At 42.0% G+C, this 57,322-nt stretch carries 61 protein-coding genes (2 of these 61 cut by a window edge); 22 read left to right on the top strand and 39 right to left on the bottom strand.

Translation table 11 applies throughout. The features are described 5' to 3' along the window. The 6 genes from envZ to IYN84_RS15105 all read right to left on the bottom strand — a co-directional run. On the bottom strand, positions 1–344 hold the 5' portion of the coding sequence (envZ, locus tag IYN84_RS15130; RefSeq protein ID WP_256435623.1) for a two-component system sensor histidine kinase EnvZ. 955 nt of this gene lie to the left of the window's left edge; the window shows 344 of its 1,299 coding nt (coding positions 1–344); it begins with the start codon at positions 342–344; the stop codon falls past the left edge of the window. Between the two features lie 97 nt (positions 345–441). Next, entirely contained in the window at positions 442–1,041 is a 600-nt protein-coding gene (locus IYN84_RS15125) for an SCO family protein (RefSeq protein WP_196140078.1), read from the bottom strand. A gap of 21 nt (positions 1,042–1,062) precedes the next feature. After that, complete coding sequence (gene cyoE / locus IYN84_RS15120) at positions 1,063–1,956, bottom strand: heme o synthase (RefSeq protein ID WP_196140077.1); 894 nt, start codon at positions 1,954–1,956, stop codon at positions 1,063–1,065. Then, on the bottom strand, positions 1,953–2,981 hold the full coding sequence (locus IYN84_RS15115) for a heme A synthase (protein WP_196140076.1): 1,029 nt from the start codon (positions 2,979–2,981) through the stop codon (positions 1,953–1,955). Before IYN84_RS15115 ends, cyoE begins: the two co-directional genes overlap by 4 nt. 33 nt (positions 2,982–3,014) lie before the next feature. After that, positions 3,015–3,659 (bottom strand): hypothetical protein, encoded by a 645-nt coding sequence (locus IYN84_RS15110; protein WP_196140075.1) that lies wholly within the window; start codon positions 3,657–3,659, stop codon positions 3,015–3,017. A 4-nt stretch (positions 3,660–3,663) separates the two neighbouring features. After that, complete coding sequence (locus IYN84_RS15105; RefSeq protein WP_196140074.1) at positions 3,664–4,413, bottom strand: SURF1 family protein; 750 nt, start codon at positions 4,411–4,413, stop codon at positions 3,664–3,666. 98 nt (positions 4,414–4,511) lie between these two features. Here IYN84_RS15105 and IYN84_RS15100 point away from each other — a divergent pair, with 98 nt between their 5' ends. Next, a complete protein-coding gene (locus IYN84_RS15100; protein WP_196140073.1) occupies positions 4,512–4,745 on the top strand; it encodes a twin transmembrane helix small protein in 234 nt (77 codons plus the stop codon). Positions 4,746–4,856: 111 nt separating this feature from the next. On the opposite strand, the gene IYN84_RS15095 is transcribed toward IYN84_RS15100, so the two are convergent. The 6 genes from IYN84_RS15095 to IYN84_RS15070 all read right to left on the bottom strand — a co-directional run bounded on the left by IYN84_RS15095 (position 4,857) and on the right by IYN84_RS15070 (position 10,884). Continuing rightward, positions 4,857–5,756, bottom strand: a complete 900-nt coding sequence (locus IYN84_RS15095; protein ID WP_196140072.1) for a cytochrome c oxidase subunit 3 — start codon at positions 5,754–5,756, stop codon at positions 4,857–4,859. A gap of 36 nt (positions 5,757–5,792) precedes the next feature. Then, entirely contained in the window at positions 5,793–6,353 is a 561-nt protein-coding gene (locus IYN84_RS15090; protein ID WP_196140071.1) for a cytochrome c oxidase assembly protein, read from the bottom strand. Between the two features lie 36 nt (positions 6,354–6,389). Beyond that, positions 6,390–7,943: a cytochrome c oxidase subunit I gene (gene ctaD / locus IYN84_RS15085; RefSeq protein WP_196140070.1), complete on the bottom strand. Its 1,554-nt coding sequence runs from the start codon at positions 7,941–7,943 to the stop codon at positions 6,390–6,392. Positions 7,944–7,958: 15 nt separating this feature from the next. After that, a complete protein-coding gene (gene coxB / locus IYN84_RS15080; protein ID WP_196140069.1) occupies positions 7,959–9,122 on the bottom strand; it encodes a cytochrome c oxidase subunit II in 1,164 nt (387 codons plus the stop codon). A gap of 389 nt (positions 9,123–9,511) precedes the next feature. Further along, on the bottom strand, positions 9,512–10,198 hold the full coding sequence (locus tag IYN84_RS15075) for a hypothetical protein (protein WP_196140068.1): 687 nt from the start codon (positions 10,196–10,198) through the stop codon (positions 9,512–9,514). Beyond that, entirely contained in the window at positions 10,195–10,884 is a 690-nt protein-coding gene (locus IYN84_RS15070; RefSeq protein WP_196140067.1) for a sigma-70 family RNA polymerase sigma factor, read from the bottom strand. Before IYN84_RS15070 ends, IYN84_RS15075 begins: the two co-directional genes overlap by 4 nt. A gap of 1,087 nt (positions 10,885–11,971) precedes the next feature. On the opposite strand from IYN84_RS15070, the gene IYN84_RS15065 reads away from it, so the two are divergent. From IYN84_RS15065 to IYN84_RS15055, 3 genes are all read left to right on the top strand, one after another. Next, a complete protein-coding gene (locus IYN84_RS15065; protein ID WP_196140066.1) occupies positions 11,972–12,415 on the top strand; it encodes a YiiD C-terminal domain-containing protein in 444 nt (147 codons plus the stop codon). A gap of 90 nt (positions 12,416–12,505) precedes the next feature. Continuing rightward, the gene (locus IYN84_RS15060) at positions 12,506–13,462 is read left to right on the top strand and encodes a DUF3530 family protein (RefSeq protein ID WP_196140065.1); all 957 of its coding nucleotides are present in this window, start codon (positions 12,506–12,508) and stop codon (positions 13,460–13,462) included. A gap of 242 nt (positions 13,463–13,704) precedes the next feature. Beyond that, positions 13,705–14,322, top strand: coding sequence for a hypothetical protein (locus tag IYN84_RS15055; RefSeq protein WP_196140064.1), 618 nt, complete (start codon positions 13,705–13,707; stop codon positions 14,320–14,322). 92 nt (positions 14,323–14,414) lie between these two features. Here IYN84_RS15055 and IYN84_RS15050 read toward each other — a convergent pair whose 3' ends face one another. The 9 genes from IYN84_RS15050 to IYN84_RS15010 form a co-directional block, all read right to left on the bottom strand. Continuing rightward, on the bottom strand, positions 14,415–14,969 hold the full coding sequence (locus IYN84_RS15050; RefSeq protein WP_196140063.1) for a ParA family protein: 555 nt from the start codon (positions 14,967–14,969) through the stop codon (positions 14,415–14,417). A 10-nt stretch (positions 14,970–14,979) separates the two neighbouring features. Then, positions 14,980–15,894 carry an adenylate/guanylate cyclase domain-containing protein gene (locus IYN84_RS15045; RefSeq protein WP_196140062.1) on the bottom strand — a complete coding sequence of 305 codons (915 nt, stop codon included), beginning with the start codon at positions 15,892–15,894 and terminating at the stop codon, positions 14,980–14,982. Positions 15,895–16,058: 164 nt separating this feature from the next. After that, positions 16,059–16,931: a methyltransferase domain-containing protein gene (locus IYN84_RS15040; protein WP_196140061.1), complete on the bottom strand. Its 873-nt coding sequence runs from the start codon at positions 16,929–16,931 to the stop codon at positions 16,059–16,061. Then, a complete protein-coding gene (gene trmH, locus IYN84_RS15035) occupies positions 16,898–17,578 on the bottom strand; it encodes a tRNA (guanosine(18)-2'-O)-methyltransferase TrmH (protein ID WP_196140060.1) in 681 nt (226 codons plus the stop codon). The genes IYN84_RS15040 and trmH overlap by 34 nt, the downstream gene beginning before the upstream one ends. A gap of 44 nt (positions 17,579–17,622) precedes the next feature. Next, a complete protein-coding gene (locus IYN84_RS15030) occupies positions 17,623–18,006 on the bottom strand; it encodes a RidA family protein (RefSeq protein ID WP_196140059.1) in 384 nt (127 codons plus the stop codon). A 49-nt stretch (positions 18,007–18,055) separates the two neighbouring features. Then, positions 18,056–20,167 (bottom strand): bifunctional GTP diphosphokinase/guanosine-3',5'-bis pyrophosphate 3'-pyrophosphohydrolase, encoded by a 2,112-nt coding sequence (spoT, locus tag IYN84_RS15025; RefSeq protein ID WP_196140058.1) that lies wholly within the window; start codon positions 20,165–20,167, stop codon positions 18,056–18,058. Positions 20,168–20,193: 26 nt separating this feature from the next. Next, the gene (gene rpoZ, locus IYN84_RS15020; protein ID WP_196140057.1) at positions 20,194–20,439 is read right to left on the bottom strand and encodes a DNA-directed RNA polymerase subunit omega; all 246 of its coding nucleotides are present in this window, start codon (positions 20,437–20,439) and stop codon (positions 20,194–20,196) included. 130 nt (positions 20,440–20,569) lie between these two features. Further along, complete coding sequence (gmk, locus tag IYN84_RS15015) at positions 20,570–21,220, bottom strand: guanylate kinase (RefSeq protein ID WP_196140056.1); 651 nt, start codon at positions 21,218–21,220, stop codon at positions 20,570–20,572. A gap of 146 nt (positions 21,221–21,366) precedes the next feature. Beyond that, positions 21,367–22,233, bottom strand: a complete 867-nt coding sequence (locus IYN84_RS15010) for a YicC/YloC family endoribonuclease (RefSeq protein ID WP_196140055.1) — start codon at positions 22,231–22,233, stop codon at positions 21,367–21,369. Between the two features lie 147 nt (positions 22,234–22,380). On the opposite strand from IYN84_RS15010, the gene rph reads away from it, so the two are divergent. Continuing rightward, on the top strand, positions 22,381–23,094 hold the full coding sequence (rph, locus tag IYN84_RS15005; protein ID WP_196140054.1) for a ribonuclease PH: 714 nt from the start codon (positions 22,381–22,383) through the stop codon (positions 23,092–23,094). 26 nt (positions 23,095–23,120) lie between these two features. Here rph and IYN84_RS15000 read toward each other — a convergent pair whose 3' ends face one another. Together IYN84_RS15000 and IYN84_RS14995 are read right to left on the bottom strand one after the other, a co-directional pair. Beyond that, positions 23,121–25,880 (bottom strand): ATP-binding protein, encoded by a 2,760-nt coding sequence (locus tag IYN84_RS15000; RefSeq protein WP_196140053.1) that lies wholly within the window; start codon positions 25,878–25,880, stop codon positions 23,121–23,123. Positions 25,881–25,891: 11 nt separating this feature from the next. Beyond that, positions 25,892–26,656, bottom strand: a complete 765-nt coding sequence (locus IYN84_RS14995; protein ID WP_196140052.1) for an SDR family oxidoreductase — start codon at positions 26,654–26,656, stop codon at positions 25,892–25,894. 115 nt (positions 26,657–26,771) lie between these two features. Between IYN84_RS14995 and IYN84_RS14990 the strand changes: the two genes are divergently transcribed. Beyond that, positions 26,772–27,581, top strand: a complete 810-nt coding sequence (locus IYN84_RS14990) for a symmetrical bis(5'-nucleosyl)-tetraphosphatase (RefSeq protein ID WP_196140051.1) — start codon at positions 26,772–26,774, stop codon at positions 27,579–27,581. Positions 27,582–27,772: 191 nt separating this feature from the next. Then, the gene (locus tag IYN84_RS14985; RefSeq protein WP_196140050.1) at positions 27,773–28,849 is read left to right on the top strand and encodes a patatin-like phospholipase family protein; all 1,077 of its coding nucleotides are present in this window, start codon (positions 27,773–27,775) and stop codon (positions 28,847–28,849) included. Positions 28,850–29,044: 195 nt separating this feature from the next. Here IYN84_RS14985 and IYN84_RS14980 read toward each other — a convergent pair whose 3' ends face one another. Then, positions 29,045–29,527, bottom strand: a complete 483-nt coding sequence (locus IYN84_RS14980; RefSeq protein ID WP_196140049.1) for a Spy/CpxP family protein refolding chaperone — start codon at positions 29,525–29,527, stop codon at positions 29,045–29,047. 222 nt (positions 29,528–29,749) lie between these two features. On the opposite strand from IYN84_RS14980, the gene IYN84_RS14975 reads away from it, so the two are divergent. Continuing rightward, positions 29,750–30,454: a response regulator gene (locus IYN84_RS14975; protein ID WP_196140048.1), complete on the top strand. Its 705-nt coding sequence runs from the start codon at positions 29,750–29,752 to the stop codon at positions 30,452–30,454. Beyond that, positions 30,455–31,867 (top strand): ATP-binding protein, encoded by a 1,413-nt coding sequence (locus IYN84_RS14970; protein WP_196140047.1) that lies wholly within the window; start codon positions 30,455–30,457, stop codon positions 31,865–31,867. Positions 31,868–31,893: 26 nt separating this feature from the next. On the opposite strand, the gene can is transcribed toward IYN84_RS14970, so the two are convergent. The 6 genes from can to IYN84_RS14940 all read right to left on the bottom strand — a co-directional run bounded on the left by can (position 31,894) and on the right by IYN84_RS14940 (position 36,761). Then, positions 31,894–32,529, bottom strand: a complete 636-nt coding sequence (gene can / locus IYN84_RS14965; RefSeq protein ID WP_196140046.1) for a carbonate dehydratase — start codon at positions 32,527–32,529, stop codon at positions 31,894–31,896. A gap of 557 nt (positions 32,530–33,086) precedes the next feature. After that, positions 33,087–33,275 (bottom strand): hypothetical protein, encoded by a 189-nt coding sequence (locus IYN84_RS14960; RefSeq protein ID WP_196140045.1) that lies wholly within the window; start codon positions 33,273–33,275, stop codon positions 33,087–33,089. Positions 33,276–33,340: 65 nt separating this feature from the next. After that, complete coding sequence (locus IYN84_RS14955; RefSeq protein ID WP_196140044.1) at positions 33,341–33,763, bottom strand: DUF423 domain-containing protein; 423 nt, start codon at positions 33,761–33,763, stop codon at positions 33,341–33,343. Between the two features lie 36 nt (positions 33,764–33,799). Further along, positions 33,800–35,224 (bottom strand): bifunctional D-glycero-beta-D-manno-heptose-7-phosphate kinase/D-glycero-beta-D-manno-heptose 1-phosphate adenylyltransferase HldE, encoded by a 1,425-nt coding sequence (gene hldE, locus IYN84_RS14950; protein WP_196140043.1) that lies wholly within the window; start codon positions 35,222–35,224, stop codon positions 33,800–33,802. Between the two features lie 79 nt (positions 35,225–35,303). Continuing rightward, complete coding sequence (locus tag IYN84_RS14945; RefSeq protein ID WP_196140042.1) at positions 35,304–36,425, bottom strand: PleD family two-component system response regulator; 1,122 nt, start codon at positions 36,423–36,425, stop codon at positions 35,304–35,306. 42 nt (positions 36,426–36,467) lie between these two features. Next, complete coding sequence (locus IYN84_RS14940; RefSeq protein WP_196140041.1) at positions 36,468–36,761, bottom strand: hypothetical protein; 294 nt, start codon at positions 36,759–36,761, stop codon at positions 36,468–36,470. A gap of 513 nt (positions 36,762–37,274) precedes the next feature. Here IYN84_RS14940 and hisG point away from each other — a divergent pair. The 8 genes from hisG to IYN84_RS14900 all read left to right on the top strand — a co-directional run bounded on the left by hisG (position 37,275) and on the right by IYN84_RS14900 (position 45,205). Next, the gene (gene hisG / locus IYN84_RS14935; protein WP_196140040.1) at positions 37,275–38,123 is read left to right on the top strand and encodes an ATP phosphoribosyltransferase; all 849 of its coding nucleotides are present in this window, start codon (positions 37,275–37,277) and stop codon (positions 38,121–38,123) included. Between the two features lie 15 nt (positions 38,124–38,138). Further along, on the top strand, positions 38,139–39,815 hold the full coding sequence (locus IYN84_RS14930) for an aminotransferase class I/II-fold pyridoxal phosphate-dependent enzyme (RefSeq protein ID WP_196140039.1): 1,677 nt from the start codon (positions 38,139–38,141) through the stop codon (positions 39,813–39,815). Between the two features lie 2 nt (positions 39,816–39,817). Continuing rightward, positions 39,818–40,405, top strand: a complete 588-nt coding sequence (gene hisB, locus IYN84_RS14925) for an imidazoleglycerol-phosphate dehydratase HisB (protein ID WP_196140038.1) — start codon at positions 39,818–39,820, stop codon at positions 40,403–40,405. A gap of 30 nt (positions 40,406–40,435) precedes the next feature. Beyond that, the gene (gene hisH / locus IYN84_RS14920; protein ID WP_196140037.1) at positions 40,436–41,041 is read left to right on the top strand and encodes an imidazole glycerol phosphate synthase subunit HisH; all 606 of its coding nucleotides are present in this window, start codon (positions 40,436–40,438) and stop codon (positions 41,039–41,041) included. Next, positions 41,031–41,795, top strand: a complete 765-nt coding sequence (gene hisF / locus IYN84_RS14915) for an imidazole glycerol phosphate synthase subunit HisF (RefSeq protein ID WP_196140036.1) — start codon at positions 41,031–41,033, stop codon at positions 41,793–41,795. The genes hisH and hisF overlap by 11 nt, the downstream gene beginning before the upstream one ends. 77 nt (positions 41,796–41,872) lie before the next feature. After that, a complete protein-coding gene (gene hisE / locus IYN84_RS14910; protein ID WP_196140035.1) occupies positions 41,873–43,138 on the top strand; it encodes a phosphoribosyl-ATP diphosphatase in 1,266 nt (421 codons plus the stop codon). Beyond that, positions 43,128–44,330, top strand: coding sequence for a histidinol dehydrogenase (hisD, locus tag IYN84_RS14905; RefSeq protein ID WP_196140034.1), 1,203 nt, complete (start codon positions 43,128–43,130; stop codon positions 44,328–44,330). The genes hisE and hisD overlap by 11 nt, the downstream gene beginning before the upstream one ends. Positions 44,331–44,530: 200 nt before the next feature. Next, the gene (locus IYN84_RS14900) at positions 44,531–45,205 is read left to right on the top strand and encodes a methyltransferase (protein ID WP_196140033.1); all 675 of its coding nucleotides are present in this window, start codon (positions 44,531–44,533) and stop codon (positions 45,203–45,205) included. 14 nt (positions 45,206–45,219) lie between these two features. Here the strand turns inward: IYN84_RS14900 and IYN84_RS14895 are convergent, their stop codons facing one another. The 9 genes from IYN84_RS14895 to yihA form a co-directional block, all read right to left on the bottom strand. After that, complete coding sequence (locus IYN84_RS14895) at positions 45,220–45,837, bottom strand: DUF998 domain-containing protein (protein ID WP_196140032.1); 618 nt, start codon at positions 45,835–45,837, stop codon at positions 45,220–45,222. Between the two features lie 39 nt (positions 45,838–45,876). After that, positions 45,877–46,278, bottom strand: coding sequence for an SMI1/KNR4 family protein (locus IYN84_RS14890; RefSeq protein WP_196140031.1), 402 nt, complete (start codon positions 46,276–46,278; stop codon positions 45,877–45,879). Between the two features lie 33 nt (positions 46,279–46,311). Continuing rightward, on the bottom strand, positions 46,312–47,502 hold the full coding sequence (arsJ, locus tag IYN84_RS14885; protein ID WP_196140030.1) for an organoarsenical effux MFS transporter ArsJ: 1,191 nt from the start codon (positions 47,500–47,502) through the stop codon (positions 46,312–46,314). 13 nt (positions 47,503–47,515) lie between these two features. After that, positions 47,516–48,523, bottom strand: a complete 1,008-nt coding sequence (locus tag IYN84_RS14880) for an ArsJ-associated glyceraldehyde-3-phosphate dehydrogenase (protein ID WP_196140029.1) — start codon at positions 48,521–48,523, stop codon at positions 47,516–47,518. Further along, positions 48,520–48,882 (bottom strand): metalloregulator ArsR/SmtB family transcription factor, encoded by a 363-nt coding sequence (locus IYN84_RS14875; protein ID WP_196140028.1) that lies wholly within the window; start codon positions 48,880–48,882, stop codon positions 48,520–48,522. Before IYN84_RS14875 ends, IYN84_RS14880 begins: the two co-directional genes overlap by 4 nt. 330 nt (positions 48,883–49,212) lie before the next feature. Beyond that, on the bottom strand, positions 49,213–50,190 hold the full coding sequence (locus tag IYN84_RS14870; RefSeq protein WP_196140027.1) for a hypothetical protein: 978 nt from the start codon (positions 50,188–50,190) through the stop codon (positions 49,213–49,215). 50 nt (positions 50,191–50,240) lie between these two features. Beyond that, positions 50,241–51,758: a transglutaminase family protein gene (locus IYN84_RS14865; protein WP_196140026.1), complete on the bottom strand. Its 1,518-nt coding sequence runs from the start codon at positions 51,756–51,758 to the stop codon at positions 50,241–50,243. 79 nt (positions 51,759–51,837) lie between these two features. Beyond that, positions 51,838–52,212, bottom strand: coding sequence for an energy transducer TonB (locus tag IYN84_RS14860; RefSeq protein WP_196140025.1), 375 nt, complete (start codon positions 52,210–52,212; stop codon positions 51,838–51,840). Positions 52,213–52,248: 36 nt separating this feature from the next. Further along, the gene (gene yihA / locus IYN84_RS14855; RefSeq protein WP_196140024.1) at positions 52,249–52,905 is read right to left on the bottom strand and encodes a ribosome biogenesis GTP-binding protein YihA/YsxC; all 657 of its coding nucleotides are present in this window, start codon (positions 52,903–52,905) and stop codon (positions 52,249–52,251) included. A 380-nt stretch (positions 52,906–53,285) separates the two neighbouring features. On the opposite strand from yihA, the gene IYN84_RS14850 reads away from it, so the two are divergent. From IYN84_RS14850 to IYN84_RS14830, 5 genes are all read left to right on the top strand, one after another. Beyond that, positions 53,286–53,882 (top strand): cytochrome c, encoded by a 597-nt coding sequence (locus tag IYN84_RS14850; RefSeq protein ID WP_196140023.1) that lies wholly within the window; start codon positions 53,286–53,288, stop codon positions 53,880–53,882. Positions 53,883–54,037: 155 nt separating this feature from the next. Further along, positions 54,038–54,697, top strand: coding sequence for a hypothetical protein (locus tag IYN84_RS14845; protein WP_196140022.1), 660 nt, complete (start codon positions 54,038–54,040; stop codon positions 54,695–54,697). A gap of 29 nt (positions 54,698–54,726) precedes the next feature. Further along, on the top strand, positions 54,727–55,539 hold the full coding sequence (locus IYN84_RS14840; protein ID WP_196140021.1) for an endonuclease/exonuclease/phosphatase family protein: 813 nt from the start codon (positions 54,727–54,729) through the stop codon (positions 55,537–55,539). A gap of 127 nt (positions 55,540–55,666) precedes the next feature. Then, a complete protein-coding gene (locus IYN84_RS14835; RefSeq protein ID WP_196140020.1) occupies positions 55,667–57,205 on the top strand; it encodes a GGDEF domain-containing protein in 1,539 nt (512 codons plus the stop codon). Between the two features lie 77 nt (positions 57,206–57,282). Continuing rightward, positions 57,283–57,322, top strand: the start of a protein-coding gene (locus tag IYN84_RS14830) for a hypothetical protein (protein ID WP_196140019.1). Its footprint extends 1,028 nt past the window's final position; the window shows 40 of its 1,068 coding nt (coding positions 1–40); the start codon lies at positions 57,283–57,285; its stop codon lies beyond the right edge, outside the window.

Here is a 57,322-nt window from a genome sequence, read left to right as displayed (position 1 = left end):
ACTCTCACTTCGGTATTCTCCCCCAGATAACGAATCGCTTGTTGACTGAATCCTCGATGGTACTTGGCACGCTCCAAACCATCAGGTAGCTCTCCGCCATTCATGGGGTAAAGCTCTAGTTGTGTCGTTTTGGAAAAGCCGACCGCCAAACTTCGTGGCATGTAGGTTTCTTCACCGATCCTGAGTAACTTGATCTGATTTGAGGCCAGATACATCACAATACGATTATGTCGATCCACAACAAAATGCTGGATAGTAAAATAAGAAATAACATGGCTGATTACAAGCAAGGTACCTATCATCAGCGTGTTTCTTCCGAAAAAGCTTTGTGGTAGTAGTTTCAACGGGATTTACGAGTTAATGGTTCAATACACCTAATAATATAGTTATTTACTGTGATTATTAACCATTTAAACGTAAATATTTCTATATGGAAAGGTGTTAATTAGCCAGTTTAATCAGGTCTTCAATGACAATTGACTTATCTTTGTCATGCATGGCTTCACTGGAAATAATACCAAACCGCTTCGCTTGAGGGCTGATAATGAAAATTCTTCCGCTATGGTCGACGCTGTAATAATCTTCACTTTCGGAATTGATGGCATAGACACCTCCAATTGAAAATACGAGTTTGTCTATTTCTTCTTTTTCTCCTGTTATTGCCACAAAATCTTCTTCAAAATGACTGATATATTGAGCGAGATGTTCAACAGTATCTCTTTTAGGATCAACTGATAGAAAAGTAAATTGAAACTTTTTTTGCAAGCTTTCAGGAATTGCCTGATATATTTTACTCATATCATTGAGGGTCATAGGACAGACATCTGGGCAATGTGTATAGCCGACAAATACCAGATTCCAACGGGACCTAAATGATTCCTGAGTGAAATCATTTCCTGTATGAGCTTTTAGCTTAAACGCCTCTATTGGCTTTTGGTTGGGATATACCAATAGCTGTTTAAAAGTCTCAGGCTGTTCACTACAACCGATAAGTACTGCACCAAAGGCGACAAGGAAAAAACATCTTGCAATAAATTTCATTTTACATCCAAGTTACAGGTTTTAATCTACAATCACCGGAAAATTACGATCGACTATAAAAGCGATGAAAAGAATCATCAGATAATAAATAGAATACTTAAATGTATCCATTGCGACTCTTCGCTCTTCCGTGCGCCATAACTTAATTGCATAGTACATGAATATCGCTCCGAGAATCGTCGAACTCACCAAATAGATTAAGTAAGACATTCCGGTAACATAGGGTAGTGCTGCGGCAAAGAGCAGCAGTAGCGTATAAAGAACAATATTCAGTTTAGTAAACTCGATCCCATGGGTTACTGGCAACATAGGAATATCAGCTTTGGCATATTCGTCTTTTCTAAAGATTGCCAGTGCCCAAAAGTGCGGTGGTGTCCAAACAAATATAATCAACACTAACAGTAACGCGTGAGGATGAATATTCCAACCAGCACCGTCTACAGCAGTCCACCCTAAAAGAGGAGGAATAGCTCCGCTTAAACCGCCAATAACAATATTTTGTGGTGTCGCTCGCTTAAGATACATAGTGTAAACAAAGGCATAACCAACCAGACCAAGAAAAGTTAGTATCGCTGTCAAAGGATTAACAAAGGCAAGCAACAAAACCATTGAAGTGACAGATAGAAAAGTAGCAAAAATAATCGCATTCCGATCACTGACTTTGCCGGTTACTACCGGACGCTTAAAAGTCCGCGCCATAATTGCGTCAATTTTTTGGTCTACCACATGATTGACTACCGCAGCGCCGCCTGAAGCAAATCCAATTCCAATGGTAGCAATAATTAAAATATCTAGTGGCACTGACTCGACAGGAGCCATATACATACCGACAACAGCTGTAAGCAATATCAGCAATACAACTTTGGGCTTGGTTAACTCCAGATAATCTTTCCAGGTTGTGCTTGCTGTATTCATTTTTCTGCCTCACCAAGTTTAGTGTCCGTCTGCGGCATTAATATCAATGTAAGCAAGCTCACCATAGTAACAACCAGAAGCGCACCAACAGCGTTATGCGCCACTGCATTGGCAAGAGGTAAGTGGGAAACAATATTGTTAATCCCTAAAGATATTTGAATCGCCAGTAATGCTGTTAATAACCAGCCACACTGATTTAACAATTTGTTGTTTTTTAGTCGAACTAGCTTAAAAATTAGGGCTGTGAGTACAAGCGTCGTTACAATAGCGCCGATTCGGTGCATTGCATGGATAGCGACACGCGCATTTTGCTCGTGAATACCGTACTCAAAATGCTCTTCATCAAACCCCCACATCTGAAGCGCGTTAATGAACTCTCCGTCACTCAACCAGTTCCCCTGACAGATAGGTAATTCAAGGCAAGACATAGCCGCATAATTTGCCGAAGTCCATCCCCCCAGAGCGACCTGAAGTACCACTACGACCAGAGTAAACCAGATTAACTTTTTAAGGCCGTTGGTCACCCCAGGATTGATAGGAGAAACAAAGCGAAAGTGATAGCGTAAACTTAAAGCAGCCAGTAGAGAGAAAGTTGTGATCCCCCCCATCAGGTGCAACATTACAATTGAAGGATGCAATTTCATGGTAACCGTCCACATGCCAAGGGCGGCCTGAAACGTAATTAGGCAAAGTAAAAAAGTTGAATGCTTAACCGCTTGTTTTGGTTGGCTTCTCCAGGCAAAAACGGCAAGAGCGAGCACCATCAATCCCAGTGTTCCTGCAAAATAACGATGTACCATTTCAGGCCACGCTTTCTCAAACTGATATGGTTGCTCGGGAAAGGCCTGATTGGCTTGCTCAATATGATGATCTTTGGTTGGGATATGCATAAAACCGTAACATCCCGGCCAATCCGGACAACCAAGCCCCGCATCCGATAGTCTGGTAAACGCCCCTAAAATCACTACTATCATTGCGAATCCCGTTGCAAAAATAGCAATATTTCTAATTAACTTCTTACTCATAACTTTCTCAAATATCTAATTTTATTATTCTAACTATCCCAAGCGCGAGTATTTAAACAACCGCTGTATGTCTATTCTCAAATCTTTGCTTCTTGACGGCGCCTCATCTTTGCTTTTAACCAATTCATAGCGCATCATGATATTGCCAAGAGGATCAACCAAATAAATATAATTGGCTTCAAGCTCTTTATTCAATCCGCTGCGTGTTTGCGCCAGAGGTTTTACGCCCTTGTTGGTAAACTCACTATAAGCAACCGGAAACTGCTCTGTTTTAATACCACTGCCTTTCCGTAAGACCAATAGGGGATTTAGACGATCGATCTCTTTACCCAGCCCAAGGTGCGTTTGTTTGATCATGAAAACATTCAGTTCTATACACGCTTGATCACAAGATTGTTCGTCTGCGGGAAAAACCCACCAATAAAGTGTCTCAAACTCTTTACCGGAAATAGTCTTGCCGTCATCTCGAACAAATTCGAAATCTTCGATATCTAAAACGTCTTTTTCAATTAAGAGCTGACCTCGATTTTCTGTTGCTTTATTAAACCAGCCTGTAAAATATGCTGAATAAGCAATAATTACCGGTACAAAGAAAATGGCGAACAATGCGATCAGTGTTGCCCGGTTTTTTCTTACATTTGCTTCATGTGATTCATTTTTTGCTTCTTCAAAGTCCATCGTTTTACCTTTTTTTAATCGCAACAACCAGGCAGATAATTAGTAGTGCTAAGGCTAACCCAAACCATTGCACCGCGTAGGCCAAATGTTTTTCAACCGGCATATTAGTCCACTTCCAGTCGACTTCTAACGCATGGGGTGCATCAGCATCGAGTCGTATAACAAAAGCCTCCAGCCTTGTCCCAAATTGTTTTTCGAGAGAACTCAACATTGCTCGGTCAAGATACGGAATGCGAAAGTTACTATTTATCACTTCCATTTCCCCCAAAGCAGGAGATAGCTCTTCTGTTATGGGGTATAGCCTTCCTGAGAGTAACCAGGTATCACCTGAATCATAGGGCGAAATAAATTTTGGTAGTTCAAGTCGGTCTTTACCACCAAATATCCACCCGTGATTAACTAAAACACTTTTACCAGACTTAACATCTTTTGCCAGAGAAAGAACCTGATATCCCGCAACTTTTTTGTGGGTCTTATTATCGAGAAAGATTGCTTTGCTGGATAAAGGCTGCAGCTCAAGTGAAACTCGATTGAACTGGTTCAGTTCTTTCTCTGAAATGTGAGATAAGTTAGCCAGTTCATTTTCATTTCCTTTGGCCAAAAACTCAAGTCTCTGCTGTTTTTCTTTAGCTCGATTAAGCTGCCAAAATCCTAATTCATTCAGCAGCGTTTGTGTCGCTAGAAATAAAATTAACAACCAGATATTGAGCCTGATCTCATAACGTCCAATATGATAACTGATTGTACTCCTCAAGATCCGGTTACCTGCTAGTGTTATTTTTATCTCGGCCGCGTATTCTAACATTTTTTTGTGGTAAGCTAGGAGTACAATTCACTGGAAATGAATAAAATATGCTCATAAAAATTCTTATTGTTATCGCTATGTTGGCAATATTGTTCAGCCTTTTTAGAAGCCTTTACTTTTTAACGACTTCTACTGAAAAAAACTCGGACAAAACGGTTAAAAATTTAAGTTGGCGCATAGGCTTGTCGATATTGCTTTTTGTGTTGCTGATCATCGGCGTCTACACAGGGATTATCGACCCTCATGGCTTGCCGTTGGTAGAAGAGCCTGCAAAAACTTAGCTTTAAACAGATACTTTGATTGAGCGAATTAGAATTCAGTCCAACAAAAAGCCGAAGTAGAAACTTCGGCTTTTTTATTGATTAATGCTCTGTATTTACCATCTATCTCAACTACAGAATGTAAACAAAGATAAACAGGAATAGCCAAACCACATCAACAAAATGCCAATACCAGGCACCAGCTTCAAATGCAAAGTGGTTTTCAGGCTTAAAGTGTCCGCTGGCACAACGAATGGAAAGTACAATCAGAAAAATAGTACCGATAGTTACATGAAGTCCGTGGAAACCAGTCAACATAAAGAAGGTTGAACCATAAATTCCGCTACCTAACGTTAACCCCATATGGTGATAAGCTTCATAATACTCGTAAGCCTGCAAACAAAGGAAAATAACACCCAACAAAGCGGTAATAACCGTGTAATTGATCAAGGTATTGCGATTTCCTTTGATAAGAGCATGATGAGCTATCGTTAAAGTCCAAGAGCTAGTCAAAAGGATTGCAGTGTTAATCGCGGGAAGACCAAAAGCCCCCATAGCCGTTGTAGTGTCTCCAGCCGGAGTTTCAACCATAGGCCAGGAAGGTATAAACTCAGGCCACAATAAGGCATGAGTCATTGCGTTGTTACCTTCACCACCTAACCACGGCATAACCATTGTTCTTGCATAGAACAAGCCACCGAAAAATGCCGCAAAGAACATTACTTCAGATGTAATAAACCACAACATTCCCTGACGGAAAGAACGATCCATTTGTGAGCTATAGAGTCCACCCATTGACTCTCGAACAGTGTCACGCCACCAGCTCCACATCATATAAAGAATGATCGAAAGTCCGACAAGGAAGATTAACCATCCCCAGCTACCTTCATTGCCATACTTACCGGTAGTTTGCTGAATAAAATTACCGCCTCCAAAAGCCAATAAAAACAAACCAATAGCACCTACGATAGGCCATGGACTTTGTTCTGGCACATAATACTTTTCGTACTTCTCTTTTGTTTCAGTACTCATTTTTTATCTCCATTTCAAAGCAACGTAGTCGTTACTTTATTTGGCTGCTCCCGCTGCAGCTTCAACCGCATCGGTCACATTAAATAATTGATAGGATAAAGTTAAATGATTAATGTTTTCTGGAATTTCGCTATCGATGTAAAACTTCATCGGCATTTCAACCTCCTGTCCAGCGAGCAATGTCTGCTGGTCAAAGCAGAAACACTCTGTTTTATTGAGGTAGAGCGCAGCTTCTCCAGGTGAAACACTAGGCACAGACTGCCCAATAATATCTTTGCGTGAAGGGTTTTTTGCATAGAAGCGAACTTCGTTTAACTCTCCCGGATGAACCTTCATCGTCCGAGTCAGCGGTTTAAATTCCCAAGGCATACCATTACTGATATTTGCAATAAAGGTGATGGAAACTTCGCGCTCGGTATTAACCATGCTTTGTTGATAAATTGCTTTACCACGCGTTTTGCCATTAATACCGGTTACTTCACAAAAGACATCATAAAGTGGAACAAGCGCAAACCCAAACAAGAACATACCGCCGACAACGCCGAGCAGACGCAGCACCAGCTTCTTGTTATTATCGTTTGTCACTTGTTCACTCATTTAACTAACTTTCCTTTAACTTAACCTTTAGCTACCTTAGTCAACTTTAGGTGGTGTATCAAACGTATGATAAGGCGCTGGACATGGGAGTTTATCCCACTCAAGACCAGTCGCACCGTCCCATGGCTTATCTTCTGATTTCTTACCACTGCGAATAGTTTTAATCACAATGAAAAGGAAGAATAGCTGACTTAGACCCAGAGCAAATGCACCGATACTTGCTAACTGGTTAAAGTCGGCAAACATCATATTGTAGTCAGGGATACGTCGAGGCATACCTGCAAGACCACTGAAGTGCATTGGGAAGAAAGTTAAGTTAACAGCAATCATCGACCACCAGAAATGGATCTTACCCATTTTCTCGTTGTACATTTTTCCTGTCCATTTAGGCAACCAGTAATAAACTGCAGCAGTGGTACCAAAAATTGCGCCTGGGAAAAGTACATAGTGGAAATGAGCGACAACAAAATATGTATCGTGGTACTGGAAGTCAACCGGCGCCATTGCCAGCATCACACCGGAGAAGCCACCAATTGTAAAGAGAATCACGAAAGCGATCGCAAATAGCATTGGCGTTTCGAAGGTCATAGAGCCTTTCCACATGGTCGCAACCCAGTTAAAGACTTTAACACCGGTCGGTACCGCAATCAGCATAGTTGCAATCATAAAGAACAACTCACCTGCCAATGGCATACCAACCGTAAACATATGGTGAGCCCAAACAATAAATGACAACAAGGCGATCGACGCAGTTGCATAAACCATCGAAGCATAGCCGAACAACTTCTTGCGTGCGAATGCTGGAATAATTTCAGATGCTACACCGAAAGCGGGCAGAATCATGATGTAAACTTCAGGGTGTCCGAAGAACCAGAAAATATGCTGGAACATTACCGGATCACCACCACCGGCAGCATCAAAGAATGAAGTACCGAAATGACGATCAGTTAACATCATAGTTACCGCACCAGCAAGAACAGGCATAACCATAATCAACAAGAATGCAGTGATAACCCAGGTCCAGACGAACAAAGGCATCTTCATTAATGTCATGCCAGGAGCACGCATGTTGAAAACAGTAACGATAACGTTAATAGCTCCCATAATGGAAGAAATCCCCATCATATGAACGCCCAGAATGAAAAAGTCAGTACTTGGAGGTCCATAAGTTGTTGATAAAGGTGCGTAGAAAGTCCAACCAAAGTTAGGTGCCCCACCTTCCATGAATAATGAACTCAACAACAGAGTAAAAGCAAAAGGAAGGATCCAGAAGCTCCAGTTGTTCATTCGTGGTAACGCCATATCAGGCGCACCAATTTGCATCGGGATGAGCCAGTTTGCTAGCCCAACCATGCTCGGCATAACTGCACCGAAGACCATGATTAAACCATGCATTGTCGTCATCTGATTGAAGAAGTTCGGCTCAACAAACTGTAATCCAGGCTGGTAGAGTTCGGCACGGATAACCATCGCCATCGCCCCACCAATGAAGAACATAATAAAAGAGAACCAAAGGTACATCGAACCGATGTCCTTGTGGTTGGTTGTAAATAACCAGCGTTTAATGCCGGTTGGATGATGATCTGCCATCTTGATCGTCTCCTCTTAGTTACCGGCTTTAAAAGCCTGAATGTCTGCAGGTTGTACCTTATCGCCAGTCTCATTACCCCAAGCATTACGCTCATAAGTAATAATTGCCGCGATTTCGGCGTCGCTTAATTGTGCTCCATAGGCTGCCATGGCAGTTCCGGCTTTACCGTTAACTACAATGTCAATGTGTCCTTCAACAGGACCTGTCGCCACTTTGCTTCCTTTTAGAGCAGGGAACGTTGGAGGCATACCCTCACCATTAACCATGTGACACGCGGCACACTTGGCTTCATAGGTTTCTTTACCCAAAGTCATCAATTGTTCCATATCCCACGAACGCGCAGCAGCTTCAGCAGCGGCTTTTTCAGCAGCAACTTTTTCAGCTTTCTTTTTCTCAATATAGGCCGCGAACTCTGACTCACTAACAACCTTAACTACTACCGGCATAAAGCCGTGGTCTTTACCACAGAGCTCGGTACATTGACCGCGGTAGGTTCCTTCTTTAGGTACATTAGTCCAGGTAGAATTGATGAATCCTGGAATTGCATCTTTTTTAACGGCAATCTCTGGCACCCACCAGGAGTGAATAACATCTTTAGAGGTTAAATGGAAAATGACGTTTTTGTTTGCAGGAAGAACTAGTTCGTTATCAACTTCTAGCAGATAATTTTCACCTTTAGTTTCGCCAACTTTTCCTTCAAGATTATCTATTTGCTCTCTCGGCGTCTTCAAATTGCTAAAGAACGAAATATCATGATCGAGGTATTTGTATTCCCATTTCCATTGATGACCTGTAACTTGGATTTCCAAATCAGGCTCAACCTTATCCCAGCTTTCCATTTTAACCAGCAGTTTTACCGCAGGAATAGAAAGTCCAATCAGGATAATAATAGGAATAGCAGTCCAGATAATTTCAACTGTTGTACTATGTGAGAAAGTCGCGGGGGTTGGATTTTTCGATTTTCTATGTGCGAAAATCGAGTAAAACATAAGTCCGAATACGACAACAGCGATAATCGTCATTACCCAGATGACTGCCATGTGCAAGTCATAGGCTTCAACACTTGTCTCTGTTACCCCCGGACGCATGTTCAAATCAGCAGAGGCTTGAACAGCAAAACTAAGCATGCCGCTTAGAACTACTGCCAATCCCGCAAACAATTTGCGTCGAATGGCCATTTAGTTTCTCCGTTTTATTCTAGGACGACGTTTGCGTCTATTTTTTGGATAAAGTTATATTTATTGGAATAAGGATTCAAGCGAGCAACAAATGCAAATAATTACTATTCACACCCCTAGTTTTAAGGCTCTCCCCTCCTTATTGGTCACTGATTATAAGGAACACAAGAATAGAAGCAAGCAAAAATCGGATCCTCTGTAAAGAGTCAAATTGTCGCGTGTTTGATCTGAGGCAATTAATTAGAGGCTTTATTGGTTAAATAGGAACCTTTTTTAATTTTTGACAGAAGCTCGAGGAGGAATAGATTTATTCCTCCGACCAGTTGATGTGATGAATTCCAACGGCCTCGCTGCTTAAGAATTGCTCAAAAAAGCCTCTACCATCTACTCTACATAGACCGTAAAGCTTCTAACTGCTCATCAATTGGATATCCAGGATATTTCTTTTTAAAGCGGGTCAACTCTTTGCGAGCAGCTTCTTGTCTGCCCTCTTTGTACAGCTCAATAATTTTTTTAGCCCACTCTTCCTTAGTCTGATACTCCAACTTTGCCACTTGCTCTACTTTAAGTTTCCCACCCTGTCCCCGGGGTGACGCCAACGACTCTTGTTCAGGCAATTGAGTTACTGTATTTCCATTATCAGGTACTTTCAACCCTGAACCAGTTACTCTGGTCGTCTGACTTTCAGGCAAAAACTCAGGAGCTTGATATTCTGGTGCTTTTTTCGGCTCTCGAGGCTTATAGTCAGTCATATCATTTGTATTGGTATCAGTTACTACTTCTATCTCGACGGGACCTGGAGAGGTGCCCGGCGGCATTCGAACCGGCTCATTCCATAACCATTTAGTCGCCAATGCGGTAAACGCTAATGTTCCTAAGGCATATACAGGCAGAGAAAGTCTTCTCCACCAACTATTAGACGGCAATCGTCTAGAGTTTGGTTTATCCAGCTCTCTATAAGCAGCAGCAATAATCTGTTTATCGACATCACTATGCGGAAGCTCATTAGAAGCTTCCTTATAGGCTTTTTCAAACGCGTCCAAGTGATTAATTTCTTCTTCTGGTCGCAAATTCATGATAACTCTCCAAGCAAACTTTTTAGCTTGTTTGTCGCATAACGTAATCTACTTTTTACAGTTTCTCGACCGCAGTCCAGTACGTTTGCTATTTCTTCAAGAGATAAGCCTCCATCCAGTTTCAAAATCAGCGCGGTTTTTTGCTCAAGCGGTAAAGACTCTATTTTTCTTCTAAGGTTTTCCTGAGTATGTTCACTTATCAGGCTGGCACTTAAATCTTGCTGACTTTCACTGCCAGATAAAGAATGAAACTCCTCTTCCAATTCAACATCGTTCTGCAATTTTTTGTCTTTTCTAACAAGGTCAATCACATGATTTTGTGCGATGCGATAAAGGTAGGTCGTAAAAAGTGCTTTCGGTTGGTAATTGACCCGGCTATTGATTAATTTCATCCATACTTCCTGAAAACATTCTTCAGCTCTCGACTCATTCTTCAATTGTCTTAGACAAAAGCGATATAAGCCACCTTTATGTCGCGCGTACAGTTCTTCAAAGGCTTTACCATCGCCTTTGGCGTACTTCAACATCAATTGTTCATTGGTCAACTCTTCTTTCATTGCGCTAGTGAACTGCAATTCGCTCTCTTTTGCAATAGAAGAGTTCATCTGCCAACTATCTGACGCAACTCCTACCTGATTAATTGCTATCTCTCCCCATTCCGAACAATTCAACTTGCATTCAAACAATGTTTAACACCCAGAATTCTATATACTTTATATATAGTTTCTACTTTTACAGAACTCTCAACGGTAAATTTCTCACATTCAAATAGATACCAGAGCAGCCATTGAAGATTGATTCTAATGATATAAACGGCAAATCGTCCACATGGGGGTCAAAATATGAATATTTTTCTCATGAAGTTAAGCTTGTTAATATTCAAGCGACATTCAAGTCAACGTTGATACTTGCTGTCTCTATGCAAGAGGGATATGTCAAAAAAAATCCAGCTCTATTTGTTAGAAACGCTTTTCAATAATATTGGGTCATAGGTGAACTCTCTGGACTTTAATCGTTGATTCGAACAAGTCACTGTCAATGTTTACCAGTTTGCTTCCGTGATTGCCCCCTCTAAGCTACTCGTGCTCTACATCATGCAAATACTAATGAACTGGAACATTCTCAACAGCATGAAAAACCAGGTAAAAAGAAGCATTTGAACCCCACTGAATTATGAGTCGTATTCATTGCTCATTTTGATGGAGGGGATTGGGAGTCCAGAATCAATCTATGATATTTAAACTTCACTAGAATTAATGATGAACAATCCAAACACCAGGAGTCCAGTTACTCTTCAAGTGCCCCTATATTAAGTACTTCGGTAAAGTTGAACGTTTTATTTCCTGATTAGAAAAACTCTCGATATCGCATTCTATACCAAGACTTCATATTGCTAATCAAGATTTAAAATCAGCTTACCGCCACAACCCAAACAGACAGTTTTTCTAAAAAATATATAGTAAATTTGGCTTGCTTTTCGTAGCAATCGCACTCTCTGTTCCTATTTCCTCTTTGCTCAAACACAGTAAAAAGGGGAGCTGTCTTCAACTGAACTAGACCATTCGATCTGAAGTTCTATTATTCCAAGCTTTCAATTGGCTCTTCAGGTTTGCGTTTAATAAAGGACAAAGGAAGTATTCGCAAAAGCTATCAATTTAAGTATCCTACAGCCAATACCATTAGTTGATAGCAGAAAAGAGTTGTTATCAGGCTAAGGCTTGCGTCAAAATTCCATTTAATTTGTCGTAGATAAATGTATAAAGAGGTACTCCTTTGTTACAAAAATATCAGTCATTAGTCCATAGCACGATTCCTCTCACTCAATATATGAAGTGGTCGATACTGACACTATCAGAATTTGAAATAACGACTTCAACTCAGTTAGCACCCAATATTAATGTACATGGCACGGGCTTCGCTGGAAGCATTTATGCGGCAGCAATGGCTACAGGTTGGACCCTATTGAAGTGTTGGTATGATCAACACCATTACAATACTGAACTTGTCGCAGCCGAAGCAAATATCAAATATTTCAAGCCGGTCAATGAAAACTTTACCTGTCAGGCAAGTCTTTCTAGCGACTCAGAACAGTACCAGAAACTAGTGAAACGTCTGGACAATAATAAAAGCTGTGGTTTCAAACAGAAAGTTGAGTTGTTATGTAACGGGGAGGTCTGTGCAAAACTTACAGTTAGCTTCGTATTTAAATGCTCTTAAGTAGATAAATACTACTGTAAAATTTGCGTATTTGGTGTGTTGTATCTAGATTTATAGGAACAAGTCCTTTTGATGCCTCTTTACTGACAAATGCAGCACCCAAAATACTCTTACCTGATTAGGTTTACGATCATCCTAAGTATTCTTCTTTCCAAAAATGCTTTGTCACAGGAGCAGGAAGCCAATAGCGCGAGCGGCCAGGAAAGTGAATTGCCTCCCGCAGTCTCTTTTTCATTTTCAACAGACCTTCAATACTTGAGTAAAAATAATAAGGCGGATGAAGCAGAGTGGATTGATATAGCAGAGGGCAAAATTTTACTTTTAAAATACCTCTCTAAAGGAAGAAAAGATCGGGGAAACGCAATCATCCTTCATGCACAGGGAGAAAATCCAGCACACCAGCGTCTCACTTTTCCTTTATCTACTCAGCTAAGCTCTTTAGGCTGGCAAGTATGGGTGCCTGCAATTCCTGAACCTGATTATCCAGATATTTCGCAAACCCTACCCTTGGAAACGAATAAAGTTAGCGAAGATTCAGACAACTCCCCCTCCACGGAAAACATCAGTGACGATTCTGGTCAATCAAATGGCATTGGTAGAGCGACTGGACTAACTAAAGTTTATTTTGCAAATAGTCAGTCCTATCAGAAGTTTTTTAATGAGCTAATGAGCAAAGTCTCTGCCAAAATACCAGGAAGTAAACGCCCTGTGCTATTAATCGGAAACCAAAAAAATGCTTTCTGGATGCTTAATAACGAAAACAGTAATTTTTTTACACATTTGGTCCTAATAGCACCCGAGGTTCCTAACAAAGGAGAAGAGCAGCTTAAATCAAAGTTTGAAAGTCAAAGTGCACCGGTCTATATCTTTCTACAGGAAGGAATCAATTCAGCCCCCTTCACAAAGGCAATTGCAAATGGCTTTTGGAAAAGTAAGTTTCAACGACTCAATCGGAGTATTTTAAGTCCGTATAATCAACAGGAAGAAAGTGTCATGATCGGCAAAACGATCACAGGTTGGATAACGGCGCAAAACAAACAAAAGTAGAAGAAAATGTTTCGATTTTTTTGCTAATAGCGATTAAAAAACTCCCGCGCTAAAAACTGCTTTATGATCCAATTTTAGAAAAATTCTGGTCAATTACTTTAATTCGCTACTGGATTGACAAAAAAATGCAATTTTTTTCGTCTTTTTTTAGTTTTTTTGCCATTTTTTTTTGAATTTATCGAGACTTAAATATAAACTTCGGATTGGAGATTCTTACATTCAAAAACAAGTGGAGAACAAAAATGGCCAAAGGTGCTGTGAAAAAGAAAGGTGTTGCGAAAAAAGCAACTAAGAAAGTAGCTGCTAAAAAGGTAGCTAAGAAGCCAGCAAAGAAAGCAACCAAGAAAGCTGCTGCTCCAAAAGCAACTGCTGGTCTTTCTAAAGCATTAGTTGCTGCAACTAAAGCTTCTGAAAAAGCTGCTGCTAGCGTCAAGAAAGAAGAAGGCAAGTTAAAAGCTCTTACTGCTAAAGTTGCCGCTGCTACTAAAGCTGTTACAGCTAAGAAAGATGCAGTTAAGAAAAAGAAGAATGCTGCTGCTAAAAAGGCTGCTCGCGCTGCAGTTCAAAAAGCGACTGCTGCTAAAGTTAAAGCTGCTGCTGCTGCTAAAGCTCACAAAGACGTGATCAAAGCTGCTAAAGCTGAAGCTAAAGCTGCTGCTGCAATGGCTAAGCAAATCAAAGCTGTTGAAGGTAAGCTTGCAGCTCAAGCAAAGAAAGACGCAGCTGCTGTTGCACGTCTTCAAGACAAGCAAGCTAAAGCGATGGCTCGTTTAGAAGCCAAGCTTGTTAAAGCTGCTCAAAAGCCTAAGAAAGCTGTTAAGAAAAAGAAGAAAAAGCCTGCTGCTAAAAAAGAAGGTTAATTCTTTCTGGAAATACAAAAAAGGGAGCTTCAAGCTCCCTTTTTTATTGTTTGATACCTTAAATATTTAAACATCACTGTATTTTTGAGTGCCTAAGGATTAATAATACGCTCCAACAATCGATTTAACTCATTTTGCGCATCGCGACTGCCATATACATCTTGCTGGAAAACAGTCTTACCTTGCGCCAAACTTCTCACATAGATCGATCGATCTTTAATTAAATGAGCACCCTCAGAGTAAAGCTTCATAGCTAACACTCTTTCTTCCTGGCGCCGAGTATCAACTGCATTGATACATTTGATCACTCTTTTATCTCTGATAAGGCGGAAACTTCGATTAACGGCCTTTAAATCTAGAATACTGGCTCGCATAGGCAAAACAATGGTTTCGACCGCCGGAATTTTTTCAATATTTGGAGCATGGTCATATATGACAAAATCAACATTAGGTATGACTTGTGGAATTCCAGGCACAACCGAAAATGGCAGTTGTTTTTCCTGGAATACATCAATTGCTGATTGCTGAGGATCCATATCGCAAACAAGAACTTTATTTCCAGCAAAATACGCTGCGGCAGCAAAATTTAGCGCTAGCGTAGTTTTACCCACTCCTCCTTTAGGAGACCAGAAGGCCACTCTTCTCATTACAGCTTCCTTAACGCTTCGGGTATGAAACGCTCAATATTATTATGTTTTCTCTATTCTCTTCCAACTTTCTACCTAAAGAGAGCTTAGTCTGACTCAGGATTGGAAATGACTCTCGTCTGATATACACATCTGGTTGTTCCCCATTAGCCAGATAACAACCGTTAGTAGAATGATCCACTAAGGTAAACTTACCACGACTCATCTCAATATGGCAGTGATTACGAGATATCGCACTGTCTTCGAGTAAGAAATCACAATTTTCGGAATCCCGCCCAAAATAAAAAGGGGTTTTATCTTTACTTAGCTCATATACTTGATCACAACAGGTAACCGTTAGATGAGCCGATTCTAACAACTCATCAATGTGAACACTGGTTAGCAATGTTTCCTGATTTCTACTTTGCTCATCTTGCCAATAGATGCGAAAGACCTCACTTACCGAAAGGCTCCCTTTGTAACAAATGGAATCATAGGGCTGGGCATAAATAGATGCATTTGCATTTAATGCTAAATAGCAAGGCTTCGAGATCAGTATTTTGCCACCTGCAGCAACCTGAGTTAGCAATGCAGCCTGATTCACTGCTTCCCCAAAAACGTCGGAACTATGAGAAACTACTTCCCCAAAACCGACACCAATATTGAGCTTTAAACGACTTCTTAGTAAATGAGAGGAAAACTGCTTTTGAATTTTGATTGCAGCTAGCACTGCAGAAGAGGCATCAGGAAAAACACACATTATTTCATCGCCAATGTTTTTAATAACTTTACCGCAATACTGACAAATGAAGCGTCGACAAGCTTCCAACAACTCACTAATAATGTTGTTGGCCTCTCGATTGCCTAATGATTGATATAAAGCTGAACTCCCTTCAATATCTGCGAAAAGAATTGCTTTTTCGATAGTATCCGTATGCTTTCCCATCCACTGACGCACCACAATATGTATTTGGATCAATACCAAATTGATTACTTAACTTCTTTCTGTAAAAGGTATAAAAGAGCACCGCAGACCAATTGCAACCAGTAGTATTGTATTATTCCGGCAATCTCTGATTCAAGTAGTTAAATACCCAATTCGACAAATGCTTAACTGGCAGCTTTTTGCGCGATAAATACTTTGGTAGGACGACCGTCTTCAAGATACTCGGTTTTATCAAGTAGTATTTTAAACTCGCAAAATACCTTCGCTAATTCGTCACTTTTCAGAATAAATTTAGGATTTTTAGGTTTACCAAATTTTTCGCAGCCCTGCATAAATGTCTGGTAAACAATATAGCCTCCGGGCGCAATCGCTTGTTTAATTTGCTGAAGTATTGGTCTATGCAAATATCGAATTACACAAATCAAGTTATATTGTGCTGAGAAAAATGGTGCAGGCGAAATATCTTTTTCAAGATCATATCGAAAAGTATTGATCGAAACCCTATTTCTCTTAGCCATTAAACGCAACTTTTCCAAAGCACCAGGCAAATAATCAACACCTGTTACTTGCCATCCATTTAGTGCAAGATAGGTGGCATCCCGTCCCGCCCCACATCCCAGATCCAGTGCATGGCCGGGCTGTTCACAATTTAAAGGAAACTTTTCACAAAAATACTGGATGACGGCCGCAGGCTGCCAAAGCCTTTTTGATAGAGCACCTTGTTCAACAAGCCCCTTCCGGTCAGCTAAATCGGCAACATCAGATCTCCAGGGCAATTCGGCGACTACTTGATAGCCAGCCTTATTAAGCACAGTTCGAGCCTCTTCAATATGCTCGAACTCCTCACACAGTCGAATCGTTACCGAGCGCTTGGGGAGCTCATGCATACGAACAAGCAACTCATTTAAAGGTATGTTACAGCTATCTTTTAGATGACCCTGAGTGAACGCTCCTTCACTGCGAGTATCAACAATCGGACAGTCAATATGATGGAGAAAACTTTCTAGGATTGAACTTGCTGGCGAATTTGATGCCATTCTTCGTCCTCAATATCTCCGTCGTCATTAATGACAGGATAACGGATATGATGCTTTTGGCAAAAACTTGTCACTTGAGGATGTAACCATTCAAACCTCAGTCGCTCGAAGGTTTCCTGATCAATTTGTTGAGAATCATAAAGGCCGGCAGCTTCTCTCTGTCTTTGGGCTTCGTACAATATAATTGCTGTGGCAACAGAAACGTTAAGCGATTGTACCATCCCCAGCATCGGAACCAGTACATGCTCATCTGCCAGTTCGGCCGCCTCGTTGCTAACACCAAACTTTTCAGAACCTACAAGTAAAGCAACCGGTTGAGTATAGTCTATACTCCGAAAATCTACGGCTCGCTCAGAAAAATGCGCAGCTAACACTTTCATTCCGCGCGACTTGAGCTCGCCGATTCCCGACTCAAGATTTTCATAAGTATGAGTTTCAACCCAACGATTGCTTCCCATGGCAGTGCCGTGGCAGGACTTCATCATTCCCTTTGGATAAACGGCGTGCACCTCGCCAATACCAACAGCATCACACGTCCGAACTATAGCGGCAAGGTTATGCGGCTTATGAACTTCGTCCATAAAAACGGTGATACCCTTTTGTCTTTTAGACAATAATTCGATGATTTTGTCGTTTCTTGATGCCATAGTAATCACAAAGATATTAGTCGTGTATTATTGTGTGCTTCAACTTATGAAAGCTCCATGATGGCATCCATTTCGACTTGCGCACCCTTAGGTAGCTCTTTCACACCTATCGCCGCACGCGCAGGATATGGTTGCTCAAAATATTCAGCCATTATTTCATTGACTGTTGGAAAACAGCTTAGATCTGTTAAGAATATGTTTAACTTGACCACATCATTAAGACTACCACCAGCAGCATCTGCTACCGCAGAAAGATTTTTAAAAACCTGGTGAATCTGCTCATCAACCTGCTCGCTGACAAATTCCATTGTCTTTGGGTCAAGCGGGATTTGTCCAGACAGATAGACTGTTTTACCGGCTTTTACTGCTTGAGAGTATGTACCGATTGCCGCTGGTGCATTTTCAGTATTAATAATTTGTTTACCCATGTTTTTTCCTTAATCTCATAATTTGAAAGGCGCCTAGAATAATAGACAATTAACGGTGGCGCGAGACTTTAATGACAAAATCGTATAAGCGAATCTTGCGTATCAGATTAGCAAGGTGTAGTCGGTTTTTAACATCAATCAGGAAGCAAAGTAGATTTGTTGTACCATCTTTAGGATCGATTTCAATATTAACGATATTGACCCCCTCGTCGGCAATTAGACTAGTAACTTTAGCCAATACTCCGTGTTGGTTAACGACGTCAACGCGTAACTCAACTCTAAACTCTCCTTCAACATCCTTCTCCCATTGTACCGGAACATACTTGTCGAGTTGATCTTCATGATTTGCTACATTATGGCAATCCTGACGGTGTAAAATAAATCCGCCACTATTGCTAATCGTTCCTACAATTGGATCTCCAGGAATCGGATGGCAGCACTTGGCGTACTCAATCATCATTCCTTCTGTTCCTTTAATCGCTAGCGGACGATTGTAATCTTCATGTTTTTTCAGTGCTGTTTCGACTTCAGGATCGAGACGATGTGCAATAATAACACTGGCGGTTTGACCCAAGCCTATTTCAGCCAATATATCGTCGAATTTGTGTCGAGTCTCTTTTTCTACGCGCTTGATCGCATCTTGATCCACGTCATTGAGACTAATACCGCCCAACGCTTTTTCCAGTAATCGTCGCCCAAGTTTGATCGCGTCATCACGACGAAGGTTTTTGATAAAATGGCGGATATTCGAGCGAGCCTTACTAGTAGTCGCATAACTCAACCATCCGGGGTTAGGTTTGGCTCCCGGCGCAGTAATAATTTCAACGGTTTGCCCATTACTCAACTGACTACTCAGAGCCGAAATCTTACCGTCAACTTTACAGGCAATACAGGTGTTGCCAACATCAGTGTGAATGGCATAGGCAAAGTCCACCGGCGTAGCGCCTTTGGGTAATTCGATTATATTTCCATTAGGAGTAAAGATATAAACTTCCCCTGGAAATAAGTCTACTTTGACACTTTCAATAAACTCTAATGAGTCCCCGGTATTCTTTTGCAGCTCCATCAGGTTTCGCATCCACTCTCGAGCCCTGACTTCGGCACGATTTATATTGCTTCCACTTTTATATAACCAATGAGCCGCAACTCCATTTTCTGCCATTTGATCCATGGTTGTAGTTCTAACCTGAACTTCAATGTGTAAACCATGGGGTCCCTTAAGCGTCGTGTGTAATGATTGGTAGCCGTTAGCTTTTGGAATTGCAATATAATCTTTAAAACGTCCCGGAACAGGCCGATATAGATTATGAAGTTGTCCGAGAATTCTGTAGCAGTTGTCTTCAGAGTCAGTAATAACCCGAAAGCCATAAACGTCCATAACGTCATTAAAGACTCGTACTTTTTCGCCGACTTTCTCCTGCATTTTCAAATAAATGCTAAAAGGAGATTTTTCGCGCCCACTAACTTCAGCATCAATATCTTCAGCATCGAGACGACTTTGAATATTGTTACTGATGCTGCTAATGATTTCTTTACGATTTCCGCGTGCTTTTTTGACCGACTCTCGAATCACTCGCCAGCGCATTGGATGCTTGGCTGCAAATCCAAGCTCTTCGAGCTCCATACGCATCGCATACATTCCAAGTCGATTCGCTATGGGAGCATAAATTTCAATTGTTTCTTGCGCAATCCGTCTTTGCTTGTCAGGCCTCAAAGAACCAAGAGTGCGCATATTATGGAGTCGATCAGCTAATTTTATAAGAACAACACGCAAATCCTCGACCATCGCCATCATCATTTTACGGAAGTTTTCCGCTTGTGCTTCTTCGCGAGATCGGAATTTGATTTGTGTAAGCTTGCTCACCCCTTCGACAAGATCAGCAACTCTCTCACCAAATTTTTCAGCAAGTTCCTCTCTGGTAACATCACAATCTTCGATAACATCATGCAACAAAGCAGCCATTAAAGTTTGTTTGTCAAGATGTAAACCAGCAAGAATTTTGGTCACTGCGACCGGATGGGTAATATAAGGATCGCCACTTGAGCGAAGCTGCCCGTCATGAGCATCACGGGCAAAAACGTAAGCGTCCTGAACTTCTTGAACTTGGGAGGGCTCGAGATAGGTTAGAAGTTGTTCTTTAAGCCCACTAAACAGATACACCCAAGCCTCCAGAAATCGAGTAAAACTTATTCTTCAATAAGCTCGCTGGTTTCTTCAGTGTGACTAGCACCCAGACGATCAACATTGTCTGTTGTAACCAGATTTTCTTCTATTTCACGCAAAGCAACGACAGTAGGCTTATCATTATCCCAATCTACCATGGGATCTTTTCCACCTGTCGCAATCTGTCTTGCTCGCTTGGAAGCAACCATAATTAAATCAAAACGATTTCCAATTTTATCTACGGCATCTTCGACGGTAACTCGCGCCATCAGTGACTCCAAATAATCAATAGTTGATAAAAAACCGATAGTTATTAACTTTTCCGAATAAAAACTTAATAATCACGGAAAATAACGGCTCCCTCAAAAAAGGGCCGCATAGTTTACCCTAAATTATGCGCTAGTCCAAAAGATTGCTCAACAATTGAGCGTGTTTTTGCTGCTGGCGCGATAATTCTTGTCTTTCTGCGACCAAAATCGCCTTTAATTCGTTAACCGCCTGTGCAAAATCATCGTTAATCACCAGATAATCATACTCATCATAGTGTGACATTTCGCTTTGAGCAGCCATCATTCGACGTTGAATCACACTCTCATCATCTTGACCACGCCCCTCGAGTCGCTCTTTTAACGCTTCTTTCGAAGGTGGTAGTATAAATATTGATATGCTTTCCGGTAGCTGCTCCCGGATCTGACGGGCTCCTTGCCAGTCAATCTCAAGAATCACATCAATCCCACTTTCAAGCTGTTGACGGATTGAAGCCTTGCTAGTGCCGTAGTAGTTACCAAAAACTTCTGCATGCTCAAAAAATGCCTCTTCCTCAATCAATCGCTGAAAGGTCTCTTTGCAAACAAAGTGATAATCAACGCCATCGACTTCTCCACTTCGCTTTTCCCGAGTCGTGTGTGAAATGGAGGTTTCAACTCCCTGTATCTCAGTCATCAACTGTTTGAGTAAGCTGGTTTTACCTGCACCTGAGGGCGCAGAAACAACATAAAGAGTTCCTATAGAGAGACTACCTGACTCTGACTCAATTTCTTTTGATCGCATAAACTCTTGTAATCGATTGGTTTAATTCACTTTGCTGCATTACTACCTGACTCAAAATCGCCTGACTCGAATAATGCAAATATTGGCTGGTCTAATAGACCGGTTTTAAGCTTAAACCGCCAGCCATTTTTATTCAATATATACGCTTATTCGATGTTCTGGATCTGTTCACGCATCTGCTCGATAAGGACTTTCAGCTCAACTGAAGCCTTGGTAGTTTTAGCATTGATAGACTTTGAGCCGAGAGTGTTTGCTTCTCGATTAAGTTCCTGCATAAGAAAATCCAACCTGCGGCCAATAGTCCCACCTTTGTTCAACAGACGACCAACTTCTTTGATATGTGTATCTAGACGATCGAGTTCCTCATCCACATCAATCTTCTGTGCAACCATGACCATTTCCTGCTCAATTCTCTGCTCTTCAAACTCCAACTTTACTTCTTCAAAACGAGCGAGAATCTTTTCTCGTTGCCACTTTATGATTTCAGGCATCTCTTTGCGGACTTCTGCGACCTGAGTTGACATTGATTGCAAGCGTTGAAGGATAATCTCACTTAAACTTTGTCCTTCTCTTTCTCGCATTGAAATAAGCTGGGCAATCGATTCATCCAGACCAGCCAGCAGGTCTTTTTCCATCTGCTCAGCATCGATTTCCGAGGTCTTTGTCACTCCCGGCCAACTTAGCAACCGAGTTAAATCTAGCGGCTGTTCACTTTTTGCAAGTCTTTGCAAAGTTTGATGTGATTGAATTAATGCTTCTGCGAGCTCAGTATTTACCGCAAGTTCACCGACTTCTGCACTGGAAAAATCAACCTTAAGCGTACAATCAACCTTACCTCTCTGCAGTTTACTGCGAAGCTTCTCTCTTAATCTGAACTCAAGATAGCGAAAACTTTCAGGTAAACGAAAGTTGGTTTCCAGATAGCGACTGTTGACCGAGCGAATTTCCCAGGTTGCATTTCCCCATTGATGTTCAATGGTATGTCGAGAAAATGCAGTCATACTTCTGATCATAAAATTTACCTAATTACACTGATAGCCGGAGCGTTGGAAGACCGATTGTAACCAAAGGGAGGGTTAATTTCGATAAGACATATTAAATCTTAGCAAATTTGGTTAAAATTCGCAGCCTGTTCAACCAAATATTAAGAGCCATACCCTATGCGACCCAGCGGCCGAACCAGTAATCAATTGCGTCCTATCCAAATTACCCGGAATTTTACCAACCATGCAGAGGGTTCTGTATTAATAGAAATCGGTGAAACGCGAGTTCTATGTAATGCATCAGTAGAAACCGGCGTTCCACGTTTTCTCAAAGGGAAAGGTCAAGGCTGGTTAACTGCTGAATATGGTATGTTGCCCAGAGCGACACATAGCCGCAACATAAGAGAGGCTGCCAAAGGTAAGCAAAGTGGCCGAACCCAGGAAATCCAGAGACTGATTGGTCGTTCTTTACGCGCAGCTGTTGATCTCGAAATGCTTGGAGACCACACTATTACAATCGACTGTGATGTTCTCCAGGCTGATGGCGGTACACGAACAGCTTCAATAACTGGTGCCTGTGTAGCTCTGGTAGATGCACTCAATCATATGTTGAGAAACAAGATGGTTAAAACAAATCCATTAAAGCATATGATCGCAGCCATCTCTGTTGGTGTCTATCAGGGAACTCCGGTACTCGATCTTGACTATGCAGAAGACTCTACTGCAGAAACAGATATGAACATTATTATGGATGAGAACAAAGGAATCATCGAGCTACAGGGAACCGCAGAGGGAGCAACTTTCACACAAGCAGAATTACAGGAAATGATGAGCCTGGCCCAGCAAGGCATCACCGAACTGATTCATATACAAAAATCAGCGTTAGGGTAAGCTTTAAACTAGAACTTAGTTGTAATTTACGCCAGCCTTCCGTGCTGGCGTTTTTCAATGCTACGAAAAAGTATATCAAATCGAACAGGTTTGGTTATGTATTCATCAAACCCGGCCTCCATTCCTTTTTTAATATCTTCAGCCAGAGCGTTCGCACTTACGGCAAAAACATGGCTATAAGCATTCGGGTACTCCTGCTGCATTTTCTTTAAAATATCAAAACCGCTTATATCAGGTAAACTAATATCCAGAAGAACAAAATCAAAAGTTTCCTGAGATAATCGTTCAAGACCTTTCTTTCCGTCAGGTTCTCGAACAAAGTATATTTCGGGATAACGACTCATTGCTTTAGCCATAACTATCGCGTTGACTTCATTATCTTCAACATATAAAACCCTGCAAGGCGAGATTTCAAAAGACTGGCTGGAAGATTTGTCTTTAGCTCTCATTCGGAGAGTGTCGACCTTTTGTAACGAAACTTCAAAGCATGAACCAACCCCGAGCTCACTTTGAGCATGAATTTGTCCATTCATGGCCTCTGTCAATTTCTTGCTGACGGCCAAACCGATCCCATAGCCATCGATATCCTGGTTTTCCTGTCCTAGTCTTTCGAACAACTGAAACAAGTGTTCCAGTTTTTCTTCAGATATACCTACACCATTATCAGTGATTCGGATTACCGCCCTTCCATTATTTTCTTTTGTTCGAACCGCTACAGTCACTTTTCCATTGGGACGGTTGTACTTAATCGCATTACTTAATAGATTTAGAACGATCTGCTTTAACTTCAAACGATCGGCTTTGACAAATACAGCGCTCTCAGGCAATTCAGTTTCCAGTAATATACTACTTATTTTTGCCTGCTCGCTCATCATTTTGATGCAGTCTTCCACAATGCTAACAAGATCAATGTCCTCAATTTTTAGCTCAAGTTTTCCAGATTCGATTTTGGATAAATCAAGAATATCGGTCAGAAGTAGCATCAAGTGCTGTGATGCAAGATAGATTTCGTTACTTAGCTCATCAACATCAGGACTTAAGTCGGGTTCCTGCCTGAGTAACTGACAAAAACCCAAAATGGCGTTCAGTGGAGTGCGCAATTCATGACTCATAGACGAGACAAAAAGACTTTTTTCCTGGCTAGCTCGCTCTGCAGAAATCGCTTTTTGCTGTTGTAGTTTTTCTGCTTCAAAAGCAATTCTTAAACGCCGCTCGGCGGACTCATAAGCTCTCACCAGTTCACTCATTTCAGATGGAATATAAGGTGAGAGGTATCTTTGTTTTTCCAGAGGCTCTTTTGAAATATCGAGTTCTACCGTTCTTTTCAAAAGCCAACTGATTGGTCCATTTAACTGTGCGGAAATAAAGGCTGCCAATATTCCAACGACTATTATCACAATTAAGATCAATGCGCTGAGTCGATGATAGCGAGTTCTTGCCATCAGATTAAATTTCTTTGCGGTAAATATTCCTCGAATGACCCATCCAGAATCGGTGGTAGCACGAAACTCTACAACTTCGTCTTCGATATAATCAACAGAGAAAAAGCCTGGCGCATCTCTAGAAGCAATAGGGTTACTATGTAGCCTATCCAGCATTTTTATTTTTAACGGAGTTGTGGAAAAAATAAGTTTATCAGTTTGATCAGTGATGATAATTTCGGGTTCAAGCTTCTTAAAAACGGGAGTCAGTACGACCGCGCTTTTAATCAACTCTCCAATCGCACTAAGGTCCAGAGAACCCGCCATAACATCCTCAACGCGTTGCTTTTCACTATCCCATATAGGTGCACTAATGGTTACAATTGGAGGAAAACCATAGGCACGTCCTCTGAGAGCTTGTGACATATATAAGTTTCCGTTAATAGCCTGTCGAAAATACTCTCGATCACTGATGTCAGGACGACCGGCGGGTAGCTGCTCTATCGGTGTATAACTCTCAACCTCCCCATGGTCATTGACAATAAACATTGAAATAAACTCTGGGTTTTGCTTTTGATACTCCCTTAATTGCAAGTTTGAATAACGGTCTTCCTTATCTTTTAAACTTAATAGTTCCGCATGTTTTCGAACCACAAAAGTACTGTTTTCCAGATAAATGTCGAGTACCTGCCTTGCTTGCTCGGTATAACTCTGTAGCGTTTTTTCTGAGCGCTCTTTAAAGCTCGCTAATGCACTTTTACTCAATTGGAGCATCGCAGCCACAATAGGCAGAGTCATTGAGACCATTAAGATAGTGAACACCTGTGTACGCAAATTAAATTGCCTGCCTGGCTTTAATTTTAATCGTTTAGGAATAGAAAAAAACCAGAGAATAGCGGAAGCAATCAATGTATAGAGGAAAGCATTCAGTAAATATTTTCCAGCAACATCAAATCCCAAACCACCCAGCTCTTTTACCACCACCATATAAACCACAAATGGCACTGCAAGAATTAACCAATAAAAAGTGACAGCCAGAAGTTCGTTCCAGCCTTTACGAAAAAGCCAACCAACAACAAATGCCTCGGGAACAAACAGCAGGAAGCCAAAAATGTGGTGCCAACTAACGATCAATGCACTGGAAACAACAACGGAAACCAACGCGCCAGCCAAGGGACTGATGGATAGCGCCACTAAAATACTCAAAGCAGGTCCGGCTATAAGGGTGAGTTCACTGAATAGCTCGATTGGGTATAAATTAAGAAGAAATCCTATAGCGGCAGAAAGCAGACAAAAAACCAGTACGCTTAGCAGCTGTCTCTGATCCACCTTATCTTGATTGCTTATCCCTGCCAGCCAATCCATCTAGAACCACGCTATTTAGTAATAGCCAAAGGAGAAAATGACTGACAAGTCGGCATTAGTTCTATCCTGTTTATATTCACATGAGCAGGTTGACTCGCAGCCCAAACGATTGACTCAGCAATATCTTCAGCTGTTAGGGGCTCTAGTCCTTGATAGACATTATCAGCCTTTTCTTTATCTCCATGAAACCTGACCACTGAAAACTCCGTCTCTGCTAAACCAGGTTCAATATTCGTTACCCGAATACCGGTACCTGCCAAGTCTGCTCGTAAGTTCATACTAAACTGAGCGACGAATGCTTTGCTCGCACCGTAAGTATTTCCCCCGGGGTATGCATAGGTACCAGCGATAGAACCCAGATTAATAATATGACCGGATTTTGCTTCAACCATAGCCGGTAGCAATGCGCGAGTCATTTTTATCAATCCTTTGATATTGGTTTCAATCATAACTTCCCAGTCATCAAGGGAAGCTTTATGAGCAGGCTCAAGACCTAACGCAAGCCCTGCATTGTTGACTAATAGATGCACATTAATCTGATTCATTAGCAGATAGTTTTCAAAGGTTTCGACCTGCTTTCCATCAGTAACATCCAGCTGATGAATTTCGCAATTACTTTCACCTAATAATGTTTTCAGCTCTTCTAGCCTGTTAAGCCGTCTTGCCAGGGCGATAACGTACCACCCCTGCTCAACTAGTTTAACTGCAGTGGCATACCCGAATCCAGAGCTGGCGCCAGTGATAACTGCAACTCTATTTGTATTACTTTTTGTCATCAAATATCCTAAAAAACAAACCAGTATAATGTGCCAATTTACCAAGTTTACTATTCTTGTCGAATATCGGTTAAACTCGCACTTTAAATTTGCTAGCGAGAGAATACAGACAATAATGGCTACTTATGCAATAGGTGATATCCAGGGATGTTATCAAACTTTGCTCGAGCTACTCAATAAGATTCACTTTGATCCCAAAGAGGACAATCTGTGGATCGCCGGAGATCTAATAAACCGAGGACCACAGTCACTTCAAACCCTGAAATTCCTGTATCAACATAAAGAGTCGGTTCGTTGTGTTCTGGGTAATCATGACCTTCACTTTCTTGCGGTCGAATCAGGGGAGCACTTACCTCGACCTAAAGACACTTTCGAAAGCATACTAAATTCACCCGATAGAAAGTGCCTGACCCATTGGCTAAGGCAGCAACCACTTATTTACCATGATTATAGATTAGGATTCACAATGGTTCATGCCGGAATTCCATTTTATTGGAACCTGGATCTTGCATTGGCACTTGCCAAAGAAGTTAGCGACTGCCTTTTATCTCCTAATGCGAATATTTTTTTTAAAGCAATGTATGGCAACGAGCCTGTCTATTGGTCTCCAAAACTAAATGGAATGGATCGTTTACGGTTTATTACCAATGCGCTAACACGAATGCGGTTTTGCGATAAAAAAGGAGGACTGGATCTGGAGAATAAGTTATCCCCAGGTACACAACCGAAGCATTTGCTCCCCTGGTTCGACTTAGGTATCCCTTCTGATACACAATTATTATTCGGCCACTGGGCATCGCTACAAGGAAAAGTATCAAAACCAGGGTTATTTGCTCTTGATACTGGCTGCGTATGGAGAGGTCAACTTTCGGCACTTCGACTGGAAGATAAACAATGGTTTCGAGTAGACTCAAAGGAAGATTAGTCTGAATCTATCAGCAACTTTTAAGTGCGATGCCATACAATTTGGAAAGATTCTCCATTGATTTTGCGACGCCCTACCCGCGGCTTTTCCCGAGTATATTTGCTGAGTATATTTTTGAAATCTAATGAATTTTTTTACACTATACCGTATGCTTTACCACCAATAGACTCAAGATTATAGCTTTCCGCAGAATGACTTCATCGATAAGCCTGTATGCAGGTAATAAAGCGTTAAAACAAATACAGCAAAATGGTATCCATCAATCTATGTTTGATGTCATGGCTGGAGCATCTGGCGGCCCGAAATGGTTTACACTTTATGGATTGGATTGTTACCTTTTCGGTGAATTCTTTGCAAATAGGGAGAATCCAATTCATACCATTGGCTCATCCGCGGGAGCATGGCGAATGGCATGCTTTGCACAGGAAGATCCTGTCGGCGCAATCAAGCGTCTTGCACACCATTACTCTCACGAAACCTATTCAAGCAAGCCTGATGTGCACGAAATCAGTGACAAAGCCATTCAAATGCTGGATAAGGTTCTTGGGACAACCGGCGAAGAGGAAATTGCAAACAGTACACTCGTCCAAAGCCATTTCATTGTCGCCCGTGCCAAAGGGATGTCACAATCAGAAAACCGTTTGCTCCAGTTAACAGGTCTTCTAAAAGCCGCAACTGCGAACGCTCTTTCTCGCCAAAGAATCGGCAAGCATTTTGAACGATTCATTTTTTATACAAAAAACGCAAGCTTTGCCAGACCATTTTTTAGTTTTGAAGATATGCCAACGGAATTTATTCCCCTATCCAGCCACAATATTCATCAAACGCTTATGGCTTCAGGCGCAATCCCCATGGTGTTGCGAGGAATTACCAAAATACCAGGAGCTCCTTCAGGGGTTTACCGCGATGGAGGAATTGTCGATTATCACCTGGATATCAATTTCAATAGTGAAAAGCTCGTGCTTTATCCGCATTTTTTTCCGATCGTAAAACCGGGATGGTTCGATAAAAAACTGAAAAATCGTCGAGCCAACCCAGAAAATTTCGATAATGTAATATTAATTACACCTTCAGAAGAACATGTAAATTCCTTGCCTTATCGAAAGATATCAGACCGCAAAGATTTTGAAAGCTTCGATGAAAGAACCAGAATCAAATATTGGCAAACGGTTTTAGATAAAAGTCACCTAATGGCAGAAGACTTTCAGGCAGCAGTCGATACAGGGAAAGGTTTGGAAAATATCATTCCCATAGAAAGTATTCTTTAAATTTCTGTTTAAGGATATGACCTTGTAAGAAGTCTCTTTTGTTCGGGAAATTTTCTAATATTTGCGGCACATAAAATCACGATCCAAAAACCTGTCCATAATAAAAATAGAGAGCTCCCAGTTAGACAGGTATTAATCTGATCTTGATTCGACACTAGCCGAACACAAGATCAGGTGGCAAGGAAGGGAATAAAACTAAATATCCATATGAGCCTTCATTCGCTCGATACGCTTCTTTTTCATTTCTTCCATTTTCGACTTTTGCTCGTCTGTCAACATTGCCAGTACTTGCTTTTTCAACCCAGCGTGCATGATGGCTTGCTCAACTTTCAGATCTGCAACTTGATAGCTTAAGTTTTTAACAGCCTGTCTGTCGATTTCGTCTCCTTTAAGCAACTGATGAATTTGCATTTTTAATTCGTGGATCTTCTCATGGCGAGCTTCAACTGCTTCTTTGTTGCTCTCTTTCAATTGATGAATCTGAGACTTCTGTTCATCAGTTAATCCTACATGGGCAAGCATGCGTTTAAAGCCATGATGTCTCCCTTCCATTCTGTGCATCTTACCGGGAAATTCTCTTACATTTTCTCCGTCATCATCTGCCTTTGCGTAAACCGTGGGCAACGACATGATTGCAGTACTTAATAGTGTCGCAATAGCCAAATTCTTTATCTTCATTGTTCGCTCCTAATAGAATAATCAACTAACCTTAAGAAAATCAGGGTGTAAACTGTTGTAACCCTCACAGCATCTAGTTTAGCGCCTGGTTTGCAAACATGAGTCAAGCGAATGTAAAGGTTATGTAAAGACATTTAACCCAATCTTTCCATGCGATATCTTTGTGATAAACTCAACAGTGAGTAAAAATAATCCAACTCAATGAATGAAAACTTGATATTTATGAGTAAATTGCTAATTGCCGACGATGATCTGGATTTAGGTCGTCTGCTTAAAGACTATCTTCAACAGGAAGGTTTTGAAATAGACCTGGTAGAAAATGGCGATCAAGCCATTAATAAAATTTTGGAAAATAAATATGATCTGTTAATTCTTGATGTCATGATGCCGGGTAAAAATGGTTTTGAGACTCTGGCAGAAATTCGTCGAAATAGCCAGTTACCTGTAATAATGCTCACAGCTCGTGGCGAGAAGGTTGACCGAATTGTAGGACTGGAAATGGGTGCGGACGATTACGTCGGTAAACCTGCTGATCCCAGAGAGTTAGTGGCTAGAATTAGGGCAATAATCAGACGTAGTCATACCAAAAGTGATGAACCAGAATCTTCTGAAACCGTTAAACTCAGCATTAACGGAGTTGAAATTGATCCACTCAATCGTCAGGTGTATTGTCAGGGAGATGAGGTAGAGCTTACATCCACAGAATTTGAACTATTAAAACTCCTGATGGAAAACGCCGGCCAACTGGTAAAGCGAGAGACTATCAGCGAACAATGTTTGGGGAAAAAGTTGCAACCCTTTGATAGAAGTATCGATATGCATTTAAGCAATGTGCGAAAAAAGCTAGGCGACTTCGCTCAAGATAAACCAAGAGTTAAGACGGTCCGAGGAAGCGGCTATCAATATCTGATTTGGGATGCTAACTAGATGTCAGGTAGTAGTAAAGCGACGCTTAATAACTCGAAAATCGATAATCCAAGAATTCGGATTAAACTCTTCTGGAAGATTTTGGTCTGGTTTTGGGTTAGTCTGGTAATCATTATTACCCTCAGTCTTTTTTTTGGTTTCTTCAAAAGCAATCAAATACGATTTGACTATATCCCACCACATATGGAGCATGAATTAAGTCAAACTGCAAGAAAACTCAAACGACAGATATCTCGCACAAACGTTGAACATCAAACCGCTAGAAGAAGGCAGCAGTTTTTCCTTTTGACTCTGGAAGGCTCGAGTTATTCAAAACAACCCATTCCACAAATACTCAGCGATTTACACAGCAGAGTTATTCGAGCCGGACGTCCGATGACGGCAATACAAAAAGGCGATGCCTTTCTCGGTGGGCTAGAGATAGAAATTAATGGAGAAAGCTACTGGCTTTATACTCAGCATTCTCCTCCAAGATTTAGCAGAAGTCTGGTTACCCGCTTTTTTCATGAATTTGCTATTTCGCTACTCATTATTGTATTTCTGATCAGCTTTCCCCTTAGCTTCCTGTTGTCGTGGATTTTTACCAGACCGATCAAAGCGCTCAAGCACGCAACCGTTTCTTTAAGAAAGAACCTGGAGGCAAGTGAAGAAATTTCACATCTAAAAATGCGCAGAGATGAATTTGGTGAGCTGGCCGTGGAGTTTGATACCATGGCACAACACGTTGCATCACTGGTTAATTCTCAAAGACAACTGCTCAGTGACGTTTCCCATGAACTGCGTTCTCCACTAAGTCGAATAAAAATAGCGTTAGCTGTTTTAGAAAAGCAAACAGATCCCAGATTCGATAACTATCTTCAACAACTCAAGAATGATAGTGACAAAATGAATGAAATGCTGGATAACCTGCTCGCACTATCACGTCTGGAAATGATGGAAGCTCACAGTGAACGTCATTCTTTCGATCTGGCCCTATTATTCAGAGCTGTAATAGAAGATGGTCGCTTTGAAGCACAGGCAAAGAATCTTGTGATCACTGAAGAGATAATTGAAAACTGTACTCTAATAGGCGATAAAGAAGCTATTCTTAGTGGTATGGAGAATATTTTACGAAATGCAATCAAGTATACTCCACTAAAAGGGAAAATAATTTGTCGATTAAACAAAACAGAAAGCGGCTATCAACTATTAGTGGAAGATAACGGACCAGGAGTTTCTTCTGAAAAAATCGACAGAATATTCGATCCTTATTATCGACCCGATAGCGACCGTTCGAATCAGCATGGCGGAGTTGGTTTAGGTCTTGCAATAGCCAAGCGAGCATTCGAGCTAAACGGAGGCAAAGTGAGCGCTGAAAATGTAAGACCTCACGGCTTGAGAATCCTGGTCAATTTTCAGCAACTACACTCTTGATAATAAAGCTTCTCTTTGCTGCAGAGCTAGTCGTGAAGCTGATAGATTGGTTCAAGTTGAGAAATGGAGTTCGTAGTGACTTTCAAATCCTTTAAAATTCCATCGTTGATACCGTAAATGACCCCATGCACAGAAAGCTTCTGGCCGGATTTCCATGCATTTTGTACTATCGTTGTGTGACAAATATTCTGCACTTGTTTGATAACATTCAGCTCACAAAGATAATTAACTCTTTCCTCTTCAATGCTAATGGCTTCGAACTCCTCGCGGTGGCTTTGATAAGTATCTTTAATACCTCGCAACCAGTTATCAACAATGCCATGCTCGCAACTTTCCAAAGCAGCCTTAACACCACCGCAGCCATAATGGCCACATAAAATAATATCACTTACTTTAAGCACGCTGACAGCATATTCAAGCACTGAAAGCACACTCAAATCAGAGTGATTCACAATATTTGCAACGTTTCGGTGTACGAAAACTTCACCCGGATCCAGACCAATAATGGTATTAGCGGGAACACGACTATCTGAGCAACCAATCCACAAATAGTCCGGGTTTTGTTGTTTACCAAGTTTATCGAAGATGCCTGGATTTGATTTTTCAAAACGACTCGCCCACTCGCGATTATTTTTTATTAGCTGCTCAATTCTCTGACTCATCAAACTTTCCTACAATTCAATCAGGCTCTATTCTAACGGAATAGTTAACGAATCAGAACCAGGAATAGTTTGATGCAGGACAAACCAGTGAGCGAAAAAGAGTGAAAGCGAATGCTTTTAGAGAAATTCGCCCCATAAAAAAGGGCGACCTAAGTCGCCCTCGCATGCTTTTCTCTCATCCATTGAAAGAGTCGCTCCCTGCACCTTCCTTGAACTTCTTTTCCTTGAATTGGGATTCCTGTCCCATGTTTCCCTTGATTCCGGCGTCATCCGTAACGCTTAATTACAGGATATATTCAGCAGCAAAAATCACAACCTGCCTTTTCAAACTCCGCCAACGCTATCCTAGTCGCTCAATTATTCCCAAAATATAAACTTATTAATTATCAATAAGATAGATTTTGAAGAGGTCAATGAAAGGTAAAAGTCGGGAATAACAAAGTGATGATCACTTCACATCCAAACAGACATGGCTTACAACAAACGTAGGAAATATCTCACATCTAGAAACCGGAAAAAATCAGAAATAATGAAAATATCGGCTGCCAGCAATAATTTCAATGGCGATTAATCTGATCTTTACGCAACTTCAATAAAGTAATACCTATAAAAATAAGCGCAAATGCTAGAAGACCTGAATAAAAACCAATTTGCTCATAAAATAGCGGAACTATGTAAAGAACAAGACCGATCAACAAAATCAACCAGCCAAGCCTGGCTATCCAGGGTTGATTCTTTCTATTCATTCCAGCGCTCCTCAATAGTTAGTCAAATAAGATGGTTATGTTAGAGTCAGCTCATTAGGGAGGCCTCAACACAACTCCTTCTCATCAGGTATTTTGGCAATGGAGTAAATAAATAAAGTCCAGCCAGCAATAAACAGGATGCCACCTACTGGCGTAATCGCGCCTAACAATTTATAGGAAGTTAAGGCGAGAATATAGAGAGAACCCGAAAATAACAGGACTCCGGCACCAAGCAAAATACCAGCCCATTCAAGCTGTTTCCTTGCTATTGGTTGGAGCCAGGAGCATACCCCGATAAGAATCATACCCAGCGCATGATACATCTGATAGCGAGCACCTGTTTCAACCCATTTCAACGCATTGTCAGGTAGCTGAGCCTTCAATCCGTGCGCGGCGAAAGCCCCTATCAACACTGAAAGAAGTGCCAGCAGGCCCCCGACTACGATAATACTTTTATCTAGTTGGCGTATTGGCGCATGTCCGCTCATTATTTTTGCTCATGTATGTGGATGCTAGTCGATACCTTACTTTCCATTAAGAGACTCAATGATCTTGGTAGTCGAAACTCCATCAATAAAAGGGAGGACTCGGACATCACCACCATTGGCTCTCACATGCTCAGCACCTGCAATCTGCTCTGGCGTATAGTCTCCACCTTTTACCAGTACATCAGGAGAAATATACTCAATCAGTCTCTGCGGAGTTGACTCTGAGAATGATACTACCCAGTCAACCGAACCAAGCGCAGCCAATACCGACATACGTCGATTAAGCGGGTTGACTGGACGACCAGGCCCTTTCAGCTCGGTCACAGAATGATCGTCATTAACTGCAACAATAAGTCGGGCACCAAGTTGCTTGGCCGCCTGCAGGTAGGAAACGTGTCCGGCATGTAAAATATCAAAGCAGCCGTTTGTCATTACAACTTTCTCGCCGTGAGCCTTCGCCTCATCAACAGCAATTTTAAGCTGCTCCTCACTCATCACTCCGGACCCCAACTCACCACGAGTTCGCATGCTTCGACGGATTTCATGTCGACTGACAGTCGCAGTTCCTAGTTTAAGTACAACAATTCCGGCTGCAATATTGGCCAATGCTACCGCATCTTCAATCTCACTCCCTGCCGCTAGGGCGCAGGCTAAAGTCGCAATAACAGTGTCGCCGGCACCGGTCACATCAAACACTTCTCGTGCCATAGCTGGTAAATGCAGCTCGGGCTTGCCCTCACGCAGAAGAGTCATACCTTTTTCTCCACGAGTGATGAGTAACGCCTCCCAATAGTGCTGCTTTAATAAAGCCTGTCCCTTTTCGACCAAAGATTTCTCGTCCCGACAGTGACCCACCACCGCTTCAAATTCACTTAAATTGGGCGAAACAATAGTAGCCCCCTTATAGCGAGAAAAATCACTCCCTTTAGGGTCAACCAATATAGGAATATTTTGTGCTTTACCTATTTCAATCAGTCTCTGAACATCCTCAAGCGTCCCTTTGGCATAATCAGACAAAACCAGAGCACCTGCCTGCTTAATATGTCGTTTGGTTTTTTCTGCAATTCCAAATACGCCGCGGCCATTAAATTTTTCCTCAAAATCCATCCTGATCAGCTGCTGCTGCCGACTAATAACGCGTAGCTTGGTAATGGTTGGTAAATCGGCAATAGATTCAAAGTCACAGCTTACATTCGCTCCCGTCAACCCTGTTTTTAACTGCTCAGCGGCTTCATCTTTTCCTGTTATACCAACTAAAGACACTTTCCCGCCCAAACTGGCAATATTGAGCGCCACATTGCCTGCTCCACCGGGTCTTTCTTCAACATTACCCACATTGACAACCTGAACAGGAGCCTCTGGAGAAAGACGAGTACTGCCGCCATACCAGTAGCGATCAAGCATCAAATCACCGACGACTAAAACGTGAGATTTCTCAAAAGAAGGAAGGGATGTTTTCATCAAACTCTATTAGCTATTCTTTAGTTGGGCCGATCATAACATAGATTGAACCAATAACTTCAACCAGCAACTGGTTAGGTTAAATGAGCGAATTCAGGTGTCCTTTTATCTCTTCAAACTGTTCCTGAAGCTGGTTATTCTTAAAGAAAACAGCTTCTGTTTTTCTTTCAGCTTCAAGAATTAAAGAAAGCAGCGCTTGCTCCTGAGTCTCGTCCAAGCCTAGACGAAGAAATAATTCTTCCATATCTTCTACCACGTCAGAAAGAATTTTGGCTGTTGCAACCCGCTGCTGGTAATGACCTTCCTTTAAATCTTCAAGACAGCCATGAGTCAGCTCTACTGATTGCTCCAATAACTGTTTATCAACGTCCGTGTGGTGTTTTATTTCCAGCCCCTTAAGTCGAGCTTCCACACCTTCAACCAAAATAGCCAGATGCTCAAGCAGTCGACTAACCTTGGCAGAGTTACTCGGCATTTGCCTGATAAGCAAAGAAACTTTAGGTGTGCTAAATATTGCGATATCCTGATACTGGAAGATTCGACCGGCGTCATGAGCCTTGATTAAGGCGGATTTTTCTTTTTCAGAAAGGGGCCTGTTTTTTGGATAAAACAGATCTTTTCCATTAAATCGAAGAAGCAAGCTTCCGTCCAGAGCATAACAAGTCAAGGTGTTGAACACTTTTTCGCCAAGCTCATCAATCCCTTCACAGGCAAAGCTTTCGCGTAGCAGGGTTACAATAAACCCCAGTTCTGCTGCTCTGGTTACGGCAGCAATTGCTGCCTGACTGGCCTTTTGGGAAACTTCCTTGAGCCGCTGTTTTTCTTGTTTGGCCTTAATTAAGAGTGTTACCTTACTAACCAGCTCTTTTTCATCAAATGGCTTACCCAGGTATTCATCTCCCCCGGCACGATAGCCAGCCAACCGGTCTTCTGCCGAAGACATTCCGGAAATAAACACAATGGGTAAGTCCTCGGTTTCAGGTAACTCCCGAATGTGACGACAAACTTCCAATCCATTGATATCCGGCATATTGACATCAAGTAACACCAAATCGGGATTAAAACCGGAAACTCTGGCGATTCCTTCATCCCCGCTTGCCGCAAATGCAAGTTCGTAATCGCGGCCTAAGTGCTTTCGAATAAAGTTTTGATCGGCCTTAGCATCTTCAATGCATAATATTTTCGCCAATGAATGAGACATTCAAATCCCCTCTGAATGGACTCTAAAAGATAGATTGCTAATTTAACCTGATAGCAATGCCTTAAGTTCCTCCAAGGCGGTCTTGACCTCTTGCCCAACCAATTGCATTTGCATTGCTTGCTCTGCATCAGCATCGAAATTTTTCAAAATGTGCAGACATTGGCTGTCGGTAATCGGTAACCGCTTCAGGTACTTTTCCAGTCGTAATCGGCGCTCCTGGCGCTCACTAACACTATTTAGCAAGCGGCTGGTCAATTGGGTCTCAAGCTGTTCTAGCTTCTCTTTCAGGTTGCTTACTTCGTTGGAAGCCACAGAGCTGGTAGTAACATTTTCCATGTTTTTCCCTATTTCTATTTGGTTTCCATTTAGTCATTAGTTAGAGTCAGACCGAATTATCAAAATAGCAAACAGTCACTCGAGCCCTTTATAACTACCGAGTTTTGACATTCTCTAACTTTAGGCAATGGCTTGTAAAAATTCAAAATTCTGACTGAATATTCCCTAATGAGTGGGCCTACCAAGCCAATATCCTGCAATCAAAATAAATTTTAGTCTTGTAGATAGGACCAGTTTAACCTATTTTTTTGCTCTTAATAACCAAATCCTATTTGAAATTAGACACGGTATTTCACATAATCGGCCATATGAACAGATTAATATCGATTACAGCAGTCCATCATCATCACCATCATCATACCGATGACGGTGGTTTTGCGCGTACCTGATATTTAATCAGACAAAGAATACCAAAGCCCCGTTTACAACAGTAACCGGGGCTTTTTTTATGCTTTGGTGAAAGAAAGTAAACGAGGTTTTAACATCACTTTCAAATTAACTGAGGCAATGAAAATGACATTAAAACTAGTATTACCAAAGGGACGAATTAATACCAAAGTTAATCAACTCCTTTCCGACTGTGGTATTGAACTTATCGGTGACGAACGTAATTATCGCCCTCAGGCGTTTGGCTTTGATCTCGAAGTCAAATTATTAAAAAGCCAAAATATTCCTTCATTAGTTGAAATGGGACAGCACGACATAGGATTTGCCGGCTATGACTGGATCCAGGAAAGACGAAGTGAAGTTGTTGTTCTAAAAGACCTTGGATTCAACCCGGTCAAGATTGTCACCTGTATTCCTGAAGACTGGGACTGGGAAGAAATGAAGTCGCGTAAACTAATTGTCGCTTCTGAATATAAGAATGTTGCAACTGACTACTTAAACAAACTAGGTTTAAATTATCAGTTGTTACGTTCTTATGGTGCGACCGAAGTTTTTCCTCCTGAAGATGCCGATATGATCATCGATAACACCTCTACCGGTACCACAATTCGCGCCAATCGACTAAAGATCGTCGATACAGTAATGGAGAGCTCAACGCAGTTTATTGCCAATGCCAAAGCACTGGAAGATCCTAACAAGCGCCGACAAATAGATGATCTGTTGACTTTGATGCAGGCAGTTCTCAACGGCAGAGAAAGAGTGCTTTTAGAAATGAACTGTGCCACTGAACAAATTAATGCAATTGTCGATTTATTACCCGCAATGCGTTATCCGACCGTCTCTCCACTTTATCAGGACAAAGGCTTTGCGGTAAAAGCAGCGATTCCGAAAAAAGAAATAAAAAATCTGATCCCGAAACTCATTGCTGCGGGCGCAACCGACATTCTAGAAACACCGATCCGTAAAGCACTATAGCAGGAAGGACATCCGATGAACCCCGAATCTCTAGATAGCAAAACTTTAAAACTGGATTTTAATGAAAGATCTGATCAAGTCAGTGTAATAGCACAGGAAAGTGAATACTCTGATTTATGGCGTTATCCACAAAGGGAGCAACTGGAACAACAAATAGCTGACATTTACTCGTTAAAACCAGAACAGGTCTTTTGCAGTAATGGAGGCGACGAAGCGATTATGCTTTTGATGCGGCTCATTAAAGAAACAACGAAAGTAATACTGCCATTACCAGCGTTTTCCCAATATACATGGGGCGTCGATAGTTGGCAGCTAGACGCAATTTTAGTATCGGCCAATTCGGATCTCACAATTAATACCTCAAATACCATACAGGCCATCAAACAAAATCCAGGCGCAATAACTATCATTACTCGTCCTAATAATCCGACGGGAGAGAGTATCGCTTTAGAAACTTTGCTCGATATTATTGAGAATGCCAGTGTCAATCAAGGCATCGTGTTTCTGGATGAAGCCTACATCGAATTCTCAGATGAGGAGGCAGTGACAATTAAACTCTTATCCCAGTTCGATAACCTGGTGATCTTGAGAACCCTGTCAAAAGCGTATGGACTGGCGGGTATTCGCCTCGGATACATTTTGGGATCAGAAATACTAATTGAGCAATTTAAAACTCGCTCCATACCTTTCAACATCCCTGCACCCAGTATCGAAATCGCGAAAACGGCCCTAAGCCAGGATAATCGACAGGAAGTCGAAAATTACAGTGAAGTCATCCGCAAAAATAGAAAAAAACTTCTGTGCTGGTTAAATGACAAGAAAATTCCAGTGGTAGAAAGCCAGGCTAATTTTGTTTTACTGAAGTTGAACAACTTGCAAGCAAGTGCCGTTAAATCTTTTCTTGCTAAAAATAATTTGCTTATTAAAACTTTTCCCGAAGGAAATTCTAGTATAAAACAACTTGGCAAATGCATTCGCATTACAATTCCTTATACACTGGACAGATTACTGTCGCTTTTAGAACAGGCGCTAACGCCTAAACTCATCTGCCTCGATATGGACGGTGTACTAATCGATACCAGTGAAAGCTATGACCAAGCAGTCAAAGCGACAGTTGAAGAGCTTTCGGGACAAAAGATTTCGATGGAACAGATCTTTTCGCTACGCGATCAAGGAGGCTTTAATAACGATTGGGTATTGTCCAGAGCATTATTGGAAACCTTAAATATCAATGTCTCTTTGGAAAAGGTCACTGAAGTTTTTCAGCAATTTTATCTGGGAGACAACAATAATGGATTGGTCGCTAATGAAAAGCCTCTTATCCAGAAAGAGCTTATTCAGACGATCAATAAAAGCCAAAAAACACAATTTGCTGTAGTGACGGGTCGTCCGCGAATAGAAGCACAAGCGGGACTTTCGCTGATCGGCTTGCAAACCGAGGCTCTGATAAGTCTGGACGATGTAACCTTGCCCAAACCCTCGCCGGAAGGAATAAAAAAACTGCAATGTCAATTCTCAAACGCAAGCTGGATGTGCGGCGACAATCCGGACGATATGCAAGCCGCCGTCGCCTCGAATTCTCTCGCTGTTGGTATTGGCAAAAGAAACGTCGAAGCACTTTATCAAGCGGGGGCGGATATTGTGCTCGAGAGTATCAATCAACTGGAGGACTGGCTAAAGCCGGTTAAATAACAATGAATAATAGTCAATTTCCAATTAGCGTTGAAAGAAAAACCAAAGAAACCCAAATTACTTTGTCGCTCAATATTTTCGGAAGCCAGAAAATAACTATTAATAGCGGGATTCCTTTTCTCGATCACATGCTGGAGCAACTGGCCTCTCACGCACGATGGGATCTTTCGCTTGCCGTGGATGGAGATCTGGAAGTGGATGACCATCATACGGTTGAAGATATTGCCATCTGTCTGGGCGAGGCGTTACAACAAAGCTGGCGTTCACTCGATACCATGCAGCGTTACGGTCAACGCTTGTTGCCGATGGATGAAGCCTTGATCCTTTGTGCGCTCGATCTGTCCGGTCGAGGAATCTATGTCGGCGAGCTGAAATTTACTCGCGAAAATCTCGGTGGAGTGAGTACCGAAATGTTCGAACACTTCTTCAATACTCTGGCGATGAGCGCTGCGATGACCTTACACATCAAGCCGATGACGTTTCGTAACAATCATCACCTGGCTGAAGGCTGTTTCAAAGCTTTGGCTTATGCGCTTAAAGAGGCTTTATTACCGGCGAGTGGAGAAAATACCACCAAGGGTATTTTGTAATTGCTGTTTTAGATTTTGTGAGATCAAACCATGAAAAAAGTACTCATCGTTGATACCAAAGCAGGCAACCTGTTTAGCTTGCGAGCTGCGATTGAAAAACTAAATTTCGAGGTGACGATTGCGACATCGCCGCCTGAACAATTATTTGACGCCATAGTGCTCCCCGGTCAGGGACGCTTTGGAACCGTTATTGAAAATATCAGTCAAGCTGGTTGGCCTGCCTACTTGTTAAATGCCAGAGAAAGCAACATTCCCATGCTCGGAATCTGCGTGGGCATGCAGATATTTTTTGAAGCAAGCGAAGAAGATAAAAATATTGCAGGGCTTGGCTGGTTTAAAGGCGAAGCCAGAGCGCTGGATTTTCCCAAAAAACCAATGGTTGGCTGGGCCAATATTGAGTCAGAAATCTGGCCGGAAGCCTGTGTTTATTTTGTAAATAGCTACGCCATTAAAGGTGCATCCGAATCAATAGCAACCACCTGCTATGGTGAAACTTTTTGTGCTGCAGTCAGGCAGGGTACTTTCACCGGCGTGCAGTTTCATCCGGAAAAATCCAGTGATGCGGGGCTACAAATAATACGGGAATCCTTGTCCAGAAATATCGATTTAGTCGGGGAGACGATCAATGCCAAATAGTCAACTGCTACCAAGAATCATAGTATGCCTTGATGTCGATAAAGGACGCGTGGTTAAAGGAACCAACTTCAAACAATTAAGAGATATGGGCGATCCGATTGAGCTTGCACAGGCTTATGAAGAGCAAGGCGCCGATGAACTGGTATTTCTCGATATATCAGCGAGTAACGAAAATCGGCCAACCGCGCTCAAACTGGTAACGGATATCGCCTGTAACCTTTCGATCCCTTTTACCGTTGGTGGTGGCTTGAAAAAACTCGATGACGTTAAAGCCTTTCTGGATGCAGGCGCCGATAAAGTAGCGCTCAATACTACGGCGGTATTGGCCCCTGACATTATCGACGCAACGGCTAAAGCCTACGGCAGCCAGTGTGTAGTAGTGGCTGTTGATGTAAATAGAGAAGCCGATTCTTCTCTCGGCGTTTACATTAACGGCGGAAGAAAGCTCACCGATAAAAACTTTTTTGACTGGACCAAAGAAGTCGCCAGGCGGGGCGCCGGAGAAATTTTATTAACTGCGATGCATAAAGACGGCACCGGCTCAGGGTTTGATACTGAGCTGACAGCACAGGTTAGCCGGGAATTGCCTATTCAGGTGATCGCCTCCGGCGGCGCCAAAAGCGAAGAACATTTTTATCAGGCATTTAGTCAGGGGGCGGATGCCTGCCTGGCTGCCGGCATGTTTCATTCGGGCGACTATCGAGTGGGCGATGTTAAACGCTACCTAACTGATAAAGGGTTAAGCGTTAGATAGTGAAAAGACAATAGAAATACTTGGCTGCTATTTTGTCAAGCAGATAAACATACATATTACAAGATCAGGTAACAATCATGTTAATACCATCAATTGATTTAATGAACGGAAAAGCCGTTCAACTCAAGCAGGGAAAAGAAAAAGTTCTGGAACGAGAAGATGTTTTTCAGCTACTGGAAGATTTTTCGGTTTACGGCGAAGTAGCCATTATCGATTTGGACGCGGCGCTAGGAAAAGGCGACAACAAGGATTTAATCAAAGCATTGCTTAAAGTCAGACCCTGCCGCGTTGGCGGCGGTATTCGCGATCTTGAAACCGCGAAAGAATATATTAAAGCAGGAGCGAGTAAAATTATTATCGGCACTAACTGTCGCCAGCAGTGGGTAAAAAAACTCGATAAAAATTCGCTTATTTTCGCAATCGATGCCAAGGGAGATTATTGGTCGACTCAGGGCTGGAAAAATACTGAAGGGGAAAAAGTTCTCGACTTAATTCCGGAGCTGGCAAAAAATTGTAGCGAGTTTTTATATACCCAGGTCGAAAAAGAAGGATTGCTTGAAGGACTGGATCGTGAACGAATTTTTGATGTGGTCAAAAATTCAAGTGTCCCAGTCACTATCGCGGGAGGCATTACCAGCCTGGATGATATTCAGTGGTTTACCAGATTAGGCTGTAATGGACAAATCGGTATGTCCATTTATACAGGTAAGCTCAATCTGATCGACTGCTTTTTAACTCAGCTCGATTTTGAGAAAGCGCCGCTTATACCGACCATTGTACAGGATGTGGACACCAATAAAATACTGATGCAGGCTTATTCTAGCCAAGCTTCATTACGTTTAGCGTTAGAAAAGAGAGCGGGGATCTACTGGAGTCGAAGTCGGAATGAGATCTGGGAAAAAGGACTCACCAGCGGCGATCGACAATCTCTTGTTCAGGCTGATTTTGATTGTGACGGTGATAGTCTAATATTCAGGGTAAGGCTGGCGGATAAGAATGAGGCGGATCAACAAGTACAGACAAATGCCTGTCACTTAGATCGCTATAGTTGTTTCGCCAGTCAAAAACGTGAATTCAGTTTTTCGAAGCTCAATCAGCTTCTGGAGAGACGAAAAAAAGAACTGCCGAAAAATTCATTTACCAGTAAGCTTTTTCAATCTGCGGAGTTTCGTGCAGAAAAAATATTAGAAGAAGCGCAAGAATTGATCGAAGCTCGATCGTTCGAAGAGGTTCGCTGGGAAGCCGCTGATTTAATTTTCTTTGCTTTGGTCGATGCCATCGCCAAAGGTGTTTCCGTCGATGATATTCTGTGTGAACTTAGGAGCCGTTTCAATGATAATTAAGGCAGAAAAGTGGCAGCGACAAGCGTTAACCGAGGTCATGGATATTTCCGAAAAAGTTAGCGAAATATTGTCGGATATTGCAAAAAATAATGATGAGGCAGTTGATCGCTATGCACAGTTATTTGATAAAAATGCTGTCCGTTTTATCAAGTTAAGACCCTTTGACGATTACCCATTATCAGAAGCACTGAAAAACTCGATTAAACTGGCCGCAAGTCGAATAGAAAGCTTTGCCAGGTTTCAAAAATCAGGCGTCGAATCAAAAATCTTTGAGGATGAATTTGGTCGCTTTGGCCAGGTTGTTCTGCCCATTGAACGGGTGGGCGCTTATATTCCCGGTGGTCGCTTTCCGCTGATTTCAACCGCGCTTATGACCTTGATACCGGCCAAAGTTGCAGGCAGTCCAGTCAGGATCGCTTGCTCACCGTCAGATGATCCGGCAATTTTGGCAGCGGCATCGTTAGCCGGTGCAACCTGTTTTATTAAAATGGGTGGCGTACAGGCCATCGGGGCATTAACCTATGGCTATCAATCCGTTGAGCCCGTCAATTTAATAGTCGGCCCCGGTAACGCCTGGGTTAATGAAGCAAAAAAGCAGGTTCAGTCTAAAGTAAAAATTGATGGATTAGCCGGCCCCAGCGAACTCCTCGCCCTTTGTGATGAAACTCAACCCATCGATTGGCTGGCACTGGATGCCCTGGCGCAGGCCGAACACGATCCCATGGCAGTTTCCATAATCGCCAGTGACAATGCTGACTGGCTGGTCGAAGTACTGGCTTACCTCGAAAAAAGTGAGGAGACTCACAAGCTACTGAAAGACAAACAGATTGAGCTCGTTTTTGCCGATTCAGTTGAAAAACTCATTCAGTTTAGTGAAGACTTTGCGCCAGAACATTTGATGCTTTGTCACCGTTCAATAAACGAAGCGCAACTGACCAATTTTGGCTCCCTTTTTATCGGAGCCAATAGTGCGGTTGCCTTGGGAGACTATATATCCGGACCCAACCATACATTGCCGACTCTAGGTTATGCCAAACAATCGGGCGGATTAAGCGTCAACACCTATTTAAAAGTTCTGACCGTTCAGGAAGTGAATGCACGAGGAAGAAAAGTGCTTTCAGAAAATGCCGTCTTGATTGCCGAGGCCGAAGGATTGATTTATCACAGGGATAGTTTACAAATTAGAAAGTAGTCTCTTTTCGTTATTAAGGCCTGCCTTCTTATAATAAGGAGTACAGGCTTTACTCAAGCGAGCCATTAATGCGCCTCTTTTTATTTCTCTTTTGGGAAATTAACTTGCGCTTTGTTCAATAAGCTTTACTCTAGAGAGAAACCTTCGTTTTGTCATTTATCCTCGATAGTTGGCCAGGCGCAACGCTTAGCAGGCCACTAATGACAGATCTCAGATTAAAGTATCAAACCATTGAATTTTTGAATACCGACATTCACCTATGTACGCTTCGCGATAATCAGCAATATTATGACCCCGACGGCAAAGCAGAAGGTCTCGGGATCTGCTCGGCGTCCTGGCCTATATTCGGCGTAATCTGGCCCTCCAGTATGGCTCTTGCCCATTTTATGGATAGTTACAATATTAAAGCAAAACGAATATTGGAAGTCGGCTGCGGGATAGCCTTGCCGAGCCTTTTACTGAATAGTAAGAACGCCGATATTACCGCCACCGATTATCACCCGGAAGTCGAATCTTTTTTGAAAAGAAATGTAAAAATTAACGAAGATCAAAAGATCTTTTTCGAGCGAACCAGCTGGGCTGACAAAGATGATTCTTTGGGACTATTTGATCTGATTATCGGTAGCGATCTTTTATACGAAGATGAACATATTACACTGCTTGCCAACTTTATCGATGCCCATGCTTCAGCAACTTGTGAAGTTATCATCGTTGATCCCGGTCGGGGAAGAAAGACGAAACTCGATAAAGCAATGGTAAAACTAGGCTATATTTGTCACTATCAGGATATTCCTGCGGACATAAAAGCGTTGGCCAATTTTAGCGGTTATATTCTAAAATTTGTAAAAACCAAATTAAGAACTAGTTTCGGTTAATGATGGTGTGTACATTATTTTATCGACCGAGTTCGATAAATGTAGCTCGCGTAGAGAATAAACCAGCTATAGATTAGCGTTTCACATATTCGCTGCATAAGGCCGGAATATTCCACCTCAAGATCAATAGTGCCAAGCATGCTTAAAACAACTACTGAAATGCAACCTCCCGAAACAAGTGGAACGCGACTCTGACACCAGTGGCGCGATTCAAAAGCCAAAACGAGAATTACAACAACTCCCAACAAATAAGCCAGGCCACCAAACAAAAAATGAAGCTCATTGGACATGCTGGGGTTTGTCGGCCTACATCCAAAATCACAAGGATAGACCGCGGCGAGCATATAGCTGAGAGCATAGGCGTTCAAAACAACAATACCGACCCACTTAAGCTTTGACCTGGGCAAAATAAAATACAGATTTATCGAGAATAGAATGATCAATATTTCAGTCGGAAAGAAGCCCCAATAATTAACTTCAAAACTCAAAGGCGCTCCGCTTGCACCAAGTTCGCTGATAAATTGATGGGCATGGTTATAGTCAGAAAAATTTTCGCCAGCGATAATTACAGTTACCGCAAGCCAAATAAAACTGAGAAGGGGAAATACGACCACCCATTTTTTGTTTTTCATAGCACTTCCTTGTTCGTGTTTTCCTCAAATGATTTGTTTTTAACTCTCCAACCAGACCCGCTCGACCCAATTCCAAACACTTTCCCAATATTCATCGGTCATTTCACCGTTTTGCCAAAGCAAAACTTCACCTTCCTGATTGACACAATAATACCCCATACCTACTGCACATAAAGGAATTAGATCTCTTTCCAGTCCTTCCGCCCAAGCTTGCGCAGTGACTTCAGGCAGGTGAGTGTGAAGGTGAGAATCATGCGCCGTCACCGGCTCCAATGAGCCATAGACAATATGACTGGCGTGGATCAGGAAATCTTTAAAATCCGCAGGAATAGGCAGCAAGATCTCTTCTTCGATTTCGACCAAATCATCGTCTTCTGCAGGCTCAGCTTCCACGCTTTGCGCTAGAGCGCCTTCCAACAATTGTTCTACGAGTTCATTCATTTTTTTACCTGTATGCAATTCGATTAAATAACTTTATTTTACTTTTTCCAGCCGGGTAGAAATCAGGCTGCAGACAGCGATCATGATCGCCGAGCCAATAATACACGCCATGAAACCATGCCACTGGTAAATTAGTCCCGATAACAAGGTTCCCAACAATCGTCCGGCAGCGTTGGACATATAGTAGAATCCGACATCGAGCGCCACATCATCTTTGTTCGAAAATGCCAGAATCAGATAAGAATGAATGGCGGAGTTCATAGCAAAGACTACCGCAAAAGCAATCAGGCCTCCGATAATAATCCAGTTCATTCCCACTGAAAAGGAATCACCAACAATCATAGCCAAAGGAGCGAGCAACAGAACAAACGCCGCTTTTGTTGCCGTATTACCGTTGGGCGCGTGCTCTGGCTGTTTAAATCCCAACATTTTGGGCGTCGATGTTTGTATTAATCCGTAAACAATCACCCACACAGCCATCAAGGTACCCACCTGTGTATGACTCCAGCTTAAACTCGCTTGCAAAAACACCGGTAGAGCAACGACAAACCAGATATCCCTGGCACCAAAGAGGAATAGTCTCGCCGCGGATAATCGATTAATCGCCTTACTCTTGGAAAACAGGTGTTTAAATTTAACCTTGTATTTTTTCTGCTGCAAATCACCCGGTAAAAGAATAAAGCAGGCAATACCAATAATTGCCAGGCCGACAGCCATAACTATCAATGACTGTTTATAACCAAACACCGACAGCAACAAGCCTCCCAGAAAAAAACCAAAACCCTTCAAGGTGTTTTTTGAACCGGTGAGGATAGCCACCCATTTAAATAGCTGCCCCTGCGCACCATCACTAACCAGTAATTTTAAGCTGCTTTTTGCGCTCATTTTATTAAGATCTTTCGCTATCCCTGAAAGCGCCTGAATTGCCATCACATAAGGAACCGAAAGCAACTGTTCAAGACTCAACAAATAAAGCGCTACAACCTGTAAAGCCAGTCCGGAAAACAAAGTTTTATTTAGGCCGAATCTGGCCGCCAGCCAACCGCCAACCAGATTGGTCACCACCCCAAAAAACTCGTAAAACAGAAACAGAAAGGCAATATCAATCGCGCTGTAGCCAAGCTGGTGAAAATACAAAACCACCAGCATTCGCAAAGCACCATCGGTCAGAGTAAATCCCCAATAGGCCGCGGTAACAGTAGCGTAGTTTCTAACTGAATTCATAATTGATAAACAATTAGCTTGCCAGACCGCTCTTAACCATCAGAAGAATATCTTTCATTCTTTCTACATAGTTGATTTCATTATCGTACCAGGCAATAACTTTGACCATATTGTCATTAGTAACCTGAGTAGAAAGCGCATCGATAATTCCCGAGCGTTTGTCATCTTTATAGTCCACAGAAACAAGCGGCCTGGTTTCATAACCCAAAATATCTTTTAGCTCGCCTTCGGCTGCCGCTTTAAAGGCGGAATTCACTTCCTCAACCGAGGTGTTTTTATTAGTGGTCACAACCAGATCGACAATAGAGGCATTGACTGTTGGCACGCGAACAGCCAAACCGTTGAGCTTGCCTTCCAACTGCGGAAAAATTTTCATGATGGCAGTGGTCGAACCCGAAGTGGTCGGAATCAGAGATTCCGCGCACGAACGAGCTCGACGTAAATCTTTATGCGCGCTATCAATAATAGTTTGCGTGTTGGTGATATCGTGAATGGTGGTCATCGCGCCCTGTTCGATACCAAAGTTATCCAGCAACACTTTAATTACCGGCGCCAGACAGTTGGTAGTACAGGATGCCGCAGTAATTAAATGATTGTTAGCAGGGTCATACAGGTGGTGATTAACACCGTAGGCAATATTGAGCGTGTCGGCATCTTTGACCGGGCAGGAAACCAGCACTTTTTTAACGCCTTGAGCAAAAACCGGCGCGAAAAGTTCGGTCTGTCGATACTTGCCACTGCAGTCTACCAGTAGATCAACACTCCCCCAGTCGGTTGTCGTCATATCAGACTCCCGAGTGTGCTTGATGGTGCATCCTTCGAGCAGAATATTTTCCCCTTCAGTCGTAATTTCATCCTGCATAAATTTGCCATGCACTGAATCAAACGCCAGTAAATGAGCACTACAGACAGCATCGCCCGCCGGTTCGTTGATATGTACTATTTCAACGCCCTGAGTTCCCCAAAGTGTACGAAAAAATAGTCGGCCCATGCGGCCAAAGCCATTAATGGCAACTTTCATGAATAACTCTCCTTATAACAACAGGCACCGACTCTTTCCGGCCTGCTACCCATTCGATTTAATTTAAATAGTTTGTCTTTTATAAATTCCGGATTTTGCTGACCAGTTTCGATAAGAACTAATTTTGCCCAGTGTGGTAAATCTTTGCTGATAGAATAAAAAATCCACTTACCCTGACGCCTGTCATCCAACAAGCCGCTTTTTTTAAGCTGAGCCAAATGGCGGGAAACCTTTGGCTGGCTCAGATCGAGCGCCTCGGTTAGTTCGCACACGCAAAGCTCCTGTTCGGCCAGGATCAACAGGAGACAGCTCAGGCGAGTATCGTCGGCAAGCTGTTTATAAAAGGCGACAGGCTCCATATCAGAACTTTTTCTTTTCTTCAGAAACGACAGAGTTTATATATACGTTATTTCATATATGTTACATGATAAGGTGATTTTGGGAAAGACGTTATTAAGGCAAGAGAGCTTGTATATTGATTCATACTTAACAGCACAGTAGATAATGTTAGCGTCGCGTCGCGTAACCCAACAAATGTGCTTTTAAAAGTAGTAAGCATACCAACTTTGAAATTGTCAGGTTTCGTTCCTCAATTCAACCTACAGAGCTTCTATCTTAACATTAGATAGTCAATATACGGCGAGACAATTAATTTAAGTTTTTTAAGAGCCTTCTTTTATGAATTTCCTTCATGCCAAAGGAAGATCCTGCGTTGATTGACAAAAATGGTCATGCAACTCTTTAATTCCCAGAGCTTTCGACTCAACATTATCTGAACCAAATTTTCCAATAAAACGACATGAAGAAAATTCTTTGTTCTTTTTTTCATATGATTTTATCCAGGCACTTCTTGCCGGAAGATGGCTTGCTTTAATTGGCCAGACGCCTGGTCTGGGCCCTAGTCTTTTGATTCCAATTCGCCAAGGCTTCGGAGATATTCGGGCACGAAAGCACTTCTGATTTTTACACATTCGAATGTACAAAGGATCAGAATACAGCGCATTCAATAGTTCTGTCGCGTCTTCCTCTCCCGGGGAAAACAATTGATGCATAGCTAAAATTCGATAACCGTTGGGCGTTTTATATAAATGTAAATTTGCTCGCGGGTGTTTGGAAATATAATCTGCAATTGCTTTTTCTATAATCGCCCTTTCACCTCCGAAAACTCTGATTTTTAGATTCATAAAAAGATTGACCAACAATGGAACAAGAAAAAAATGGGCCACTAGTAGAATTGGAATTGCTAACGACAACTTATTGAAATATAAATATGCCGTCGACAAAGATATTACACTTAAAAGCACAAAAAGCTTCCAACCCGGCTCATACTCCTTTATTAGAGAGTCAATATCGGCAAAAAGCACGTCTGGAGAATTCAAACACAAAGCGCCGTAAACATTTCGTGTAATAACTACATCTCCATGTCTGGAAATAATTTCCTCTCTAATAGGGAGTCCCTCAGCACCATTGTAGGAAACTTTATGATCTATCTTTCTAACTTTTTCGCCGTTTCTGGCTCTGGTCATTGCTTCTTGAGCACGCTCATGCGCATTACTGTTAGCTTCTGCTTGACTAACATCTGACCAACCAAATCGCTGAATTGTAAGTTGTGAGCCGTCTATGATATCTCGACATTTTGCTTCTGCCCAATACTCCGGAACTATCAAACACTCTCTCCCTGATTTTTTATAAGACTAGAACCAATTTATTACTACAACTATTGATTTAATAATTGCTCCACTTTATTCAGGTTCCCTCTACAAAGCTCGTCATCGGGAACAGCATCCAGACAAAGATTAAGAATTCGTTTCATTTCTTTCCAGTCAGAAGCTTCGGCGAACCGATTGGCCCAATTTGAATAAGCGGCGGTCATATTTTGTTTAAATACAAAAGAAGACTGGCTGTCAGGATCAAGCTTCAAGTACTTGTCGGCCGTTTCGATAACTTTACGCCACTGCTTTGCATCCCAATAACTGGAAATCCATTCACCATAGACGCGAGCAATTCCGCCGCGACAATCATCATCTTGTAAACAATCCTGAGTCATTTCACCAAAAACTCGCGCCGCCTTTTCATAATTAATTTGTTCAAGATAATGAGTCACTACTTTGTGTAATATGACTATGGTGTTGATTCTTATCCCTTCTCTATCGTCGATCTTCAACGGTAATCGAAAATAATTTGCGATGGCCGCATCTCTGGCTTCATCAAATCTCTCAGCCATGAGAAGTGAATAGGCATATTGCGATCGAACCCAGCCTAAAAGATTTTCCAGCTCCAGGTCATTAAAAGAATTGTTTTCCAGCGAATCAAGATAAGGTTTGATTTTTGAGAACATTTCAATTAACAGTTGATGACCCAATCCATCGTTCATTTTTTTGAATTCTTGATTATAAAAACTCAATCGATATTTGTGGAAATCAGCGCCGCCATCCAGCAAAGTCGCGACTTCGGCTATTCGAAAACGACTCTCATAACGCATATTCTCTTCAAAAGTATGTTGGTTTCGCATGTTGCGAACTCCAACTTTAAACGGACTCACAACTTCTCTGTTCTTATAGTCCAGATAAGTCGATGGTGTTAAACCTCGCTGCTCAAACCAACTCTTATCATCGTCGTCTTCCTCATAGAAGGCTTCATCATGTTCCCATCCAAAGCCGTTAATAGAAGTCGTCTCAACATCCACATAACTGCCATCTTCTAAATTGAGTTGTACAAAAGCGTGTGAAGGCAATAACACCCCCTGCACATCAAGATTCAGCTTTCTAGCAAGAACAATATAGAGAAGAGAGGAACTAATGCAATTAAATCGCTTGGTATAAAAGATGTCGCTCAGCTTACTTTGATCAAAATAATAGCCTTTCCCCATATCATCCCCTTTATTTCCACCAAGGAAAAAAGTTTCGTGCATGGCTTCGTGAAGCTTCATGCCGATCACTTCATTAGAGGTCTCTCCTTTTATTTCTAACTGAAATTGTTTGATAAAATGATTGACGGAAGAGAGAATTCTTTCATAGTCTTCGAAATAGCGAATATCGCCGGAAGCTAGCAGATAAAGCCCCAACAAGGCATCAGCATCTCCCTGTTGGGCTAGTCTCTCTTTGGATAAGACGTTTTTTTCGAAATCTGTCAGCTCGCTCCAGATGGCGTTGATAGATGAAGAGTTAGCCGCATAAGATATCTTGCAACTAAACAATGCAAACAGAGAAATTAATGAGAGGAATAAAAGTCTCAACGGCCTCACGTACTCCCTAAAAATAACGGTTACAAACCCGTAAACTAAAGTGACAGGCTTTCAAGTAGAATCACTCCATCTAGTCCAGGCTTAATTGAAACTCCATAACAAACTCCATCCTGTCATCAGGATTCTTTAAGTTTGCAGTTGAAAACGTCCACTGCTTAATTGACTTCAAAGCATCTGCGTCAAAAATTTTTTCAGGGTATGAGTTCAATATTTTAATGTCTTTGGGTTTTCCGTCATCAGCGATTAAAAACTGGAAATGAACCCAACCTTCAACACCATCATTGATAGCCTCCGAAGGGTATCTTGGCTGAATAACAACTGTAGGATTAGCCCCCTTAGGTGTTCCATGTACCTTGGGCACATTGAGTTCATCCGCACTCAAGCTATTTGCGTCAAAAATAAGAATGGTGGACACCAAAAACATACAAAGCAATTTATAATTCATTTGTGTTGCCTGATTGTTTTAATACTATTAACGCTATTATTTGGTAGAAGAAGTATCTGCAAGATTGAGTAATTCTTCCTCATCCATATACCCGTACCACAGTCTTAACTTGTCAATTAACTCATCCACCCCAATGCGGTTAGTCGCAGAAAATACCTGGCTGGTAATATTTGATGACATTCTTTGCAAGTGTTTATTGGCATTTAACAAGGCCGTTTTACGCGCCCCGGATTTGAGTTTATCAGCCTTGCTTAAAACAACATGAACTGAAAGATCGGCCTGAACAGCCCACTGAATCATTTGCTTGTCAGTTTCTTTTAACGGATGCCGGATATCCATAAAAATGACCAGAGCCTGCAGGCATAACCTTTCCTGTAAATAAGTACTCAAGGTTCTTTGCCATTGTTCTTTTACGTTTTTCGCGACTTTGGCAAATCCATAGCCTGGAAGATCGGTAATTCGACTTTGATCATCGAGTCGAAACAAATTAATTAACTGAGTCCGACCAGGTGTTTTACTTGTCTTGGCCAGGCTCTTTTGTTCAGTAATAGCGTTCAGAGCTGTTGACTTTCCGGCATTTGAGCGACCAGCAAGAGCAACTTCAACGCCTTCGTCCGGTGGTAACTGAGAAAGCTCCGCAGCCCCCATAAGATAGCGGGCAACACGAAATGGATTTATTTTCTTTTGAGTCATTAATTCTGCGCTTTCAGTTATATTAGATTGTCTTCAAGAGATGGAAAAAGCTGAAAATAAAACAGCTCATCCACACACTCGTCGCTATCGGCATTTAGCAACTTGGTTACCTTAACGCCCGGTTTTTCCCTAAGGATGTAAATTATATGCTTATCTGTCACCAGTACATAGCTTAAACGCTTGATAAGCCTGTAGCTTTTTATATCCGCTTTGCCTATAATTCACGCATTCTTTTGAGGGATAGCTGTTTAGTATAAGTTTATTGTCTAGCAGACATCAATACTTCTATGCTGATGACAGAAGTTTTTATATAAGAAAATATTATATATTTCAAATAGTTATCCAAGAGTTTCAACGCACGCTTTAAAAAAGGTACGAGAATGAAGAAAGTTATTGGGGTCTTAATTACCTTGGCATTTGCCGCTAGTGTTAACGCGGGTGATGCCGCCAAAGGCCAAGCAAAAACAGGAACATGCGCAGGATGTCACGGCGCTGATGGGAATAGCCCGATTCCAATGAACCCGAAAATAGCAGGCCAAAGTGCCAAGTACCTGGCCAAACAGCTACACGACTTTAAATCTGGCGCACGCGAAAATGCTACGATGGCACCTATGGCTGGCATGCTTTCTGATGAAGATATTGAAAATGTCGCAGCTTTCTACGCTGGACAGTCTGTACAGCACGCGGCTGTAGAAGACAAGTTTATCAAGTTAGGCGAAAGACTATACCGTAGTGGAGATGCCGACAGAAATATTCCAGCTTGTATGGCTTGTCACGGTCCAACAGGTGAAGGAATGCCGGCAGCAGGATTTCCTGCGCTGGGCGGTCAACATCCACAATACACTGCAGCACAGCTAAAAGCATTCCGCAGCGGAGCCCGCAATAATGATGCAAATAACGTCATGCGTGATGTTGTAGCTAAAATGAGCGATGAACAAATTGAAGCTTTAGCCCACTATCTGGCAGGTCTACACTAAGCAATAACATCTGTTTGTTGTCAGAAGCGGCCTGAATGGCCGCTTTTTTTGTTTCTGCTTTCTAATTAATCAACGAATTCGCTATAGCCCTTTCCCCAAATTTTTGTCAGAGTATAATCTCTAGTTTCAACTTGTTGGCAATGCTATTAAACACCATGCGAAAACTACTGATTATTATTTTGATTATTTGCTCGCCATCTAAATACCTTGACGTCCAGGCGGCATCTGCTGTTGAGGAATCAACAAAATCCTCGATTGAAGCAGGAAAGGATTACCGACTACTGGGAAGCAGAACGATAGATAGCGCCACCGATCTCTCTCAATTGCAAAAGGTCGCCGATATAGAGATTTTCTACTGGTTTGGATGCACTTCCTGCCTCCAGGCAGAACAAGCAATAGAGAGCTATGCAAAAGATCATCCTGAGCTGGTTGTTAAAAAGACGCCATTGATCCCCTTTCCAAGCTGGCGCGCGCAGGCTTACATACAACCAATGATTGAGCAACTTGAAGGGAAAGTTCAACTACCAACTCGTGAGCAACTCTATCAACAATGTATAAGCGACTGCTCGCCTTTTGCTTCTTTTGAATTGATCAAATCCTGGTTAAAAACCCAATACTCAATTGAGGAGCTACCCAGACTGGACGAACCTGCTATCTGGCAAGCTGAAAAAAACTTTAGAAAGCGGGCACAATCGTTTTCCATTTCTCAGGTTCCGACTATTATTGTAAGAGAGGCGTATGCGACCGATGCCAATTCAACAGGATCTGTACAGCGCCTGGTCGAAGTAGTCGACTACCTTCTTAAGCGACAATAACCGTAAAATACTGGAGTGTTTATCAAGCCATGCTGGAGGAAAGAGTCGAGCCTAACTGTCTTAAACTGCTCAGTTACAATGTGCAAGTTGGGATAGGTAGTCATAGCTATCGCGATTATGTGACCCAGAGTTGGCGACATATTCTTCCTGACTCGAGACGCCAGGCTAACCTTTCAGAAATAGCACACTGGCTGGCCGACTACGACATAGTCGCGTTACAGGAAGTAGACGCTGGCAGCATGCGGACTCACTTTGTTAATCAAATTGCCTACCTCGCTCACAAAGGGGGCTTTCCGCACTGGCATCATCAACAAAATAGGAAGCTTGGCCGTCTGGCCGCCCACTCAAATGGTATTTTAGCGCGCATTCCGGTCGAACATATTGTTCATCACAAGCTTCCAGGCAGGATTGCAGGTCGTGGCGCCCTACAAGCTATCTTTGGGCATGGAGACAGTCAGCTTTCTGTACTTTCCGTGCATCTGGCTTTAAGTCCGCAAGCCAGGAAAAAGCAGCTGGCCTATATTGGTGAACTTTTTAAACATCAAAAATACTTTATAATCATGGGGGATATGAATTGTCCTCACGATCATGCACTGGAAGAGTTCTCTCGACAGGGCTTGCAAGTTAAGCTTGGAGACCAATCTGATCCAACTTTTCCACGCTGGAAACCTAAGTACCAGCTGGATCATATCTGGGTAAGTCAAAGTCTGAAAATTCTCAACTCTCAGGTGATGAACCTGGGCGTATCTGATCATTTGCCGGTAGCAATGGATATAGAAATTCCCAGACAACTGGCTAGTATTCGCGAATATTTAGATCGCCAGCCTATTGCCGCAAATTAAGGTAAATATTGACAAATCGCGCGCAATATTATCAAAAAAAGACTATATTTATTGTCACTATTTTAAGGTAATAAATGGTCCTCTTTATTCGTTAACGGACTAAACCGCTGCTCAGAAATGCGATAATATGTCGGATACCCCTCAGAACAATGAACAACAAGCCGAGTTAATGCGTTGCATTTCCCGCTTGAGTTTTGTCGGGATGGGACTATCAGCCCCTCTGGATACCGCGCTAAAAGAACTTCGCAATCAAATTAAAAAGCAGGAATCACCGAATTCCATTAAAAAGCAGATCGATAAAATCAGTCGAAAGCTTAGGCAATTGGAAGATAAGAAATCCAGTTTGGAAAAAATCGAACTTAATCAGGAACTGGATATTCTCGAACAACTACTCGATCGTACTTTACCCAAAGATCTCAAGCGGACTTTAAAACGTATAGAGAAAAAACGCCGTTCTCTCGAGTCTGCGAAGTTGATAGCATCTATAGCTGACTCTATCGAATCTTATGTTGCTTCTAATAAAGCAGAAAAGCGTTCGGGAATTATGTCTCGCCTGTTTAAGCGCCAAGATGGTGAACTCACAGAAGAAGAAAGCCTGAACGAGTCAAAAATTCCAACAGCATTGAAAATATCACTGGTGAATCTAATTGACCAGCTTTCCAGCATAGAGGGTAACAGAGCAAGAATTCAGAATCTTAGTAAAAAGATCGATGAAGCCGAAAAAACTGAGGACCTGATAGAAGTGCTGGAAATTCTAACCGGAGCATTCATTGATATATCAGGGGACGAACACCGGCAGCTTGAGTCATTTCTAAAAACGCTCACAAAGAGAATAGATAGAGTTAATGAGTTTTTGTCGCAAACAGTTAATTACAATCAGCAATTTCGAACAGAAAGTGAGCAGCTTGATGACGAATTAAAATTAAGTGTCAATACCCTCAAAGATAGTCTAAGCGGAACCACTTCATTGGCGGAAATAAAACAGAATCTTTCAGAAAAACTTGAGGCGATAGTCTCGAAAGTCAATGTGTTTTGCGAACATCAGCTGAGGACACAGAATCAACTGAATGAAAGCTGTAACAAATTAAAAGAGCAACTTTCCGCCACCAATGATGAGACGACTCGTTTAAAGGATGAGCTTGCAGCACAAAGAATGCGGGCACAAACAGATCCGCTAACCGGGTTGCCGAATCGTTACTCTTATAATGAACGATTAACTCAAGAATACAATCGTTGGCGACGTTATCGAAGTCCGCTTAGTCTGGTTGTTGGAGATATCGATTATTTCAAAACAGTCAACGATAATTATGGACATGAAATGGGTGATGCTGTACTGCAGAAAGTTGCGAATTTTATGCAGAGTGAGCTACGAGAGTCGGACTTTATTGCACGTTATGGAGGAGAGGAGTTCGTTCTGCTTTTGCCGGAAACATCTTTAATAGACGCGACAAAAGCAGTGAATAAACTTCGTCAAGGGGTCAAAGAGCTTAACATTGATATTGACGGCCGGAAAATCAGAGTCGCTATGTCCTTTGGTATTTCCGAATTTGAAAATAACGATACTACCAAAGCAGTATTTGGTCGAGCAGATGAAGCCTTATACCGAGCCAAAAATAAAGGTAGAGATCAAGTTTGTTGCCAACGAGCCAAACCTGCGAAAGAATAGTCATACCGTATTAAATTATCCGAGTGTTTTCATTGTTAGATACTAACCTCTCCTCTTTTTCGTTCTATTGGAATTTATTGAACGAACAGAACCAGCTGGAAAATTTAGCAGCAGTTT

Source organism: Aliikangiella sp. G2MR2-5, from assembly GCF_015687155.1.
Lineage (GTDB): Bacteria > Pseudomonadota > Gammaproteobacteria > Enterobacterales > Kangiellaceae > Aliikangiella.
This window is presented reverse-complemented; position numbering and strand designations above follow the sequence as displayed.

What these genes read in the sequence shown, in the direction of transcription:
- IYN84_RS15125 (WP_196140078.1), bottom strand. Translation starts at nt 1,041, where the DNA reads ATGAAATTTATTGCAAGATGTTTTTTCCTTGTCGCCTTTGGTGCAGTA.
- cyoE (WP_196140077.1), bottom strand. Translation starts at nt 1,956, where the DNA reads ATGAATACAGCAAGCACAACCTGGAAAGATTATCTGGAGTTAACCAAG.
- IYN84_RS15115 (WP_196140076.1), bottom strand. Translation starts at nt 2,981, where the DNA reads ATGAGTAAGAAGTTAATTAGAAATATTGCTATTTTTGCAACGGGATTC.
- IYN84_RS15110 (WP_196140075.1), bottom strand. Translation starts at nt 3,659, where the DNA reads ATGGACTTTGAAGAAGCAAAAAATGAATCACATGAAGCAAATGTAAGA.
- IYN84_RS15100 (WP_196140073.1), top strand. Translation starts at nt 4,512, where the DNA reads ATGCTCATAAAAATTCTTATTGTTATCGCTATGTTGGCAATATTGTTC.
- IYN84_RS15095 (WP_196140072.1), bottom strand. Translation starts at nt 5,756, where the DNA reads ATGAGTACTGAAACAAAAGAGAAGTACGAAAAGTATTATGTGCCAGAA.
- IYN84_RS15090 (WP_196140071.1), bottom strand. Translation starts at nt 6,353, where the DNA reads ATGAGTGAACAAGTGACAAACGATAATAACAAGAAGCTGGTGCTGCGT.
- ctaD (WP_196140070.1), bottom strand. Translation starts at nt 7,943, where the DNA reads ATGGCAGATCATCATCCAACCGGCATTAAACGCTGGTTATTTACAACC.
- coxB (WP_196140069.1), bottom strand. Translation starts at nt 9,122, where the DNA reads ATGGCCATTCGACGCAAATTGTTTGCGGGATTGGCAGTAGTTCTAAGC.
- IYN84_RS15075 (WP_196140068.1), bottom strand. Translation starts at nt 10,198, where the DNA reads ATGAATTTGCGACCAGAAGAAGAAATTAATCACTTGGACGCGTTTGAA.
- IYN84_RS15060 (WP_196140065.1), top strand. Translation starts at nt 12,506, where the DNA reads ATGCAGCACCCAAAATACTCTTACCTGATTAGGTTTACGATCATCCTA.
- IYN84_RS15055 (WP_196140064.1), top strand. Translation starts at nt 13,705, where the DNA reads ATGGCCAAAGGTGCTGTGAAAAAGAAAGGTGTTGCGAAAAAAGCAACT.
- IYN84_RS15050 (WP_196140063.1), bottom strand. Translation starts at nt 14,969, where the DNA reads ATGAGAAGAGTGGCCTTCTGGTCTCCTAAAGGAGGAGTGGGTAAAACT.
- IYN84_RS15045 (WP_196140062.1), bottom strand. Translation starts at nt 15,894, where the DNA reads ATGGGAAAGCATACGGATACTATCGAAAAAGCAATTCTTTTCGCAGAT.
- IYN84_RS15040 (WP_196140061.1), bottom strand. Translation starts at nt 16,931, where the DNA reads ATGGCATCAAATTCGCCAGCAAGTTCAATCCTAGAAAGTTTTCTCCAT.
- trmH (WP_196140060.1), bottom strand. Translation starts at nt 17,578, where the DNA reads ATGGCATCAAGAAACGACAAAATCATCGAATTATTGTCTAAAAGACAA.
- IYN84_RS15030 (WP_196140059.1), bottom strand. Translation starts at nt 18,006, where the DNA reads ATGGGTAAACAAATTATTAATACTGAAAATGCACCAGCGGCAATCGGT.
- rpoZ (WP_196140057.1), bottom strand. Translation starts at nt 20,439, where the DNA reads ATGGCGCGAGTTACCGTCGAAGATGCCGTAGATAAAATTGGAAATCGT.
- gmk (WP_196140056.1), bottom strand. Translation starts at nt 21,220, where the DNA reads ATGCGATCAAAAGAAATTGAGTCAGAGTCAGGTAGTCTCTCTATAGGA.
- IYN84_RS15010 (WP_196140055.1), bottom strand. Translation starts at nt 22,233, where the DNA reads ATGATCAGAAGTATGACTGCATTTTCTCGACATACCATTGAACATCAA.
- rph (WP_196140054.1), top strand. Translation starts at nt 22,381, where the DNA reads ATGCGACCCAGCGGCCGAACCAGTAATCAATTGCGTCCTATCCAAATT.
- IYN84_RS15000 (WP_196140053.1), bottom strand. Translation starts at nt 25,880, where the DNA reads ATGGATTGGCTGGCAGGGATAAGCAATCAAGATAAGGTGGATCAGAGA.
- IYN84_RS14995 (WP_196140052.1), bottom strand. Translation starts at nt 26,656, where the DNA reads ATGACAAAAAGTAATACAAATAGAGTTGCAGTTATCACTGGCGCCAGC.
- IYN84_RS14990 (WP_196140051.1), top strand. Translation starts at nt 26,772, where the DNA reads ATGGCTACTTATGCAATAGGTGATATCCAGGGATGTTATCAAACTTTG.
- IYN84_RS14985 (WP_196140050.1), top strand. Translation starts at nt 27,773, where the DNA reads ATGACTTCATCGATAAGCCTGTATGCAGGTAATAAAGCGTTAAAACAA.
- IYN84_RS14980 (WP_196140049.1), bottom strand. Translation starts at nt 29,527, where the DNA reads ATGAAGATAAAGAATTTGGCTATTGCGACACTATTAAGTACTGCAATC.
- IYN84_RS14975 (WP_196140048.1), top strand. Translation starts at nt 29,750, where the DNA reads ATGAGTAAATTGCTAATTGCCGACGATGATCTGGATTTAGGTCGTCTG.
- IYN84_RS14970 (WP_196140047.1), top strand. Translation starts at nt 30,455, where the DNA reads ATGTCAGGTAGTAGTAAAGCGACGCTTAATAACTCGAAAATCGATAAT.
- can (WP_196140046.1), bottom strand. Translation starts at nt 32,529, where the DNA reads ATGAGTCAGAGAATTGAGCAGCTAATAAAAAATAATCGCGAGTGGGCG.
- IYN84_RS14960 (WP_196140045.1), bottom strand. Translation starts at nt 33,275, where the DNA reads ATGAATAGAAAGAATCAACCCTGGATAGCCAGGCTTGGCTGGTTGATT.
- IYN84_RS14955 (WP_196140044.1), bottom strand. Translation starts at nt 33,763, where the DNA reads ATGAGCGGACATGCGCCAATACGCCAACTAGATAAAAGTATTATCGTA.
- hldE (WP_196140043.1), bottom strand. Translation starts at nt 35,224, where the DNA reads ATGAAAACATCCCTTCCTTCTTTTGAGAAATCTCACGTTTTAGTCGTC.
- IYN84_RS14945 (WP_196140042.1), bottom strand. Translation starts at nt 36,425, where the DNA reads ATGTCTCATTCATTGGCGAAAATATTATGCATTGAAGATGCTAAGGCC.
- IYN84_RS14940 (WP_196140041.1), bottom strand. Translation starts at nt 36,761, where the DNA reads ATGGAAAATGTTACTACCAGCTCTGTGGCTTCCAACGAAGTAAGCAAC.
- hisG (WP_196140040.1), top strand. Translation starts at nt 37,275, where the DNA reads ATGACATTAAAACTAGTATTACCAAAGGGACGAATTAATACCAAAGTT.
- IYN84_RS14930 (WP_196140039.1), top strand. Translation starts at nt 38,139, where the DNA reads ATGAACCCCGAATCTCTAGATAGCAAAACTTTAAAACTGGATTTTAAT.
- hisB (WP_196140038.1), top strand. Translation starts at nt 39,818, where the DNA reads ATGAATAATAGTCAATTTCCAATTAGCGTTGAAAGAAAAACCAAAGAA.
- hisH (WP_196140037.1), top strand. Translation starts at nt 40,436, where the DNA reads ATGAAAAAAGTACTCATCGTTGATACCAAAGCAGGCAACCTGTTTAGC.
- hisF (WP_196140036.1), top strand. Translation starts at nt 41,031, where the DNA reads ATGCCAAATAGTCAACTGCTACCAAGAATCATAGTATGCCTTGATGTC.
- hisE (WP_196140035.1), top strand. Translation starts at nt 41,873, where the DNA reads ATGTTAATACCATCAATTGATTTAATGAACGGAAAAGCCGTTCAACTC.
- hisD (WP_196140034.1), top strand. Translation starts at nt 43,128, where the DNA reads ATGATAATTAAGGCAGAAAAGTGGCAGCGACAAGCGTTAACCGAGGTC.
- IYN84_RS14900 (WP_196140033.1), top strand. Translation starts at nt 44,531, where the DNA reads ATGACAGATCTCAGATTAAAGTATCAAACCATTGAATTTTTGAATACC.
- IYN84_RS14895 (WP_196140032.1), bottom strand. Translation starts at nt 45,837, where the DNA reads ATGAAAAACAAAAAATGGGTGGTCGTATTTCCCCTTCTCAGTTTTATT.
- IYN84_RS14890 (WP_196140031.1), bottom strand. Translation starts at nt 46,278, where the DNA reads ATGAATGAACTCGTAGAACAATTGTTGGAAGGCGCTCTAGCGCAAAGC.
- arsJ (WP_196140030.1), bottom strand. Translation starts at nt 47,502, where the DNA reads ATGAATTCAGTTAGAAACTACGCTACTGTTACCGCGGCCTATTGGGGA.
- IYN84_RS14880 (WP_196140029.1), bottom strand. Translation starts at nt 48,523, where the DNA reads ATGAAAGTTGCCATTAATGGCTTTGGCCGCATGGGCCGACTATTTTTT.
- IYN84_RS14875 (WP_196140028.1), bottom strand. Translation starts at nt 48,882, where the DNA reads ATGGAGCCTGTCGCCTTTTATAAACAGCTTGCCGACGATACTCGCCTG.
- IYN84_RS14860 (WP_196140025.1), bottom strand. Translation starts at nt 52,212, where the DNA reads ATGAATTATAAATTGCTTTGTATGTTTTTGGTGTCCACCATTCTTATT.
- yihA (WP_196140024.1), bottom strand. Translation starts at nt 52,905, where the DNA reads ATGACTCAAAAGAAAATAAATCCATTTCGTGTTGCCCGCTATCTTATG.
- IYN84_RS14850 (WP_196140023.1), top strand. Translation starts at nt 53,286, where the DNA reads ATGAAGAAAGTTATTGGGGTCTTAATTACCTTGGCATTTGCCGCTAGT.
- IYN84_RS14845 (WP_196140022.1), top strand. Translation starts at nt 54,038, where the DNA reads ATGCGAAAACTACTGATTATTATTTTGATTATTTGCTCGCCATCTAAA.
- IYN84_RS14840 (WP_196140021.1), top strand. Translation starts at nt 54,727, where the DNA reads ATGCTGGAGGAAAGAGTCGAGCCTAACTGTCTTAAACTGCTCAGTTAC.
- IYN84_RS14835 (WP_196140020.1), top strand. Translation starts at nt 55,667, where the DNA reads ATGTCGGATACCCCTCAGAACAATGAACAACAAGCCGAGTTAATGCGT.